Source organism: Parvimonas parva (genome assembly GCF_016552165.1).
GTDB classification, from domain to species: domain Bacteria; phylum Bacillota; class Clostridia; order Tissierellales; family Peptoniphilaceae; genus Parvimonas; species Parvimonas parva.
Map to the genome: position 1 here is coordinate 1 of NZ_JACVDA010000006.1, position 57,671 is coordinate 57,671.

Annotated in this window: 49 protein-coding genes and 4 tRNA genes (1 of these 53 running past the window's edge); 9 read left to right on the forward strand and 44 right to left on the reverse strand. The window is 28.4% G+C overall.

The genetic code is table 11. The annotated features are described in order from the left end of the window. Nucleotides 1-175: 175 nt before the first annotated feature. Nucleotides 176-262, forward strand: a tRNA-Leu gene (locus IBJ83_RS02660). A 67-nt stretch (nucleotides 263-329) separates the two neighbouring features. On the opposite strand, the gene IBJ83_RS02665 is transcribed toward IBJ83_RS02660, so the two are convergent. Next, nucleotides 330-2,024, reverse strand: coding sequence for a phospho-sugar mutase (locus tag IBJ83_RS02665; RefSeq protein WP_201275256.1), 1,695 nt, complete (start codon nucleotides 2,022-2,024; stop codon nucleotides 330-332). Between the two features lie 145 nt (nucleotides 2,025-2,169). Further along, complete coding sequence (locus tag IBJ83_RS02670; RefSeq protein ID WP_201275217.1) at nucleotides 2,170-2,703, reverse strand: hypothetical protein; 534 nt, start codon at nucleotides 2,701-2,703, stop codon at nucleotides 2,170-2,172. Nucleotides 2,704-3,290: 587 nt separating this feature from the next. On the opposite strand from IBJ83_RS02670, the gene IBJ83_RS02675 reads away from it, so the two are divergent. Beyond that, nucleotides 3,291-4,043: an exodeoxyribonuclease III gene (locus tag IBJ83_RS02675; protein WP_068473817.1), complete on the forward strand. Its 753-nt coding sequence runs from the start codon at nucleotides 3,291-3,293 to the stop codon at nucleotides 4,041-4,043. Between the two features lie 37 nt (nucleotides 4,044-4,080). Here IBJ83_RS02675 and IBJ83_RS02680 read toward each other — a convergent pair whose 3' ends face one another. The 15 genes from IBJ83_RS02680 to IBJ83_RS02750 form a co-directional block, all read right to left on the reverse strand. Then, nucleotides 4,081-5,583, reverse strand: a complete 1,503-nt coding sequence (locus IBJ83_RS02680; protein WP_201275218.1) for a bifunctional metallophosphatase/5'-nucleotidase — start codon at nucleotides 5,581-5,583, stop codon at nucleotides 4,081-4,083. Continuing rightward, nucleotides 5,583-6,398 (reverse strand): phosphonate ABC transporter, permease protein PhnE, encoded by an 816-nt coding sequence (gene phnE, locus IBJ83_RS02685; protein WP_068473823.1) that lies wholly within the window; start codon nucleotides 6,396-6,398, stop codon nucleotides 5,583-5,585. The genes IBJ83_RS02680 and phnE (IBJ83_RS02685) overlap by 1 nt, the downstream gene beginning before the upstream one ends. Before the next feature lie 5 nt (nucleotides 6,399-6,403). Next, entirely contained in the window at nucleotides 6,404-7,225 is an 822-nt protein-coding gene (gene phnE / locus IBJ83_RS02690; protein WP_068473826.1) for a phosphonate ABC transporter, permease protein PhnE, read from the reverse strand. A gap of 1 nt (nucleotide 7,226) precedes the next feature. After that, entirely contained in the window at nucleotides 7,227-7,982 is a 756-nt protein-coding gene (phnC, locus tag IBJ83_RS02695) for a phosphonate ABC transporter ATP-binding protein (RefSeq protein ID WP_068473829.1), read from the reverse strand. 78 nt (nucleotides 7,983-8,060) lie between these two features. Next, the gene (locus tag IBJ83_RS02700) at nucleotides 8,061-9,113 is read right to left on the reverse strand and encodes a phosphate/phosphite/phosphonate ABC transporter substrate-binding protein (protein WP_068473831.1); all 1,053 of its coding nucleotides are present in this window, start codon (nucleotides 9,111-9,113) and stop codon (nucleotides 8,061-8,063) included. Nucleotides 9,114-9,356: 243 nt separating this feature from the next. After that, nucleotides 9,357-9,998: a ComF family protein gene (locus IBJ83_RS02705; protein ID WP_201275219.1), complete on the reverse strand. Its 642-nt coding sequence runs from the start codon at nucleotides 9,996-9,998 to the stop codon at nucleotides 9,357-9,359. Beyond that, nucleotides 9,998-12,217 (reverse strand): SF1B family DNA helicase RecD2, encoded by a 2,220-nt coding sequence (recD2, locus tag IBJ83_RS02710; protein WP_201275220.1) that lies wholly within the window; start codon nucleotides 12,215-12,217, stop codon nucleotides 9,998-10,000. The genes IBJ83_RS02705 and recD2 overlap by 1 nt, the downstream gene beginning before the upstream one ends. A gap of 51 nt (nucleotides 12,218-12,268) precedes the next feature. Continuing rightward, nucleotides 12,269-13,531, reverse strand: a complete 1,263-nt coding sequence (murA, locus tag IBJ83_RS02715; protein ID WP_068473843.1) for a UDP-N-acetylglucosamine 1-carboxyvinyltransferase — start codon at nucleotides 13,529-13,531, stop codon at nucleotides 12,269-12,271. A gap of 211 nt (nucleotides 13,532-13,742) precedes the next feature. Beyond that, on the reverse strand, nucleotides 13,743-15,572 hold the full coding sequence (typA, locus tag IBJ83_RS02720; protein ID WP_201275221.1) for a translational GTPase TypA: 1,830 nt from the start codon (nucleotides 15,570-15,572) through the stop codon (nucleotides 13,743-13,745). A 139-nt stretch (nucleotides 15,573-15,711) separates the two neighbouring features. Beyond that, the gene (locus tag IBJ83_RS02725; RefSeq protein WP_201275222.1) at nucleotides 15,712-16,215 is read right to left on the reverse strand and encodes a GNAT family N-acetyltransferase; all 504 of its coding nucleotides are present in this window, start codon (nucleotides 16,213-16,215) and stop codon (nucleotides 15,712-15,714) included. Nucleotides 16,216-16,237: 22 nt separating this feature from the next. Then, nucleotides 16,238-17,158 carry a lipoate--protein ligase family protein gene (locus tag IBJ83_RS02730; protein ID WP_201275223.1) on the reverse strand — a complete coding sequence of 307 codons (921 nt, stop codon included), beginning with the start codon at nucleotides 17,156-17,158 and terminating at the stop codon, nucleotides 16,238-16,240. A 103-nt stretch (nucleotides 17,159-17,261) separates the two neighbouring features. Then, nucleotides 17,262-18,977 carry a dihydrolipoyl dehydrogenase gene (lpdA, locus tag IBJ83_RS02735; protein WP_068473855.1) on the reverse strand — a complete coding sequence of 572 codons (1,716 nt, stop codon included), beginning with the start codon at nucleotides 18,975-18,977 and terminating at the stop codon, nucleotides 17,262-17,264. A gap of 15 nt (nucleotides 18,978-18,992) precedes the next feature. Further along, nucleotides 18,993-20,030: a dihydrolipoamide acetyltransferase gene (locus IBJ83_RS02740; RefSeq protein ID WP_201275224.1), complete on the reverse strand. Its 1,038-nt coding sequence runs from the start codon at nucleotides 20,028-20,030 to the stop codon at nucleotides 18,993-18,995. Between the two features lie 9 nt (nucleotides 20,031-20,039). Continuing rightward, entirely contained in the window at nucleotides 20,040-21,029 is a 990-nt protein-coding gene (locus IBJ83_RS02745; protein WP_068473861.1) for an alpha-ketoacid dehydrogenase subunit beta, read from the reverse strand. 24 nt (nucleotides 21,030-21,053) lie between these two features. After that, nucleotides 21,054-22,028: a thiamine pyrophosphate-dependent dehydrogenase E1 component subunit alpha gene (locus tag IBJ83_RS02750; protein WP_201275225.1), complete on the reverse strand. Its 975-nt coding sequence runs from the start codon at nucleotides 22,026-22,028 to the stop codon at nucleotides 21,054-21,056. A 250-nt stretch (nucleotides 22,029-22,278) separates the two neighbouring features. Between IBJ83_RS02750 and IBJ83_RS02755 the strand changes: the two genes are divergently transcribed. Both IBJ83_RS02755 and IBJ83_RS02760 read left to right on the forward strand, forming a co-directional pair. Further along, nucleotides 22,279-23,718 carry an ABC transporter substrate-binding protein gene (locus IBJ83_RS02755; RefSeq protein WP_201275226.1) on the forward strand — a complete coding sequence of 480 codons (1,440 nt, stop codon included), beginning with the start codon at nucleotides 22,279-22,281 and terminating at the stop codon, nucleotides 23,716-23,718. 186 nt (nucleotides 23,719-23,904) lie between these two features. Beyond that, entirely contained in the window at nucleotides 23,905-24,906 is a 1,002-nt protein-coding gene (locus IBJ83_RS02760; protein ID WP_201275227.1) for an asparaginase, read from the forward strand. A 75-nt stretch (nucleotides 24,907-24,981) separates the two neighbouring features. Here the strand turns inward: IBJ83_RS02760 and IBJ83_RS02765 are convergent, their stop codons facing one another. The 6 genes from IBJ83_RS02765 to IBJ83_RS02795 form a co-directional block, all read right to left on the reverse strand. Then, nucleotides 24,982-26,325 (reverse strand): sodium-dependent transporter, encoded by a 1,344-nt coding sequence (locus tag IBJ83_RS02765; RefSeq protein ID WP_201275228.1) that lies wholly within the window; start codon nucleotides 26,323-26,325, stop codon nucleotides 24,982-24,984. 163 nt (nucleotides 26,326-26,488) lie between these two features. After that, nucleotides 26,489-27,784, reverse strand: a complete 1,296-nt coding sequence (locus IBJ83_RS02775) for a glycine/betaine/sarcosine/D-proline family reductase selenoprotein B (protein WP_269902515.1) — start codon at nucleotides 27,782-27,784, stop codon at nucleotides 26,489-26,491. 14 nt (nucleotides 27,785-27,798) lie between these two features. Beyond that, the gene (locus tag IBJ83_RS02780) at nucleotides 27,799-29,085 is read right to left on the reverse strand and encodes a glycine/sarcosine/betaine reductase component B subunit (protein ID WP_068473876.1); all 1,287 of its coding nucleotides are present in this window, start codon (nucleotides 29,083-29,085) and stop codon (nucleotides 27,799-27,801) included. A 14-nt stretch (nucleotides 29,086-29,099) separates the two neighbouring features. Next, nucleotides 29,100-29,477, reverse strand: a complete 378-nt coding sequence (locus IBJ83_RS02785) for a GrdX family protein (protein WP_068473879.1) — start codon at nucleotides 29,475-29,477, stop codon at nucleotides 29,100-29,102. A gap of 626 nt (nucleotides 29,478-30,103) precedes the next feature. Continuing rightward, entirely contained in the window at nucleotides 30,104-30,745 is a 642-nt protein-coding gene (locus tag IBJ83_RS02790; RefSeq protein ID WP_068473886.1) for a GntR family transcriptional regulator, read from the reverse strand. Nucleotides 30,746-30,757: 12 nt separating this feature from the next. Next, on the reverse strand, nucleotides 30,758-31,975 hold the full coding sequence (locus IBJ83_RS02795; RefSeq protein ID WP_068473889.1) for a hypothetical protein: 1,218 nt from the start codon (nucleotides 31,973-31,975) through the stop codon (nucleotides 30,758-30,760). A 137-nt stretch (nucleotides 31,976-32,112) separates the two neighbouring features. Between IBJ83_RS02795 and IBJ83_RS02800 the strand changes: the two genes are divergently transcribed. Beyond that, entirely contained in the window at nucleotides 32,113-32,502 is a 390-nt protein-coding gene (locus tag IBJ83_RS02800) for a hypothetical protein (RefSeq protein WP_068473892.1), read from the forward strand. A 160-nt stretch (nucleotides 32,503-32,662) separates the two neighbouring features. Here the strand turns inward: IBJ83_RS02800 and IBJ83_RS02805 are convergent, their stop codons facing one another. The 4 genes from IBJ83_RS02805 to IBJ83_RS02820 all read right to left on the reverse strand — a co-directional run bounded on the left by IBJ83_RS02805 (nucleotide 32,663) and on the right by IBJ83_RS02820 (nucleotide 35,909). Then, the gene (locus tag IBJ83_RS02805; protein WP_201275230.1) at nucleotides 32,663-33,772 is read right to left on the reverse strand and encodes an FAD:protein FMN transferase; all 1,110 of its coding nucleotides are present in this window, start codon (nucleotides 33,770-33,772) and stop codon (nucleotides 32,663-32,665) included. Nucleotides 33,773-33,787: 15 nt separating this feature from the next. Then, the gene (locus IBJ83_RS02810) at nucleotides 33,788-34,660 is read right to left on the reverse strand and encodes a hypothetical protein (RefSeq protein WP_201275231.1); all 873 of its coding nucleotides are present in this window, start codon (nucleotides 34,658-34,660) and stop codon (nucleotides 33,788-33,790) included. 16 nt (nucleotides 34,661-34,676) lie between these two features. Then, nucleotides 34,677-35,015: a type II toxin-antitoxin system PemK/MazF family toxin gene (locus IBJ83_RS02815; RefSeq protein WP_201275232.1), complete on the reverse strand. Its 339-nt coding sequence runs from the start codon at nucleotides 35,013-35,015 to the stop codon at nucleotides 34,677-34,679. A 447-nt stretch (nucleotides 35,016-35,462) separates the two neighbouring features. Further along, nucleotides 35,463-35,909 carry a Dps family protein gene (locus IBJ83_RS02820; RefSeq protein WP_201275233.1) on the reverse strand — a complete coding sequence of 149 codons (447 nt, stop codon included), beginning with the start codon at nucleotides 35,907-35,909 and terminating at the stop codon, nucleotides 35,463-35,465. Nucleotides 35,910-36,229: 320 nt separating this feature from the next. Here IBJ83_RS02820 and IBJ83_RS02825 point away from each other — a divergent pair, with 320 nt between their 5' ends. Then, nucleotides 36,230-38,170 carry an acyltransferase family protein gene (locus IBJ83_RS02825; protein ID WP_201275234.1) on the forward strand — a complete coding sequence of 647 codons (1,941 nt, stop codon included), beginning with the start codon at nucleotides 36,230-36,232 and terminating at the stop codon, nucleotides 38,168-38,170. A gap of 13 nt (nucleotides 38,171-38,183) precedes the next feature. On the opposite strand, the gene IBJ83_RS02830 is transcribed toward IBJ83_RS02825, so the two are convergent. The 7 genes from IBJ83_RS02830 to IBJ83_RS02860 form a co-directional block, all read right to left on the reverse strand. Continuing rightward, nucleotides 38,184-38,867: an aspartate/glutamate racemase family protein gene (locus IBJ83_RS02830; RefSeq protein ID WP_201275235.1), complete on the reverse strand. Its 684-nt coding sequence runs from the start codon at nucleotides 38,865-38,867 to the stop codon at nucleotides 38,184-38,186. After that, the gene (locus tag IBJ83_RS02835) at nucleotides 38,867-40,054 is read right to left on the reverse strand and encodes a carboxylate--amine ligase (RefSeq protein ID WP_201275236.1); all 1,188 of its coding nucleotides are present in this window, start codon (nucleotides 40,052-40,054) and stop codon (nucleotides 38,867-38,869) included. The genes IBJ83_RS02830 and IBJ83_RS02835 overlap by 1 nt, the downstream gene beginning before the upstream one ends. A gap of 11 nt (nucleotides 40,055-40,065) precedes the next feature. Continuing rightward, nucleotides 40,066-41,889, reverse strand: coding sequence for an asparagine synthase (glutamine-hydrolyzing) (gene asnB / locus IBJ83_RS02840; RefSeq protein ID WP_201275237.1), 1,824 nt, complete (start codon nucleotides 41,887-41,889; stop codon nucleotides 40,066-40,068). 80 nt (nucleotides 41,890-41,969) lie between these two features. Further along, nucleotides 41,970-43,505, reverse strand: coding sequence for a Mur ligase family protein (locus tag IBJ83_RS02845; protein WP_201275238.1), 1,536 nt, complete (start codon nucleotides 43,503-43,505; stop codon nucleotides 41,970-41,972). Nucleotides 43,506-43,563: 58 nt separating this feature from the next. Then, a tRNA-Cys gene (locus IBJ83_RS02850) sits at nucleotides 43,564-43,637 on the reverse strand. A 9-nt stretch (nucleotides 43,638-43,646) separates the two neighbouring features. Next, nucleotides 43,647-43,721, reverse strand: a tRNA-Gly gene (locus IBJ83_RS02855). Nucleotides 43,722-43,724: 3 nt separating this feature from the next. Then, nucleotides 43,725-43,800: transfer RNA gene (locus tag IBJ83_RS02860), tRNA-Phe, on the reverse strand. A 527-nt stretch (nucleotides 43,801-44,327) separates the two neighbouring features. Here IBJ83_RS02860 and guaB point away from each other — a divergent pair. Continuing rightward, on the forward strand, nucleotides 44,328-45,791 hold the full coding sequence (gene guaB / locus IBJ83_RS02865) for an IMP dehydrogenase (RefSeq protein ID WP_068473923.1): 1,464 nt from the start codon (nucleotides 44,328-44,330) through the stop codon (nucleotides 45,789-45,791). A 56-nt stretch (nucleotides 45,792-45,847) separates the two neighbouring features. Here the strand turns inward: guaB and IBJ83_RS02870 are convergent, their stop codons facing one another. The 7 genes from IBJ83_RS02870 to IBJ83_RS02900 all read right to left on the reverse strand — a co-directional run bounded on the left by IBJ83_RS02870 (nucleotide 45,848) and on the right by IBJ83_RS02900 (nucleotide 54,311). Then, nucleotides 45,848-46,390: a TIGR01440 family protein gene (locus IBJ83_RS02870; protein WP_068473926.1), complete on the reverse strand. Its 543-nt coding sequence runs from the start codon at nucleotides 46,388-46,390 to the stop codon at nucleotides 45,848-45,850. Nucleotides 46,391-46,401: 11 nt separating this feature from the next. After that, on the reverse strand, nucleotides 46,402-47,733 hold the full coding sequence (locus tag IBJ83_RS02875) for an MATE family efflux transporter (RefSeq protein ID WP_068473929.1): 1,332 nt from the start codon (nucleotides 47,731-47,733) through the stop codon (nucleotides 46,402-46,404). Between the two features lie 14 nt (nucleotides 47,734-47,747). Beyond that, entirely contained in the window at nucleotides 47,748-48,764 is a 1,017-nt protein-coding gene (gene galE / locus IBJ83_RS02880; protein ID WP_068473933.1) for a UDP-glucose 4-epimerase GalE, read from the reverse strand. A gap of 9 nt (nucleotides 48,765-48,773) precedes the next feature. Continuing rightward, nucleotides 48,774-49,700, reverse strand: coding sequence for a bifunctional riboflavin kinase/FAD synthetase (locus IBJ83_RS02885; protein ID WP_068473936.1), 927 nt, complete (start codon nucleotides 49,698-49,700; stop codon nucleotides 48,774-48,776). 235 nt (nucleotides 49,701-49,935) lie between these two features. After that, nucleotides 49,936-50,772 carry an Mrp/NBP35 family ATP-binding protein gene (locus IBJ83_RS02890; protein ID WP_068473939.1) on the reverse strand — a complete coding sequence of 279 codons (837 nt, stop codon included), beginning with the start codon at nucleotides 50,770-50,772 and terminating at the stop codon, nucleotides 49,936-49,938. A 10-nt stretch (nucleotides 50,773-50,782) separates the two neighbouring features. Next, nucleotides 50,783-52,528 carry an ABC transporter ATP-binding protein gene (locus tag IBJ83_RS02895; protein ID WP_068473942.1) on the reverse strand — a complete coding sequence of 582 codons (1,746 nt, stop codon included), beginning with the start codon at nucleotides 52,526-52,528 and terminating at the stop codon, nucleotides 50,783-50,785. Further along, nucleotides 52,521-54,311: an ABC transporter ATP-binding protein gene (locus IBJ83_RS02900; protein ID WP_068473945.1), complete on the reverse strand. Its 1,791-nt coding sequence runs from the start codon at nucleotides 54,309-54,311 to the stop codon at nucleotides 52,521-52,523. Before IBJ83_RS02900 ends, IBJ83_RS02895 begins: the two co-directional genes overlap by 8 nt. Nucleotides 54,312-54,417: 106 nt before the next feature. On the opposite strand from IBJ83_RS02900, the gene IBJ83_RS02905 reads away from it, so the two are divergent. Continuing rightward, entirely contained in the window at nucleotides 54,418-55,305 is an 888-nt protein-coding gene (locus tag IBJ83_RS02905; protein ID WP_068473948.1) for a linear amide C-N hydrolase, read from the forward strand. A gap of 41 nt (nucleotides 55,306-55,346) precedes the next feature. On the opposite strand, the gene IBJ83_RS02910 is transcribed toward IBJ83_RS02905, so the two are convergent. The 3 genes from IBJ83_RS02910 to IBJ83_RS02920 form a co-directional block, all read right to left on the reverse strand. Beyond that, nucleotides 55,347-55,946: a DUF4230 domain-containing protein gene (locus tag IBJ83_RS02910; protein WP_068474040.1), complete on the reverse strand. Its 600-nt coding sequence runs from the start codon at nucleotides 55,944-55,946 to the stop codon at nucleotides 55,347-55,349. Nucleotides 55,947-56,041: 95 nt separating this feature from the next. After that, a complete protein-coding gene (gene whiA / locus IBJ83_RS02915; RefSeq protein WP_068473951.1) occupies nucleotides 56,042-56,965 on the reverse strand; it encodes a DNA-binding protein WhiA in 924 nt (307 codons plus the stop codon). Next, on the reverse strand, nucleotides 56,965-57,378 hold the full coding sequence (locus IBJ83_RS02920; RefSeq protein WP_068473953.1) for an NUDIX hydrolase: 414 nt from the start codon (nucleotides 57,376-57,378) through the stop codon (nucleotides 56,965-56,967). Before IBJ83_RS02920 ends, whiA begins: the two co-directional genes overlap by 1 nt. A gap of 148 nt (nucleotides 57,379-57,526) precedes the next feature. On the opposite strand from IBJ83_RS02920, the gene ychF reads away from it, so the two are divergent. Beyond that, nucleotides 57,527-57,671 carry the beginning of a redox-regulated ATPase YchF gene (gene ychF / locus IBJ83_RS02925; protein WP_068473954.1) on the forward strand. The gene runs 950 nt beyond the window's last position, so only the first 145 of its 1,095 coding nucleotides appear in the window; it begins with the start codon at nucleotides 57,527-57,529; the stop codon falls past the right edge of the window.

Sequence of the window (57,671 nt, forward strand, 5' to 3'; positions counted from 1 at the left end):
AGAATTATTAGAATTAAAGGAGAATTAATTCTCCTTTAATTCTAACATACAGGTTATGTTTTTTTATAATTTTTGGTCTCACATCATTTACAAATGTACACTTTAAAACAAAATTTTTATTAAAAATGTTGAAAAAAAAATTTTTTTATGTTATACTATTCCAGTAATTAAATTTGCCGGCGTGTCGGAACTGGCAGACGAGACAGACTCAAAATCTGTTATCCGCAAGGGTGTGTGGGTTCGAGTCCCACTGCCGGCACCATTTCAACTAACATTTTATGTTAGTTTTTTTACAAAAAAGGTATGTCGATTAAGACATACCTTTTAAATTACTCTACATTATTCATTTTTTCTCTACAAGTTTTTTCGATTAAATCTAATTTATCAACACTTTCTTGTTCTGTTTTTCCGATTGTATAAATATATAATTTAATCTTAGGTTCTGTTCCTGATGGTCTTAATGCATACCAAGAGCCGTCATTCAAATAATATTTCAAGCAATTTTGTTTTGGAAAATCTAAATATCCATCTTTAAAGTCAACTATTTCCTTTAAAGAAATTTCTTTCATTTCTTTAATCGGATTTTCTCTAAAGTCCTCCATCATTCTTCCAATTCTTGCTTGTCCTTCAATTCCTTCAAGTTCAAGAGAAATTTGTCTTTCATTATAATATCCAAACTCTTTGTAAATATCATTTAAAACTTCTAATAAACTCTTTCCTTGCTTTTTGTAATATCCTGCCATTTCGACAACCATCATTGATGCACCAACAGCGTCTTTATCCCTTACAAATGTTCCATAGCAGAAACCGATGCTTTCTTCATAACCAAAAACATAATTCTTTTCTTTAGTTATATCATATTCATTTGTCTTTCCACAAATATTTTTAAAGCCCGTTAATGTTTCAACTGTATCTATTCCATATTTTTTAGCTATCGCTCTTGATAAATCTCCGGTTACGATTGATTTTACTAAAACAGGATTTTCTGGCAAGTTTTTAAGTGCATATCTTTGTGAGAAAATGTAGTATGATAACAAAGCTCCTATTCTATTTCCGTTTAAAAATACATATTCTCCATTTTTATCTCTAACTTCAAGAGCGACTCTATCACAGTCGGGGTCAGTTGCAATTAAAATGTCAGCTCCTACTTCTTTGCCTAAATTTTCTGAATAAAGAAAAGCTTTAGGAACTTCAGGGTTTGGATAACCGACAGTTGTAAATTCAGGGTCAGGTAATTCTTGTTCCTTAACTACAAATACATTTTCAAAACCTCTTCTCTTTAAAACTTCTCTAACAGGTAAATTTCCAACACCGTTTAATGGAGTATAAACAACTTTAATATCCTTATCAACATTTTCGTCGTTTATAGTTAAATTTAAAACTTCTTTTTTATATTCTTCTTCAACTGATTCATCAATAAAACTTGCCATTCCACTTTTGATTGCCTCTTCAAAAGAAATTTGTTTAACATCTTCAAACTTTTCAATTTTTTCCATATGAGCAGAAATTTGATTTGCAATGTCGTCAAGAATTTGTGAGCCTTCTTTCCAGTATGCTTTATATCCGTTATATGCTTGTGGATTATGACTTGCAGTAACCATTACTCCTGCCATACAATTTAATTTTCTAATTGCATAAGAACACATCGGAGTCGGTCTTATTCCTTTATAAATATACGATTTAATTCCATTACCCGCCATTATTGAACAAGTAAGTTCAGCAAACTCTTTTGAGCCATATCTAACATCGTAGCTTATTGCAACTCCTCTTTCAATAGCTTCTTTTCCATGGTCAATAATTGTATTTGCAAGAGCTTGTCCTGCTTTTGAAACCATATACTTATTCATTCTGTTTGTTCCTGCACCAAGTTTACCACGAAGTCCGGCAGTTCCAAATTCTAAAACTTTATAAAATCTATCCTTAATTTCTTCTTCATTATCTTTTATTGAAAGTAAATCATTTTTTGTTTCTTCATCAAAAAAATCATTATTTAACCATTCTTCATAAACTTTTTTATAATCTATCATAATTCCCTCCTAAAATTTACATACTCTCAGTATATTTTACATCAATCAATATTTTTTTTCAACATATTTTTGATAAAAAAATACTACTCAAAAAAGTAGCATTTTTAAAACTATACAATTATACAAATTATAATAATTTGATCTATTTATTTTTATTATTTTTAAAACAATAATTAATAAATAAAGTAATAAGCCCAAATGGAAACCAAGATAAAATAACATCAACATAAAGAGCATTAACTGAAAGTAATGAATAAAAAAGTCCTTTTGTTTCTTTAAAATTATCCATAAAAATTTTACCATAATCTACTTTAAAATAAAAAACATTATGCAAGTATTCAGTATCAAACTTTCCATATCCAATATAATAAAAAATTTCAAAAAATATTATAAACGTCGCTATAAAAAAAACAAACGTTAAAATTGGTATTAAAAAATCTTTAAAAAAATTACTTTTTAAAAATTTATATTTGCCGTTATCTATTTTTTTCATCAAAAATTTACTTGCAAAAAATATAATAAACAAAATAAACAAACAAATTATAATATTATAAAATATAATTATTTCTTTATAATATTTAAAAGAATCCAAATACTTACTTATCTCATAAAAACTTAAAGACAACAAAAATATAGCCGTAATAATAATTTCAAAACCATTTGTTTTTTTTATCATCTAGTTGCCCCCTCTCATATAGATACAATATCCATTACTATCAAACTTAAACCATTCTGAATTAATCTCTCCCCATTGATCTGCATACGCACCATAATCTCCCGGTATATGATACATCAAGTAGAAAATTCATACCATTTCCCAACTTTTGACTATTTCGACTTTGCGTATATGTTTACACTACTTAATATTGAAAACAATAATCATAAAAATAAAATTTGTTTTTTCATAACATACATCCAAATAAATTTTTAATATAATATATTATATTATACTACACCCACATTATATTACTTTCCCATAAAAAATACAATCATTTTATTATATTTTTTTCTTATGGATAAATATTATATTTATTTAAAAATTATCATTTTAAATTTAAAGTTTTATTAATTTCACCATAGTTACTTCTGTTTGATTATAAAATTGAAACTATGATATAATTAAATTCACATTAATTCAGTATGAAAAATAATTTAATTTCACCATAGTTACATCAATTTGATTATAAAAAGGGAACTATGGTATAATTAATATGGTATAATTAATAAGTAAGTAATTAAACAAAATAAATATGAGGTGATTAAATGAGATTTGTTTCTTGGAATGTAAATGGGCTTAGAGCTTGTATTAAAAAAGGATTTTTAGATTATTTTAACGATATTAATGTAGATTTTTTCTGTTTACAAGAAATTAAAATGAGTGAAGGACAACTTGACCTTGAACTTGATGGATATGAAACTTTTTATAATTATGCACAAAGAAAGGGATATAGTGGAACTGCTATTTTCACTAAACACAAACCTTTAAGTGTAAAGTATGGAATGGGAATTGAAGAACACGACAACGAAGGCAGACTTATAACTTTAGAATATGATGATTTCTTTTTAGTAACTTGCTATACTCCAAATTCAAAGCAAGAACTTTTAAGACTTGATTACAGAATGGTTTGGGAAGATGCATTTAGAGAATATCTACATGAATTAAATAAAACTAAATCTGTAATTGTATGTGGCGACTTAAATGTTGCTCATAAGGAAATTGACCTTAAAAATCCAAAGACAAACAGAAAAAATGCCGGTTTCACAGATCAAGAAAGAGAAAAAATGTCTATTCTTTTAGATAGTGGCTTTACAGACACTTTTAGATTTTTCTATCCGGATAAAGAAAATGAATACAGTTGGTGGAGTTACTTCGGCAAATCAAGAGAAAGAAATACAGGTTGGAGAATCGACTATTTTCTAACTTCAAAAGATATGGATAACAGACTTGTAGATGCACAAATTCATCAAAGCATTTTAGGTAGCGATCATTGCCCTGTTTACTTAGAAATAAAATAAATTAAAAAAGGCTATTGCAAAACGCAATAGTCTTTTTCTATTCAACAATTTTTAATTTTATATTGTTTTTGTCTTCAACTTCAACATAATTATTTTCTTTTACATAATCAATCAAAACTTCAGCAATATCTCTTGTATCTTCTTTTAAAGTTTTAAGCTCAGGAAAAAAAGAAAAATTTCCACCACCTGTTGCTCTATAATTATTCAATACAAGTTTATATTTTTTGTCTAAAATTAACTCTTCTCCATCTACTTTTACATCTGTTACGAAATTTGTACCATTTTTTGAAATGTTCATTGTATATTCTATTCCGTCAAGCATGTCGTAATTATACATTTCTCTTTTAGGATATAAAAATTTAGGATTTATATCAATTTCATTATCTTTAACAATCCAGTATGTCGATAATTGTGTTAAATAGTCTAAAATATTTTGTCCACTCATTTCTTTTAGAACTAATGTATTTGGGAATGGATAATTTAAAATTATATCTCTATATCTTAATTTTTTACCAAAACCGGGCATTACTTCAAAAAGACAACAAGCAGAAATATCTGCACCCATAGTTTCTTTTTGAATTTTGTTTATAAAAGTTGTAATTGAATGTTTTTCAAGTTGTGCTTTTTTTATATCGGAAATATACATTTCTTTGTTACAACTTCCAATTTCAATATCTAACCATTTTTCCGTTTCATTTAAAATCTCTTTAAATTTTTCTTCCACTTCAGTATCTATTTCATATCCTGAAATGTCTTTTATATTTACAGAAATTTTATCGTCAAACACAATTTCCATACAAGTTGAACAACCGTCTGCACATTGTATTACGAGTGTATCTTTTATCTTACCTGTTAGAGTCCTATGTTGATGTCCTGTAACTAAAACATCTATTCCGGAAATTTTATCACAAATCTCATAGCCGACATTTTCTCCTGTCAAGTTTTCAGTAGGATTTCCACTTTCTAAATCTCTTTCAAAGCCCCCATGATAAAATACAACTACATAGTCAACCTTATCTCTAACATATTCAACAGAATTTTTTACAGTTTCAAAAACATTTAAAACCTCTAAATTTTCTAAATTTTTAGGATTTTCCCAATGGTCAATATAATCAGTCACAACTCCAATTAATGCAACTTTTTTATTATCTATTTCAACTATATCTGTTCTTCCAAGATTTTCATTTTTATATTTTACATTGCAAGTAATACATTTTGCATTATTTTCTTCAACATAATTATATAAAAATTCATTTCCATAATTAAAATCGTGATTTCCTATATTTATATAATCACATTTCAAATGGTTAAGAGCTTTTGCAACAATATTTTTTTTAACATTTGAATTAGCATAAGTTACTAGAGGAGTCCCTTGATTAATATCACCATTATCAACGTAAATTACTTTTCCTTTTTTTCTTTCTTCTTTTAAAAAGCTCGAAAATCTGGAAAGTCCTTTACTTGCAATACTTGAGTTTACAAAGTTATATGCTAATAAATTTCCATGAACATCTGTTGTTGATAAAATTTTAAAAGCCATTAATATCCCCTCGCTAATTTTCTTCTAACTTTGTTTGAAAATACTTCTATAATTAAAACTAAAACTATAATTCCAACTAAAATAGATCCAACTTCATTCCAACGATAATTATTCATCGCAAATATAAGTGGCGCACCAATACCACCTGCTCCAACAAGACCAAGTACAGATGCATCTCTTAAATTCATATCAAATCTGTAAATTACAATTGAGATTAATTTTGAGTAAAGTTGTGGTAAAATTCCATATCTTATTTGCTCAATCTTTGTACAACCAATAGCTGAAAGTGATTCGATAATTCCAAAATCTAAGTCCTCTATAACATCAATATACAATTTAGTAACCATTCCGATAGATACAACAGACATTGTAAATACTCCGGCTAACGCCCCGGGACCTGTAACACCGATAAACATAAGACCATATATAAACGCAGGAACAGTTCTAACACACATTGTAAAAAATCTTCCAATTACAGCTACATATTTTGAAACAATTTTCTTTGCAGAAATAAACGCAAAAGGAATTGATATAATCGCACCGATTATTGTACCTAAAAATGCAATACACATTGTTTCAAAAAGTAAATAAATTACACCTTTATTATCAAGTCTAAAAAGAAATTCCATATCTGGATGCAAAATACCATTTATAATATTTTTTGCAATACTCATAGAGTCCTTAACATCATCACCCTTTTTGATAGACATTGCAGACCAAACTAAAAGTCCTAAAACAATCACAATAACTGCTATGATATAAGTATATGATTTTGGTTCTTTATTTAATTTTTCTTCTACTTTTAAATTCTTCATACCAATTACTCCAATCTTCCTCTAAAATGTTCACTTATAATTTCAATTACAAAAACAGTTACAAGTAATAAAAATACTATGGTACCAACTTTTGAATATTCTCTCCAGCCAAGTTTTTCATTTAAAATCATTCCAATACCACCTGCTCCAACATAACCTAAAATTGCAGCGTATCTTACATTTCCTTCAAAATTAAACAAAGCAGTAGAAATATATGAAGGTAATACAACTGGAAGTATCGCATATCTAAAAGCATAAAATTTTGTAAATCCCATTGATTCCATACATTCAAAAGCTCCCATATCAACAGTTTCTATTGATTCGTAAAGTAACTTTCCAACATAAGATAATGAGAAAATAAAAATTGCAACTGTTCCGGCAAAAGTTCCAAGTCCCCATATATAAGTTGCTATTAAAGCACAAACAAGTGAAGGTAAAGTTCTTAAAATACTTAAAAATAATTTAAAAAATCCATTTACAAACTTATTTTTTGTTATATTGCTAGATGCTAAAATAGCAATAGGAAGTGATACCAAAGCTCCTAAAAATGAGCCCATTAATGACATTTTTATAGTGTCAAAAAGAGGAGTTAAAACCTCTCCACTATAGCTAAAATCCGGTGGAATCATTCCTTTTAAAATATTAAAAAAGTTCCCAAAATTTTCAAAAACTTCAAAATTAAAACCTGTAACATTTATTGAAATATACATCAACAAAATTACAATAATTGTAATTAAAGGAGTTTTTGAACGAGGTCTAAAAACTACTTTTCCATTTCCCAGAGTAATTTTTTCTTTAGGAAATATCTTATCAAATATATTTTTCATATTATTCTCCAGCTAAAAATAAATCTTTTTGGTAAATTTTGTCTAAAATTTCTTTTGTAATATCACTTGATTTTCCGTCATAAACAATTCTACCTTTATTTATTCCAACAACTCTATCACAATATTTTAAAGCTAAATCAACATCATGAATGTTAATCAAAATAGTAATTTTATTTTCTTTATTAATTTTTCTAAAATCTTCCATAACTTGATTAGAAGTTACCGGGTCAAGAGCTGCAACCGGCTCATCTGCTAAAATAATTTGTGGATTTTGTCCTAAAGCTCTGGCAAGAGCAACTCTTTGTTGTTGTCCACCTGAAAGTTGATCAACTCTAACATAAGCCTTTTCTAACATATCAACTTTATCAAGAGCCTCTAAAGACTTCATCTTACATTCCTTTGGAAATATTCCAAAAAATTTTCTAAACCCTGTTAAATCAGGTACAAATGCAGTTAAAACATTTTTTATAACGGTTGTTCTTGTAACTAAATTAAAAGATTGAAAAATCATACCAATTTTTCTTCTAAATTTTCTAATTTCTGAACCACTTAATTTTTTTACATCGACATCATTTACAATTAATTCTCCTGACGTAATTTCATGCATCTTATTGACACATCTGATTAATGTAGATTTTCCTGAACCGGAAAGCCCTATAATCGCAACAAATTCCCCTTGTTCAATCTTTAAATCTACATCTACCAAACCCTTAGTTCCGTTAGGATAAACCTTGCTAACTTTTTTAAATTCTATCATAATTTTCTCCATATAATTTGTTAAAAAAGGGAGAGATTTCTCTCTCCCTAACTCTCACACAATTTAATTAATTCAACATTATTTTAATTTTTTTACAATTTCTTGAGCTTTAGCTTCATTATCATAATCAGCATCTTTTGCCGGTTGATAACCTTCATGACTATAAACAGCTATAACTTTTTTACCTTCTTCTGTTTTAGCAATTTCAATCAATGCTTTTTCTAAAGCTTTTTTAAATTCAGGCGTTACATTTTTAGATTTTTTAGAAACACTTACTGTATCATTATAGATAGCAGGTGTTACACCTATAAGATTTGTTTCATCCCAAATAGATGCTTTTCTTCCATAAGTTTCATTCCATTTCTTTTCTTGGTCAAGTCTGGCGTCAGCGTATGTACAAAGCACATCTACTTGTCCTGAAGCAAGTCTGGCGAATGCAGAACCATAAGAATCACTTAAAATTGCATTGTTTCCTAAATCTTTAATTGTCTTTCCGAAAGTTTCATTTAACCAAAGAGTTGGATAAATATAACCTGCAGGTGAAGTTGGATTCATAACACTCCATTTTAAATCTTTAACATCTTCCCATGCTAACTTTTCTCCGGCATTTACTTTCTTAGCGATAGCTTGACCTTTTTCAGATGGTCCGGCAATCATTAATGCTCTATAAGAAGTAACTTGATTATCAGTTTTCTTTGTTGGTTTTTGTTCATTCCAAACCTTAGCAGAATCGTCGTTTACTGAAAGCCCTTTTCTAGTAGCAGTCAAAAGAACTTCTGCCCCATCTCTATATAAAACATAAGTTCCGGCAGGAATAAATCCAATATCCAAAGTTCCGGCATTAAGTCCTTCCCCTACTGCCTCAAAACTTGTTCCAACTGTTATATCAACATTCTTAACGTCAAATCCTTCTTTTGATAATTGATCCTTCAATAATTTTTTTAAAGGTTCAGTTGCAGTAACTATCTCTGATGGTTCTCTTGAAGGTACAAAACCGATTGAAATCTTTTCAATAGCAGTTTTTCCATCAGAAGATTTTTTTGCTTCTTTTTTAGAGCCACAGCCCACAAGAAGTCCGGCACTTAAAACAAGTGCTAAAGATGAAATTAAAATTTTCTTAAATAGTTTCATAATTCCCCCTGTATATTAGTGAAATATAAATTGTATGATTTACCCTTATATTATATCATTTTGAACAAGTGTTTACAATTACAAATATGACTTTTATTCAACTTTTTTTTTGATATTTTTTTATTAAAAAATTTACAATTATACTTATACTATATAATAAATCGAAAAAATTTATAAAATTTAATAAACAAAAAGCGAGTAAAACAAACTCGCTTATATCATAACATCAATATTAATTAATAACTAAAAAACGCCACAAAGGCAAACAACCCAAACAAAATTACAATTTGCTTTTCTTAATTCTTTATAACATTCGTCAATTGTTGCCCCACTTGTATGTATATCGTCAACCAATAGAATATTTTTTCCGGTTAAATCCCCTTCGACTGAAAAAGAATTTTTCAAATTCATACTTCTTTCTTCTAGTGATAAAAAATGTTGTGATTTTGTATTTTTTACTTTGTGTAAATCATCAAACAATGGTATTTTTGAATATTTTGATATTTCTTCAGCCAAAAGCTTTGAATGATTATATCCTCTTAATTTTAATTTTTTCTTGCTTGACGGAACATAGGCAATGTAATCCATTTTTTCAAGCAAAGTTTTATCTAAGTTTTCAAACATCAACTTTCCAAAAGGTTTTTTAAGATAAACTCCATTTTCAAACTTAAATTCCTTTATTTTCTTTTTAATTATTCCAGAATAGTAAAATAAAATATCTTTTTTAAAAATTTCTTCTCCATAATCATTAAAAATCTCTTTGTCATATCTTCTAATTTCAGATATACATTCTTCACATAGATATGAGTTTTTAATCACATTTTCTTTACAGAAAAAGCAATAATCTTCATTATAAAAAAATGTTTTAAAAAATTTTCTAAGCATTACAACAATTCCTCTACAAGTCCAAAAAAGTGTTTAATTCTATTTTCTAAATTTGAATATCTACTGTTTATCGTATTGTTTTGAATCATATTGTTCATAACATTTTTATCTCCAACCAAAACAATATTTTCTTTAGCTCTAGTTATTGCAGTATATAATAAATTTCTGGTTTGAAGTAATCTATATCCGTCAAACATAGGAATGATTACAGCTTTAAACTCAGAACCTTGCGACTTATGTATAGTTATCGCATAGGCAAGTTCTAAATTATCCAAATCTTCCAAACTATATTCAATTTCTCTTTTATCGTCCATTTCAACCGTAACTTTTTTGCTAGATTTATCTATAAAAATTATATGTCCCATATCTCCGTTATAAACTCCAAAAGCCTCTTCTCCCTCAGAGTCCAAAAAAGAAAGATTATAATTGTTCTTAGTCTGCATAACTTTATCATTTACACGAAAAATTTTATTTCCAACCAAAAGCTCATCACTTGTTTCAGTTTTTGGATTTAAAATATCCTGTAATAACCTATTCAACTCCATAACTCCACAGATACCTTTTCTGCTTTGAGTTAAAATCTGAATATCTTTAGAAAAATTATAACCATAAGCCTTTGGAAGTCTTTTACTTATCAAATCCACAACTATATTTCTAGTTTGCATCGGACTTTCGGTTTTTAAAAAGAAAAAATCACTATTTTTTTCATTTAAAATCGGTTCTTGTCCGTTATTTATTTTATGTGCATTAACTATTATATTGCTATTTTCAGACTGTCTAAAAATATCAACTAACTTTGTATATTTTATTTTTTCTGAATTTATCAAATCCCTTAAAACATTACCCGCACCAACACTTGGCAACTGGTCAACATCTCCAACTATAATTAACTTTGTACTGTTCTTTATTCCTCTTAGAAGTTTTTCAAAAAGTACAATATCAACCATACTCATTTCGTCAATTATGATTAAATCCGTATCTAAAGGATTATCTTCGTTGTATTCAAAATGTCCAATATCATCATAACTACTTGGAATATATCCTAACATTCTGTGAATTGTTTTCGCCTCAAAACCTGTCGTTTCTTCAATTCTTTTAGACGCTCTTCCGGTAGGAGCGCAAAGAGATATATTATATCCATTATTCATAAATATTTTTGCTATTGTATTTATTATTGTAGTCTTTCCGGTACCGGGTCCTCCGGTTATTATTGTAACATTTTCTTCAAAACAAGATTTTATTGCATCAATTTGAATTTTTGATAGTTTTATGGATAAATCTTTTAAAGATTTTTTTATTTCACTATCAACATCAAATAAAATTTCCATATCTTCATTTAAAGCCGTTTTTGCAAGTTTACTTGCAACATAACTTTCCGAAACATAAAGATAATCTAAATAAATATTTGTTTCTTCAAAAGAATTATCAATAACAATATCAGAAGATAAGAGTAAGTTCATATAAACAGGCTCAATAAGGTCTGTTTCAACATTAATCAACTTAGACACTTCAAGAGTAAGTTTATCTTTCGGATAATAAACATGACCGAAATTAATAGCTTTTTGAGTTAAAACATAAAGTATCGCCGATTCAATTCTGTATGGACTATTTTTATCCAAATTGTTTTTCAAAGCAATCTCATCAGCTTTCAAAAATCCAATTCCCTTTACATTCTTAATCAGCTTATACGGATTTTCATTAATAATTTCTAAAGTATTTTCTCTAAAGATGCTATAAATTTTTTTGGATAAACTAAGGCTTATCCCAAGTCCACTAAGATGAAATAAAATATTTTTACTAAATCTTAATTCTTCAACGGATTTTTTTATTTTTTCGATACTTTTCTTTCCGATTCCTCTAACTTCAATCAATCTATCAGTTTCATCAAAGACAATATCCAAACTCTTCTTTCCAAATTCTTCAACTATAAATCTTGCATTCTTTGGACCAATCGTTGAAATAATACCACTAGCTAAATATCTTTCAATCTCAGCAACAGAGCTTGGAAGTTTCTTTTCGTAAGAAGACATATTTAATTGTTCGCCATATTTATTATCGTATGTAAATTCTCCCTCTATTTCTAAAGTTTCTCCAACGTTAATTGAATCAAAAATACCTACAATTTTCAATTCTCCATCAGTTGTATTCAAGTCAAAAACGGAATATCCATTTTCTTCATTTACATATCTAACCTTTATAACTTCTCCTGTTACTTTCATAACTTCTCCTGCATACAAATTTAGGAAACTACAAGTAGTTTCCTAAAAAAATTAATCTTCTATTCTTTCAATATTCGCACCCAAAGACTTCATTTTGCCAACAAAATCATTATATCCTCTATCTATATGATAGATATTTCCGATTGTTGTTGTACCATCTGCAACAAGTCCTGCTAACACTAAAGCAGCTCCTGCTCTTAAATCAGTTGCTTTCACTTCAGCACCAACAAGTTGTCTAACACCGGCAATTCTTGCCTCTTTACCACTTGTAGCAATGATTGCACCCATTTTATTAAGTTCTTCAACATGCATAAATCTATTTTCAAAAACTGTTTCTGTAACTTTTGCTTGGTCTTCACAAACACATAAATAAGCCATAAATTGTGCTTGAACATCTGTTGGAAAACCGGGATAAGGTAAAGTTTTTATATCTGTTCCTTTAATCTTATCAGCACCCTTTACAAAAATTGAATCTTCATCTTCATTTACAACAACATAAGCACCAGTTTCTTTAAGTTTTGCAATAACCGGTTTAATATGACTTGAAATACAATTTTGAACAACAACTTTTCCACCTGTAATTGCAGCAGCTATCATAAATGTAGAAGCTTCAATTCTATCAGGGATAATTGTATGAACAGTACCTTTTAACTTTTCAACTCCAACAATTCTAATCGTAGAAGTTCCGGCACCTGTAATCTTAGCTCCCATTTTATTTAAAAAGTTGCCTAAATCTACAATTTCAGGTTCTTTTGCTGCATTTTCAATTATAGTTTCGCCTTTAGCCAAAGTTGCAGCCATCATTATATTTTGAGTCGCACCAACTGAAGGAAAATCTAAATAAATAGTATCTCCATAAAGTTTTTCACATCTTGCTGAAATCTTATCAGGTTCTTCATCGATTAATGCTCCTAAAATTTTAAATCCTTTTAAGTGCAAGTCAATAGGACGTGAACCTATTGCACAGCCACCAGGTAAAAACGCCTCTGCTCTTCCAAATCTTGCAAGTAATGGACCCATAACTAAAAATGACGCTCTCATTTTTTCCATTAGATCTCTATCAGTTACAAATGAATTTATATGACTGGAATCTATTGAAACTCTATTTTCAGATAAAAATTCAACTTTTGCTCCCAAACTTTCTAAAACTTTTAAAATTATTTTTACATCTACCAAATTAGGAACATCTTCTAAAATTATCGGCTCAGTTCCCAATAATGACGCAGCTATAATAGGAAGTGCTGCATTCTTCGCTCCATCTATCTTAACAGTACCTTCTAAAGGTCCACTCTTTTTTACTAATATCTTAGGCAAACAAATCCCTCCAAAATATTTTTTTATTACAATTTCATTAATTAAATTATTTTCTAATATTTATATTACTGTAAATTTAATTATATCACATTTTTCAATTTAGAAAAATTTTTATAAGGTTAAATATGATGAAATTAAATTATCTTTTAATATCTACACTAGTGTAAATTTAATTATATCACATTTTCTGATTTTATGGTATATTTTCAAATTATTTATTGTTTTTCTTGGACTTATATCTTAATTGTGAATCTAATATCTTCTTTCTCATTCTTAAACTCTTAGGTGTAATTTCGATATATTCATCACTTTCGATAAATTCCAACATTTCTTCCAAACTCATAATTTTTGGAGGACTAAGTTTTAAAGCATCGTCTGATGCTGAAGACCTAATATTTGTTTGTTGTTTTTTCTTACAAACATTAACTTCAATATCAAGACCTTTTGCATTAGAACCTACAACCATTCCTTCATACACTTCTGCCTGTGGAGAAATAAATAATATTCCTCTTTCTTGTGCAGCATTTAATCCATAAGCAGTAGCAACACCTGTTTCAAAACAAATTAATGAGCCTACATTTCTCTTTGGAATTTCTCCTTTATATGGTTCATAAGCCTTAAACTCAGTATTTAAAGTTCCACTTCCTCTAGTATCAGTTAAAAATTCTGAACGGTATCCAATAAGACCTCTTGCAGGAATATTAAATATAAGTCTAGTATAACCTGCTTGTGATGGATTCATATCAATTAAGTCCGCTTTTCTTTGTCCTAATTTTTCTATGATTGAGCCTACAAACTCTTGGTCAACGTCAATTGTTACAGTTTCTATAGGCTCTAACAATTTACCATTTTCATCTTTTTTATATAATACTTCCGGTTTAGAAACTTGGAATTCATATCCCTCTCTTCTCATATTTTCGATTAAAACAGAAAGATGCAATTCACCTCTACCTGAAACTCTAAAACTATCTGTTGAATCTGTGTCTTCAACTCTTAAACTTACATCTGTTTCAAGTTCTTTATATAATCTTGCACGAATTTGCCTACTTGTAACAAATTTTCCTTCCTTACCTGCAAAAGGAGAATTATTTACTATAAAGTTCATTGCAAGAGTTGGTTCAGAAATCTTTACAAAAGGAACAGGAGTAACATCATCTAAAGAACACAAAGTATCTCCAATGCTAATTCCTTCAACGCCGGTTACGGCAATAATATTTCCTACTGATGAACTTTCAATTTCTTTTCTTGATAAATTTTCAAATTCATAAATCTTAGTTATCTTTATTTTTTTATTTACGCTACTGTCATTATAGTTTACAATAACTGCATCATCACCAAGTTTAACACTACCACTTTCAATTTTACCAATACCTATTCTACCAACATATTCGCTATAATCTGTTGTTGAAATAAGTAGTTTAAAAGGTGCATTTTCATCTCCCTTTGGAGCAGGAACATAATCCACGATAACATCTAAAAGAGTTTTCATATCCTCAGTTTTTTCGTTGAAATCCATAGTTGCATAACCGGCTCTTGCTGATGCAAAAACAAATGGACTTTCTAAATATTCCTCTGATGCCTCAAGTTGAATAAATAAATCTAAAACTTCATCAACAACTTCTTCACATCTAGCTTCAGGTCTATCAATTTTATTTATACAAATAATAGTTGGAAGTCCAAGTTCAAATGCCTTTCTCAAAACAAATTTTGTTTGTGGCATAGGCCCTTCAAAAGCATCAACAACAAGAACAACACCATTAGCCATTTTTAAAACACGTTCAACCTCTCCACCGAAGTCGGCATGTCCCGGAGTGTCAATTACATTTATCTTAACTCCCTTATAGTCAATAGCTGTATTCTTTGAAAGAATTGTAATTCCCCTTTCTCTTTCAATATCATTGGAGTCCATTACTCTCTCTTTAACATCTTGATTTTCTCTAAACGCACCACTACTCTTTAATAAACAGTCAACAAGAGTAGTCTTACCATGGTCAACGTGTGCAATAATTGCAACATTTCTTATATTTTCAATCTTTCTCATATATTTTCCTTTCTAAATTTAAAATTCAACGCATAACAATTAATTATAGCATATAAACATAAAAAAGTAAAATAAATTTAGTAATTTTTTACACAAAAAATAGCAATCCCTTTTGAACTGCTATTTTAAAACTTAAATCTTAAATTTTTATTCTAGTAAAATATTGCTCTTCATTTTCGCTAAATATATATGCTCCACAGTTTAGCTGAGTTTTTAAAGAGTAAGGATTATCCTTATTTACACTCATATAAATTTCGTCTTCTTCTATTTCATCTTTTATAAGCTCGATTACTAGTTTAAGTCCTCTAGTTGCATAGCCTTTATTTCTATATTTTTTTATAATTCCATAACCGATATGTCCTGCTCCATCTCTTAAAGAGTCATTAAGTTTTTTGCGTACTTTAAAAAGTCCTACAATTTCATCATTATCCCATAAAAAATAATAATTTTGTGGTACTCTATTAGGTTTTAAGTCAATTCCCTTAGATTGTTTTTCACAAGTTGGAATTACCTCATTTACAAATTCTTTAAATGAAACATTATAAAATTTATTCACGAACCCATTCTCATCTTCAGGAATTGAAGTCATTGCAATATATTCTTTCTTTGCATCTTCAATATTCATCTCTTTTAAAAATAACATATAATCACCTTTTATATAAGTCTTATATTTCTTTTAGTTTTAAAATTTCCTCATCTTTTATTTCTAAAATTTCTATTTTATTTTTTATTTCTTCGTATTCAAAATAACTTCCAACAAGTTCTTCAAAACTATTTTCTGCATTTATTTTGGCAATTTTTCCATTAACTATTTCAACATTATAATCTTTTTCTTCATTTAACACAAAATTACATTTTGGAGATTGTCCATATATCCACTCTTTTGTAGAATATTTTTCTTCTTTTATTCTATCAATATTTAAAATATCTTCTTCTGTCAATTCATAAATTTTAAAATCTTCTCTCATTTTTAAAATTTCATTTTTCAACTTTTCAATAAAATCTGAAATTTCATAATTCAAATTTGAAATATCTTTTAAATTTGCAACACTACTTCTAACAGACTTGGCAGAATTCGAAACAACTTGCTTGTGTTTTACATTCAAAGCTCCTCTTAAATCCTCTAAATTACTATTAAACAAAATACAACCATGGTGTAAAACTCTCTTCTTTCGCATAAACTGAGAATGTCCACAAATTTTATTTTCTCCAACTCTAAAATCATTTCTTGGAGAAACATAAGTATCTATATTCAAACTTAAAAGAGCATTATGCATCGGTTTTAAAAATTCTTTAAAATTTAGTTCTGTATCTCCGGTCGTATTTGTTATGTAGGTATAATTCAGATTTCCAAAATCGTGAACAACAGTTCCCCCTCCCGAAATTCTCCTTGCAATTTTTATTTTATTTTCAAAACAGTATTTCATATTTACTTCTTCAACTAAATTTTGATGCTTTCCAATAACAACGGAAGGCTCATTAATCCAAAGCATGAATATTTCATCTTCTTTAAATTTTTCAAAGATATATTCTTCCATTGCCAAGTTGAAATAGACATCTGTAATTTTATTTTTTATAAAAATCATATTTTCTCCTTAATTTCATAAATCATAAATAAACTTACAATTATTTTATCATATTCAATGAAAAAAGGATAGAATTTTTTTCTATCCTTTCAAAAATAAATTTCTATTTTCTTGGTAAATGAACGCTAACTCCTTCAACATCTGCGATTGCCTCGTAGATTGCCTCTGAGAATGTTGGGTGTCCGAATACCATTTTAATTGCCTCTTCAACTGTAATTTCTGATTGCATTAAAACTGAAACTTCGTTGATTAATTCACTTGCTCTAGGTCCAACGATATGTGCTCCTAAGATTTCTCCATATCTTGCATCTGAAATAATTTTAACCATTCCTGATGAATCTCCATGAGCTAATGCTCTTCCGTTTGCTCCATAGTTAAATTTACCAACTTTTACATCATATAATTTCTTAGCATCTTCTTCTGTTAATCCTACACTACCAATTTCAGGATATGTGTAAATCGCTCTTGGAATGATATTATTATTATATTTATCTGACTTTCCTTCAACGATTTCAGACGCTACAATATCTCCCATTTTAAATGCTGAATGTGCTAGAAGATTTATTCCATTTGAATCTCCCGGAGCATAAACATTCTTCATACTTGATTGCATTTTTTCATTTACAACAACATTTCCATTTGATAATTCAAGTTTTACATCTTTTAATGCAGTTAAGTCAGCCTCTCTTGTTGTAACTAAAACAAGTTCTGAACTTGAAATTTCTTCTGAGCCTGCTAATACTTTTTCTCCGGAAATTTCTGTAATTTCTTTCCCAAAAATAAATTTAACTCCGGCTTTTTCTAAAGATTTAATTAAAATTGAAGAAACTTCTTTATCTATAACTTCAATAGCAAAGTCTTTCTTTTCAACAACTGTTACCTTAGTACCGAATGAATTAAAGATTTGAGCCATTTCAACTCCAATATAATCTGCACCGATTATTGTTAAAGTTTTAGGAGCTTCTTTTAAGTCTAATGCCTCATCTGTATCTATAACATTTTTAGAGTCAGAGCCTTTAATATTTTTAACACATTTTGAACCACCGGCAAAAATGATTGAACCACAAACAAGTTCTTTTCCACTTTCTAAAGTTACATTTCCATTTGCATTTATATAAGCAGTTTCTTTAAACATTTCAACTGAATTGCTCTTTAATAAGAATTCAACTCCTGCAGTAAGTTTTTTAACGATTGAATTTTTAAATTTTAATGCCTTAGCTACATCAACAGTTGCATTATCATTTTCTAAAACAATTCCTCTTTTACTTGAGGCTTTAATTCTTTCTATATCTTCAACATTTTGTAAATATGTCTTTGTAGGGATACAACCTCTATTTAAGCAAGTACCACCAAACTTATTATTTTCAGCGATAGCAACCTTTGCTCCCTTTTGAGCAGATTTGATAGCTGAATAATAACCGGCAGGGCCTCCACCGATTACAACTACATCATATTCACCGTCTTTTAATTCTTTTTTAGTTTCTGTTTTAACCTCAACTTTTTCTTCTTTTGGAGTTTCTTTTACTTCTTCCTTAACTTCTTCTTTTACAGGTTCTGATGCACTTTCAGGAATTACATCTCCCTCATCACCGATATATGCAATAGTTGTTATAACCGGAACAATTTCTCCGTCTTGTTTTAAAATCTTTAATAAGGTTCCTGATGCCTCTGCCTCAATTTCCATATTAACTTTATCAGTCATTATTTCTAAAATTATTTCGCCAGCCTCAACCTTATCTCCTTCTTTTTTTAGCCACTTTACAATTTGGCCTTCTTCCATTTCACTACCAGCTTTTGGCATTATTATTTCTGTTAACATAATTTTCTCCTCACACTAAACTAAAATTGAAATAGGATTTTCTAAATAATTTTTCAAAGTATTTAAAAACTTTGCAGCCTCCATTCCATCAACAACTCTATGGTCAACCGTAATTGACAACTTCATAATAGGTCTTATAGCTATTTCTCCATTAAGCACAACCGGTTTATCAACAGTTGCACTAACACCTAAAATAGCACTATTTGGTTGATTGATGATTGGAGCAAATGAATCTATTCCAAACATTCCTAAATTACTAATAGTAAATGTACTATCTTCTAACTCTTCTGATTCTAATTTCATTTCAACAGCTTTTTTAGTTAAATCTTTCAATGAAATCATAAGTTCCCTTAAACTCATCTTTTCTGCATTCTTAACTACCGGAGTTAAAAGTCCGTTTTCAAGGCCAACAGCCATAGCAAGATTTACATATTTATAAAGTAAAATCTTAGTTCCGTCTTTTGACAAACTACAATTTACATAAGGGTGTTTCATTAAACTCTTAACAGTTGCTAAAGAAATTATATCTGTAATAGTAAGTTTGTATCCAGTTTCTTCTTTTAATTGCTCCATAATATTTGCTCTTAAGGCCTTAACTTCTGTCATATCAACTTCTATATTAGCAACAAAAACCGGAGCTGTGAAATAACTTTCACTCATTCTCTTAGCAACAGTTCTTCTCATCATTGACATTGGAACTTCTGTAATTTCGCCATAAGATTTTTGAACTTCTGTAACTTCAGGTTGTGGAACTTCTTCCTTAACTTCTTCTGCAACTACATTTTCATTTCTCAAGAAATCTAAAACATCGTCTTTTAAAATTTTTCCATTAACACCAGTTCCAACAACTTTTGATAAATCTATATTTTCAACTTCTGCAATTTTCTTTGCAAGAGATGAAACTCTAATAATTCCAAAATTTTTAAAATTTAAAACATCTTCTTTTTGTATTCTTCCCTTAGGACCTGTTCCCTTTAGTAATGATAAGTCGATATTATTTTGTTTAGATAAAAATCTTGCAACGGGAGTTGCTCTAAATTTTATATCAGACATAATTTCCTCCTATCTATTAACTGCTTTTCTAATCGCATTTTTTATATCTTCAACACTTGGAACAATAACTGCCTCCAAGTTTTTAGCAGAAGGAATATTTGTATCAGCACCTGCCACTCTATAAATTGGAGCATCTAAGTAATCAAAAGCATCACTTTCAGCAATTCTTGCAGAAATTTCTCCACCAAATCCACCAGTCTTGAATGAATCATGGCAAAGTACAAGTCTTCCCGTTTTCTTTACAGATTCAACAATTATTTCTTCATCTAAAGGTACTAAAGTAATAGGGTCAACAACCTCAACACTAATTCCTTCAGCTTTTAATTCTTCTGATGCTTGTAAAGCTCTTTCTAACATTCTTCCCCAAGAAACTAAAGTTACATCTTTCCCTTCAACTTTAACTTCACCTTTTCCAATCTCTACAATTTCTCCAACTTTAACTTCGCCTTTTCTTCCAAAAAGTGCTTTTGATTCGATAAAAATTACAGGATTGTTATCTCTAACAGATGCCTTTAAAATTCCATAAGCATCATTTACAGTTCCTGGTGCAACAACCTTTAAGCCAGGAATATGGCAGAACCATGATTCAAGAGCCTTACAATGTTGAGCAGCGGCTCCAGTACCTGAACCTGACGCACAACGATAAACAACCGGTAAACTAACTTCTCCACCTAACATATATCTCATTGGAGCAGCCTCATTTACTATTGCATCCATAGCGATTGTAACGAAGTCCATAAAAGTTAAATCAACGATAGGACGCATACCAACTGATGCAGCACCTGCAGCAGCGCCTGCGATAGCAGCCTCACTAATAGGACAATCTCTAACTCTTTCTTCTCCAAATTCTTCTAACATTCCAACAGTAGTTCCAAAGTCCCCACCGAAAATACCAACATCTTCTCCCATTAAAAACACATTTTCATCTCTACGCATTTCTTCAGACATTGCTTCTTTTATTGCCTCACGCAAAGTCATAATCTTTATTTCACTAGCCATAATCTTCTCCTATTTTAATAAATTTTAAGCATAATTATCTGTAAAAGCATCTTTTTCGTTAGCTAAAGGTGATTCCTTAGCAAAAGTTATTGCATCAGCAATAATTTTCTTTACATTTTCTTCCATATCGTCAAGTTCTTTTTCAGTTGCAATTTCATTTTCAATTAAATATTTTTTATATGCTACATTCGGATCTTTTTCTTTCCAAGCATCAACCTCTGCCTTATCTCTATACTTACCGGCATCTGATGCAGAGTGTCCAAACCATCTATAACTCTTTGATTCAACTAAAACAGGACCATTTCCCTCTCTTGCATATTCAATAGCCTCACTCATAGCGTCATAAACATCTAAAACATTATTTCCGTCTTCAACATAAATTGATTTTACTTTATAAGCCTCTGCTCTATCAACAACTCTTTTGGCAGTCATTGATCTTTGTTGAGACATTGAGATACCATAATTATTATTTATTACATAAAATATTAAAGGTAATTTCCAAATTGATGCCATATTTAAACATTCGTGGAAACTTCCCTCGTTAGTAGCACTTTCACCCATACAACAAACAACAACATTGCCTGTCTTTTTCATCTTTTGAGCAAGTGCAGCACCGGTACTTAAACCATGTCCACCACCAACGATACCATTACAACCCATATTATTTACTTCAAGATTATAAAGGTGCATACTACCTCCACGACCTTTACATTGTCCGGTAGCCTTTCCTAAAATTTCTGCCATCATTTTATTTATATCAATACCTTTTGAAATTGTTTGACCATGTCCTCTATGATTTGAATACATTAAATCTTCTTTTCTCATAGGATAAATAGCACCTACATTCGCAGCCTCTTCTCCAACAGAATAGTGTGTCATTCCATGAATAAAACCTCTTGAATATAATTTACTAAGCTCCATATCAAAATGTCTTATAAGTAACATTTTGTCATACATTTCCAAAAGTTCTTTTTTTGTTAAATTTTTTGAATTATTCACAATAAACCTCCAAATTAAATATCAAAATTAATTTCTATCAATTAATATTTTGTATCAATATTTTACCTCAATTTTTTCATAAATATCAAAACTTATTCAAGTTTTTAACAAAAAATTTTCAAGTATTCAATTATAGTGATTCAAATCACGATAAATTCAAAAATTTTTATTACATTTTTGTAATTATTTTATTTTTTTATCAAATTATGATAAAATATATCTATTAGATAAATTAATCAAGGAGAATGTTATGAAAAAATTTTTTAAATTATTTTTAATGTTAATGGCTCTTACATTAGTTGCCTGTTCAAATAATAAAAAAGAAAAAAAGGATGAAACTAAAACTTCAAACACAGAAATAACAACGGCAATAAAAAAGCAGGAATATAATCTTGACCCGAAACTTTCAAACAGTTTAAATAATGATGCTGTTGTTTCTCAACTTTTCGAAGGTCTTACAGAATATTCATCACATGGAAAAATTGCCTTAAATCAAGCTGAAAATATAGAAAAAAGTGAAGATTTTAAAAAATGGAAAATAACTTTAAGAAAAAATTTAAAATGGTCAGACGGTTCAGACATAACTGTCGAAGATTATGTTAAATCTTGGCTTAGCATTTTAAGTAGTGAAAATAAAAATCCAAATGCCTTTAAATTATTTTTTATAAAAGATGCAAAAACAATTTATGACGGAAAGGCAAAATTAAAAGAATTTAACGGAATTAAAATTTTAGATAAAAACACAATTGAAGTAAATATGGAATATCCAGTTAAAAACTTTGACGAAATACTTTCAAATGTTTTTATGTTCCCTACAAAAAAAGATACTAAAATTGAAAAAGAAAATCTTATAACTAACAGCGCTTTTAAAATCAAAAGCTATGGAGATGAAGAAATAGTTTTAGAAAAAAATGAAAATTACTGGGATAATGTAAATACGAAAGTAAAAAAAGTAACTTTAAAATTAGTCGAAAATGATATACTTGCTTATCAACTTTTTGATTTAAAACAGGTAGACTTTTTTGGACTTCCTTTTTACGAAATTCCTTATGAAAGACGTGCCGACTCAAGCAAAAAACCGGAATTTTTAAACTTTAAAACAAATATTTTTGAATTTTTAAGTTTAGATACAAAAAATGAAATTCTAAAAAATGAAACATTAAGAAAAGATTTAGAAACTGTAATAGATTCAAAATTTATTGCTGAATTTGTATTGTATAATAACTCAACACCTTTAATTGCAAAAGAACAATTACTTTCAGAAAAACTAGCAAAATTGAAAGAAGAAGTAGAAGGAATTATAAACTCTTCAAAATTACAAGAAAAAATAATAACATTAAAATATAATGGAACAAAATTATCTGAAAGAGTTTTAGCCTCTCTTTCAAAAGAGTGGATTGACAAATACAAAATAAAAGTTAGTATAAAAAATGAAGGAGAAAGTGCAGTTACTCATTCAACATTTAACATTGGAACAACTGATGAAACAGATATAAAATATTATATAAATCATTATTACCAAAATGATGATTTTTCAAAAATGTATGAATCAGTTGAGGACTTACAAAAAGAAAATTTCATTTTCCCACTATATAAACGTTCATTTTCCGTTTTAGTTCACAATAATATACAAGGACTTTATGTAAGCCCAAACGGAACATTACTGATAAAAAATTTATTAAAACAATAATTTTTACATTAAACAAACTTATACGTCATTTTGAGCAAAAAAGAACATAAGTGAATTGCTGTCAATATAGTCCTACTCCTTTATCCACAAATTTTTTCACATTATACATTTAAGTAAAAACATTGTATTTTTTATATTTGTGGGTTATAATATAGCTGATAAAAAAATAAAAAACAGGGGCTTGTTATGAAAAAAATTTTATTAATTTCAACCGGTGGAACAATCGCATCAATGCCAACTGATGAAGGTTTAACACCAAAAATCGACTCAAAAAAATTACTTGAATATTTAAACTTTACAACACTTGATTTTGAAGTTGAAACTATCAATTTATTAAATGTAGATTCAACTGATATGAGACCTGAACATTGGTTAAAGATAAAAGATGAAATAAAAAATAATTATGAAAAATATGACGGTTTTGTTATAACACATGGAACAGATACTATGGCTTATACAGCATCTGCCCTATCATATTTGATACAAAACAGTCAAAAACCTATCGTGTTGACCGGCGCACAAAAATCAATAGATATGCATATAACAGATGCAAAAAATAATCTGTTAAATAGTCTTTTATACGCATCAAAAAGCAAATCAAAAGGTGTAAGTATTGTTTTTGACGGAAAAGTAATTGCAGGAACCAGAGCAAGAAAAGAAAGAACAAAGAGCTTTGATGCATTCGCATCTGTAAACTTCCCCTTCTTAGCAATTATGCAAGACGAAAAGATTTACAGATATATAAACAATGAAGAAACAGAAAAAGAAGTAAAATTTTATGATTTTCTTAACACAAATGTATTTGTCTTAAAGCTAATACCTTCAATGACTGCAAAAATTTTACCTGAAATTTTTAAAAATTATGATGCAATAATAATTGAAAGTTTCGGTGTTGGTGGTATTCCAAAGACAATAGAAACCGAATTAAAAAAGTTAATTGTAGAGTATGACAACAAAAAGACTATCATAATGACAACACAAGTACCACAAGAAGGCTCCGACGTTGGTGTTTATGAGGTCGGAAAGAGAATAAGTTCAATCTCTTACCTTGAATCTCACAATATGACAACAGAGGCAACAGTTACAAAAATAATGTGGATACTTGGAAATTTTGAAAATAATTTTGAAACAGTAAAAAAACTATTCTACACAAAAATAAATAACGATATGATTTTTAACGAAATGTAAAAAGCAAAAGAACTCAAAGTAAACTTTGAGTTCTTTTTTCATAAATTTTATAGGTGAGTTGTGTATATTAAATAATTAAAATATTCCAAGTCCTGTAATAAATATTATGATTAATGCTACTGGTAATATATAAGCTATCGGTTTAAAGAATGCAGGAACTTTAATTCCATTTGCTCCGGCATTAACTTCTTCTCTGAAGTTATCAAATTTCCAAACGAATAATACATAAAGTATTAATGAGATTGCTCCAAGTGGCATCATAATATTTCCTGATAAGTAATCTGCAAAGTCAAATAAGTTCTTTCCTATAATCTTAACTCCACTCATTACATTTAATCCAAATATTGTAAATAATCCAACTACGAAGATAGATGCTAAAGCATAAACTGCGCCTTTTGCTCTTGATAGTTTTAACATATCTGAGAATGAAGAACTGATTGGTTCTAAGTATCCTAATGCACTTGATAATGCTGCGAAGAACATTAACAAGAAGAACATAAATCCAAATATTTGTCCAAATGGCATATGCATAAATACATTTGACATTGTAACGAATAATAAGTTTGAACCTGAGTCAGGTTTTAATCCTAATGCAAATACTGCAGGGAATGTTGCAAAACCAGCTATTAATGCAGCTAATGTATCAAAACCAACTACCATTAAACCATCTTCCGGAATGTTAGAGTCTTTTCTTAAATATGAACCATATACGAAAGCTCCACCACTTGCTATACCAACTGAGAAGAAACATTGTCCTAGTGCAGTAAGGAATGTTTGAGGTGTTACTTTTGAGAAGTCAACATTCAAATACCATTTGATACCTTCACCTGCTCCAGGTAAAGTTATTGACCTTATAACTACTATGATTAACATTATGAATAATGCCGGCATCATAAATTTACAAGCTTTTTCAAGTCCTGAGTTTAAGTTCTTAGCAGCAATTACTCCAATTATAATTGTACAAATTAATGTCCAAATTATAAGTTGTGTAGGATTTGCCATTAATGAATCAAAAGTAGCTGAGAATTCTTTTGCTGTAAACCCTTTCATACTTCCTGATAATATCTTAAACATATACGCCATTATCCAACCCATTATATTGATATAATAAGTTAATATGAAGAATGCACTTAAAACTCCTAACCAACCAAAACTTACCCATGGGCTACCTTTTTTAGTTAATTTTCTCATACCAACAATTGGACTTGCCATTGCTTTTCTACCTAATGTAACTTCCATATAGAATAGAGGAATACCTATAACTATACAGATTGCCAAATAAATCAATACAAATGCTCCACCACCGTTAGTTCCAACTAGATACGGAAATCTCCAAACGTTTCCAAGACCTATTGAAAATCCAGCCGCAGCCATTATGTAACCAAATCTACTGTTCCAACTACTTCTATTTTCTTCCATAAATTTATCCTCCTATAAATTTACAACATAAAAATTTAATCATAAATATCTTACTTTAATTAGTAAATATAACATTAAATTTTGGATTATTCCACTTGCAAATTTATTGCAAGTGGAATATTAATTTTTTTCAAATTATACAAAAAGCAATGTAAATTATTTTTTAAAAAAATGTTGCATCTTGTATATCAGTTGCTAAAGAGTCAACTGCTCTTTCAACTAAATCTCTTCTAACTGCATATTCTTTGTCTTTTTCTAAAGCTGCATTACCTACCGGGTAAGGAATTGCAACTGTTGGTACGATTCTATTAGCTCCAACAGATTTTGAAATTGTAACTATTGTAGCCATATGAACGATTGGAATACCATATCTTTCAATTTCTTTTACTATCGTTGCACCGCAACGTGTACAAGTACCTCAAGTAGAAGTTAAGATAACACCGTCAACTCCGGCTTCTTTTAATTCTTTACCAATTTCAACACCGAATTTTATAGAATTACCAACCGCTGTTCCTGTTCCTGTTGTAGTATAGAAATATTTATAAACTTTTCCAATCTTTCCTTCTTTTTCCATTTCTTTAAGAATATCAACAGGAGCAACTCTATCAGGCATTTCATTTGCATAAACAGGGTCATATCCACCATGGATTGTACAATAATCTTTTCCTAATTCACTTAATCCCGAAACATCATATTTGCCCCATTTTTGTGCAGATGCTGATTGAATCTTATCAGGGTTTCCTAATGGAACAATACCACCTGATGTAACAACTGCGATAGTTGCTTTTGATAAGTCAGCTATTGCCTTTGCAGGTTCAACTTTATCGAAAACTGGCATTGGAAGTTCTGTTTCAAATTCTTCTCCGTTTAATCTCTTCATCAACATTTCAGTTGCTCTAATAGCGCCGATTTTTTCAGAGATAACAGTAAGTCTTTTACCTTGAGCAAAATATCCGTCAACTAAAGGTTTAACTACTTCGCCATTTAATAATTTTAAAGTTAATTTAGCCATAACAGGTAGGGCTTTTCCCATAGCACTTGCTACATTGCTTGTAGGAACAACATAAGCTATTGATTTACAAGCATCAAGTCCAGGGTTTTCTTCAAACATTCCTGTAACAACCGGAATATTATATTTTTCAGTTACAAATTTTGCAACTCCGGCACAAGCCATACCATATCTACCGGCATTGAAAGCAGGTCCTGCTACAACAATATTCGGTTGAACTTTTTCCATAACTTCTTCTATAAATTTCAAAGAGCTTTCTAAATTTTCATTGAAATAGTTATCTCCACAAATAACAGTTCCAACTACTTTTGAATCTTCTCCTAAACTTCTTTCAAAACCCATTGCAGGTCCAACTGCTTTTTCTTCAAAAGTTGGAGCTACATGAGCCATTTCTTCACCACCAATTTGTCCAAAGAATTGGTTTATATAATATAAAACTTTTTTACTCAAAACTCTCACCTCTCTTAGTATAATTCAACAGTTGCGTTGTGATAACCTATTTCAGAAGTTGCTCCTATAACGGCATTTAATTCACAATCAAGAGTTCCAGTTTCCGGATTATATGCTCCGTCCCAACCGCCGGCTAAATTAGCGATAGCTTCTGAATCTCCTAAAACTTTATCAGCTTTTTCTAAATGAACAACATGGCTTACATTACCTGTTGAAATAACTGCTACTGATTCTTTAGATGTGTCTGTTAATGGTTGACTCATTCCGTCCCAACCTGAACATTCATCTGTTACAAGAACAGTTTTGATACCTTGTTTTTCAAGTCTAGTACAAATCATTACTAAATCTGAATCCGGATTTCCGTAACCTTCTTCACTAACTATTACACCATTAGCTCCCAGTAATTTACAAAGTTTAGCAGTGTAATCACAGCATCTGAATTTTCCAGCTAAAGTTGTAAGTTCCGGAGTTAATACAACTCCTACAAAGTTAATGTCTTTTCCATGTCTGCTATATAAATCTAAGATACAAGCATTGTTTTGATGTTGATAAGTAGTAATCTTATCACAAGCGGCTACACAGTTACCACTTATTACCGCTCCGTCTAATTCTTCATTTGGATGAATTAATGTAGGAAGAGTTTGTCTTGTACAAGTTCCATAAATATATCCATCATGAAGTAATCCTTGTGAAATCATCATTTCAACATAAACAACTTTTGGTAAATTTGGATATTTTTTAGTTTCTTCGTCATTATCTCCGATATTATATTCAACAGTTTCATCAATTGTAGCATTTCTTCCTGCTTCTCCAATCAATTCACTTGCTTTAAGTCCAACAAGTCTAACAACTTCTTCATGTTCATGTGGATGTAATCCGTCAACAACCTTAATGTCAATTACGATATTATATGTCTTTGAAAATGGAGTCCATTTTGCTCCTTCTCCCCACATATCAATAACACCTTCTTGGAAACCAACTATATCTCCAATAGTAACAACTGCTGCACCATAAAGCACATTAACAATTCCTTCTCCTAGTTGAGCAACATCAGTTGTAACTCCTGCAAATCCTTTAGCTCCTTGAATCTTTACCCTTGGTTCAATAACGTCCTTTACAGGTATAATTCTTGCTTTTTCACCGGGTTTTGCAAAATCAATATCAATATCCTTAACTCCCGGTTCCTTCTTTAATTCATTAACGATTTCCTCTTTGTTAATAAATAAAGTATGATTTTCAACTTTAGTTTCTTCACCAAAGGCTAAATCTTTAATGAAGATTCTGTTCATTTGAAGTTTCAAAATACCACCTCCACTTATATTTCTAACTTGCTAAGTGCTTTATATTCTTCCAATGCACTTTCCACAAGCATTAAATCGACAAATTCATAATCTTTAACATTTTTGAAATCAATGTTCCGGTTTTTCATAGTAAGATTATATTTGTCAATTGCTTCTTCAATGATTAATACGCTATTTTCATCAAAATTATTTTCATCTTCAATAACAATGCTACGAATTGATGAAAAAACCATTCTGATACTAGCTGGCAAAGGATGACTTATCAAAGAACATCCTTTATGTATTAAGTCCCTTGTAGTAGTTAAAACATCTATATAACTTCCTTCAACAAACTCAACACAATCAAATTTTTCTTTTACCAAAGAATTATTAGATACAATTTTTAAACTCAAATAAATCACTTCCTTTGTTAATTGTATTATAATATATTATTTTTTGTTTTTCAAAAGTATTTTATAAGTTTTTTATTATTTGAAAATGTTTTTTATTGTAAAATTATTAAAAAACTATTAATTTTAAACATTTAAAAAAATATAAAATTTTTTTATGAAAACATACATTTTCACAACAAAAAATTTCAAAAATGAAACAATTATTTTAAAATTTTTTAAGATAAATTTATTATTTATTTTTTTAGCAATTAAATTTATTAATGTTAAAAACTATTTATTTGTTCACGATAAAATACTAAAAAAATATTTTGATATAAATTTAAAAATAGTTTATAATAAATATGAGATGATTATATGCTTTATATAATATTTTTATTACTATTAATAGATATTTTTTGCATTGGAATAGTTTTTAAAAAAACTAAGGATTTAAACTTTCTTTTAACCTTTGCTATTGAATTTACAATAATGTTCATAATTTTTTATTCTTTAGACAATTTAAGTTTAATAAAATCTTTAGCATGGAGTTTAGGTTTTGTTCCATTTGTGGTAATTGCATCTTTACTATGGTTTAAACATAATAACAACAAAAAAAAGTGATTAGCTAGTCTAATCACTTTTACATTTTACAATAATGCTGATTTTATTTTTTCTACAAAGTCCTCAATATGTTCTCTTGCATACTTTTCAGCCATTTCTTCATCTTTCTTTTCAAAAGCCTCTACAATTTTTTTGAAAGTTCTTGTAAAGATTTCCATATCACTAAAATATATATCACAATAATGCCATAATCTTTCTGTTTGACAATGTAAATCTGTTAATATATCTATAAGCCAAGTATTAGCACAAGATTTAGTAACTATTTTATGAAATTCTTCGTCAAGCAAAATTGCCTCTTGATAATTTTTAGTTGTATCATAAGTTTCTAATGTTGAAACAATTTCTTTTAATCTCTTTATATTTTCATCTGTCAATTTTGAAACTGCAAGTTTTGTCGCTAATGGATCTAAAACTTTAGTAACTTCAAAAAGTGATTTTATATTTAAAAAGTTTAGTGTCGCAACCTGTACCCCATATCTTGGAACAATATCCACCAACTTTATGGCCTCTAATTGTTGAAATACAGTTCTTATCGGCGTTCTGCTAACACCAAATTCTTCTGAAAGTTCAATTTCATTTAAAATCTTTCCGGGTTCATATTCCAAAGTTACTATACGTTCTTTTAATATGTTAAAAATTTCTTCTTTAGTTTTTCCTTTTTCCTTCATAAAAAATCTCTCCTACATTAGCTCAGTCATATGTTTTATTATATCCATAGATTCTGTGCCTAAAACAGAAATTTCATACATTTTATTTCTTTTTACATCAATAATTTGACAATTTGTTTCTTCACAATTCATATCATTTTGATTTTCGATAGAAACATATCCATATTCATCGTCCATATTTTCAAATCCCATAAAAAATTTATTTTTATTAGCAGTATCTGAAATTAAAATTTTAAAATCTTTTGAACTATTTTCAGATAAATGTTTTTCGTCAAATTCAAAGTTTTTAAAGTTTTCATATTCACTTAAAAATATCGCATTATCAGTTGTTAAATATCCTTTAACCTTACTATTGTATTCAAACCAACTTGGTATTCTCAAGTTAAAATCTAAATTTTTTAAGAATTTATCGTAAAAATGGTATCCTACTTCATATCTAACTTTTCTGTATGCAAAGTTTGATGATGAGAATTTATCAACACCTAAGTATTTATATATCTCTCTTGAATATTTTTGTGGCAGATGTATTTGTACATTATTTTCAATCAAATTATCGAACATAAACATAACCATAGACAATCTTTCATCAAAATCATCAACCAATGTCAAATCTTTTAAATTATTCCAAACATGGTATAATAAATAATTTTCATTTGAATAAGCATCTTCAACTTTTTCATTAAACAAGAACAATCTTTCGCAAACAGCATCTGTTCCCTCTTCATTTAACTTTTCAAACTCAAAAAGAGAAATCACTCCTGTATATGCACAAATATAATCTTCTGTTGTTATCGGAAAAGTTTTTTGATTATCCATAAGTATTGACCTTGCTCTAATATCATCTTTATTATTCAAGATAAATTCTACTCTTTCTTTCATCCAAGTAGTAAATAATACTTTAAGTTTTTCAAAATCATTATCCTTATAAAAACCTGTATCATCTTTAATTTCAAATTTGCAACCTAAAAATGCAAAAAATTCATTTAGAAAATCAACAACTAGACAATGATAACCTGCTCCATAATAGCAAGTTTCCGTTCTCATCTCTATTTCTTCATCAATTTTAAAATTTAAAGAAAGATAAGGTAAAATTTCAAAATTTAAAACTATTGCTCCATCACTCTCTTCTAATGAATATCCATAATTATCGTCCTCTGCAAATTCATCAACTTTTTCTAAAAATCCATCTATATCATATTGAAATTTAACACTTATTCCAAAATTTTCCATAAAACACCTCTGTATATTTAATCACATTTGTAACTTATTTTATCATAAATTTCAAACAATATCAAACTGTTAAATAGAGTTATTTTTGTGGTATAATCTATTTAGTATAAAAATATTTTATAAAAGAGGGGGCTGTTATGAAAGAAAAATTTTTAAACTTTATGAAAGACAGATATGGTGGAGATATTTTAAACCGAATAATTTTATATTTTGCAATAGGTTTTTCTATTGCTAATCTATTTAAAAGAAGTGATATTTTTACAATTATTTCTATTTTGCTAATTGCTATTGTATTTTTTAGAGCATTTTCAAAAAATAAAAGAAAAAGAGCAATGGAGCAACTAAAATTTTTCAATTTAATTTCTCCAATATATTCAAAACTTTTAAAGTTCGCATCAAAAGATAGAAAAAATTACATATATTTCAAATGTAAAAATTGCAAACAAGAACTAAGAATCCCAAGAGGAAAAGGAAAGATAAAAGTTACTTGTCCACATTGCAAGCACGAAGAAATTAGAAAAAGCTAGGAAAAACCTAGCTTTTTTATACAACTAAAATAAAGTACAAAAACAATGATATGATTAAATAAAGTACCCAAAATTAAATGTCAAATTTTTTCTTTGGAAATTCATCAAGTTCTTGTAAAAATATGTCTTTAATTAAATTTACAAAAAATTTTTTCATAATCTATTTATTTGTAGCACCTTTACTTTGCAATAATTTTTCCATATTTTTAGTATAATGAACACTTCCGTCTGCAAGTATCCAAAAAGCCTCTGTACCTTCAACTTTTTCTAAAAGTTTTTTTCCTTCTTCAACGTCCATTAAAAATAAACTTGTTGAAATAAAATCGGCAAGTCCTGAGTCTTTGCATAGAATTGTAACACTTTTAATTTTATCTTTAGGATAACCTGTTTGTGGGTCAATAATATGATTATAAGCCTTATCATCTACAAAATAAAATCTTTGGTAATCTCCACTTGTTACGGCACAAGTTTCATCTGTAAAAATAACTTCTTGAATTTCAACCTTTTTTGAATCAAAAGTAGGTGCTTGAATACCGATTCCCCATTTATTTTTATCTTTTTCTAAAGGACTACCGATAGCTTTTACATTTCCTCCAGCTGAAATTATTGCACTTTTAAGTCCCATTTCTTTTAGTTTATTCATAACTTTTTCAACAGAATATCCCTTTGCAATAGCTCCAACATCAAGTCGCATATCTTTATCTTTTAGAAAAACCGTACTTTTTTCTTTATCAATTACAATATTATCAATATTTGTATGTTTCAATCCCTCTTTTATCTTATTTGCATCAGGTAATTTACCTTTAAGATTAACAGACAAGTCCTTTTCTGCTCTCCAAAGAGTTGTTACACTCCCAAGTCCGATATTAGTTTTATTAGACAACTTCTTATAGTTCTCAATAGAAAATTCCAAAAGCTCTATGATTTCCTTATCCACCTTTACAGGTTCTTTTCCTGCATTATCATTAATCGTCTTTATATTATTTTCATTCGCATTTTCAAAAGAATTATAAAGGTTATGATATCTTTTCATATCCTCTTCTAAAAATTTGAAATATTTATTAAATTCTTTTTCACTCGCACAATATGCACTAAAAGCTATATCCGTATCAAAAACTCCAAAAAATCCCTTTGAAAACTTTTTAAAACTTGCACTTTCATTTTCCTTAACTTCTTTTTTAGTTGTTACCTTTTCAGTATTCTTCGAACAAGCACTAAAAACTAAACAACATAATAACAAAACTATAATACTTTTATTAAATTTCTTCATCTTCCCACAACTTTACTAAAAATTTTTATGTCTTAAATACCAAATAGGATATATACTTGAAAATCCGTCATAAACATCGTTAATCTCTTTTATTTTCTCTGTTATATATTCGTCATCGACATTCTTGTTTTCTACAAAAATATCATATAAATTTTCAATTATAGTATATACTCCTAAAAGTTTAAAAAATGCTCTTGGAACATTATTGTCAAAATATCCATTAACAACACCTGTCAATAAACTGGAATTATTTTCGTGATATAAATTCATATTTCTAAATTCAAAATATGAATCTGACCTTAAAATTTTGTACTCCTCGATTATTTGAAACTTGCCGTCTTTTGAAATTTTTATATCCTCAAGCCCATTAATTCCGATAATGGTTGTACAAGTTCTCTCCTTCAAACAATATCTGTTTCTTTCAAGAAAATCAAAAAGAACATATTCTAAATTTCCCCTGTACTTTCCAAGTCCGTACTTATGCAAAAATTTATTTATTCTATAATTATAATGCTTATTCCACCTACCACAATCCGCTCCTTGAAAGCTCTTGTGGTATTCAAAAATAAATCTTCCTATTTCAAAACCAATCTTATAAGCATCATCATCACTTAAACTATTTTTTTCATCAACAACAAAAGGAATAATTCTATAACAAAACTTATCGTCCAAAATTCCAATATTCTCATAAGAAATATTGGAAAAATTATTTGATAAATTATTTAAACAATCAAAAATTTTATTTATCTTGGAAAATTTTCCATAAGGAAATAAATTCAAAATAAACTTTTCTTTTTCGTTTTCTAAAAAAAATTCCTTGTCATTTATTTTTTCTACTCTTAAATTTTTATTCTTTATAAATTCTATATTTTTAACTAATTCAAGCATAATTTCCCTCTATGTATTAAACTCCAACAGACTTTATAAGAGCCTCATTAACTTTTTTCATAAAGAACTCATCAGTAAAACCGACTTTTTCTCTAAGCCTTTTTTTATCTATCGTTCTTATTTGCTCCAATAACACCACAGAATTTTTAGGAAGTCCAAATTCTGATGAAACTTCAACATGAGTAGGAAGTTTCACTTTATTCATCTGAGAAGTTATAGCTGCAATAATAACAGTTGGACTATATTTGTTTCCAATATCATTTTGCACGACCAAAACAGGCCTTACTCCCCCTTGTTCTGAACCAACAACGGGACTTAAATCAGCATAAAAAATATCGCCTCTTTTTACCTTCATATATTTTTTCTTTTAGCAAAAACTAAAAGCACTCCCTCTTAAATAATCTTATTTAATTATTATATAGTTTTATGGAAAATAAATCAATACTTAATAATTATTATTGAAAAAAATCGAAAAAAAACGCCCGAACGGATGTTTAAAAGTTAATATAATTTTTGTTCTTATTATTCTAAATTTCATATGAAATTATATATACTAAATAATTCAATACTACTTTCCTCTTTTTTTATCCTTTGCACTCACATATAGCATACAACAGATAGCAGAAACAATAAGTGCAACAAAACAAATCACAATTTCTATTCCAATGTATTTTACAAGCATATCTTTAACCGGAATGAATTTATTTGCACTTTCATTAAAAACAGGATACTTAAAATTGCTTTTATTTTATAATAAAATTGCATATAAAAAGCACCCTTTCGGGTGCTAAAAATATTTTTTTTATTTTTGACAACAAGGTTTTGATGCTCTGAAGAACCAAATATTTTTTTGTAATTCGCCAATATGTCCTTCTAACATTCCAACGATTATGAAATCTCCAGCTTCATCAGCTTCTTCTCTGATTTTAGTAGCTTCTTCTTTAAGAGCAACTAAGTCATTCATAACTATTTCATTTACTTCGTCAACTGTTACTTTCTTTGATTCTAATTCCTTAATTGTAGCAATTTCAATATATTCTTTTAATGATGCACAAGGGAATCCACCTCTCATTTTAATTGATTCAGCAACTTCATCATACCATTCAAAGAATGTATCATATAATCCTTCTGTGAATGTATGTGTTTGATAGAAGTTTCTTCCTTCTACATTCCAATGTAAGTTATGCAATTTTGTAGTCATAACTGCGATGTTTGATAAATAAACATTTAAACTTTTAAAATCTTTCATTTTTTTATTCCTCCTAAGTGTATTATCATTTACAATAATTATATACCCATTTATAAAAAAAAATAAAGTTTTTTTTCAAATTTTTTCAAAAATTTTTTTTTAATATTTGTGGTAAGTATTTTAGCAAAAAAACTATTTCAAATCACATATTTGGTGTGCTTTTTAAAATTTTTTATGAATTTATTTCTTAAATGGAAAATGATAATTTTATCAAGCAATAATTATCTTAAAAACGGCTAAATTGTAACATTTTTGTAATTGCTTTTATTTTTTTTTCTGTTATAATTTCTAATAGACAAATTTATTAAGGAATGAAGAAAATGAAAAATTTTAACATAGATAATAATAAAAAAAATTTCACTAAAAAAAGAAATTTACAAAATGGTGAAATTAAAAAGACAAATTTAAAAAACGATAAAAATTTATCTAATAACAAAGAAGAAAATTTAATACAAAATACAAATTATATAAAAAGTTTTGACGGACTTCGTGCAATCGCCGTAATTTTAGTAATGCTTTATCATATAATTCCACATAAAATTGCCGGTGGGTATCTCGGTGTTGTAATCTTTCTAGTTTTAAGTGGATATTTAGTAACTGATAATTTTTTAAAAGAAATGGACGAGCATATTCATCTGAATATTTTAAACTTTTGGAAAAAAAGAATTATAAAACTATATACTCCTTTGTTACCGATGCTTAGCATAGTAAGTTTATTAGTATTATGTTTCTTTAATGATATGCTAAATGGATATGTTGGAAATTTATTCAGCTCACTTTTTGGAATAAACAACATTTACCAAATAATACATGGCTTATCTTATTTTGAATCACATGGAAATCCAAATCCATTTACTCATCTTTGGTCTTTGGGTCTTGAAGTGCAATTCTATTTAATATGGCCAATCTTGATTTCAATACTTTATGGAACTTTAAAATTAAAAAGAAAAAATATAGCTATTATAACTTTTATTCTATCTATACTATCTGCTCTAACAATGTATTTACTATATAGTCCAAATACAGATGTTTCAAGAATCTACTATGGAATAGACACTAGAGCATTCAGTTTTTTAATAGGCTCATTGTTTGGCTGTTTATATCCAAGAAAAAAAGTACAAAATTTAGAATTTTCAAAAGTAAGAAATATCGGTATAAATATTTTTTCTGTAATGCTATTTTCTTTTATAATTTATATTTCAATAATACTGGATGCAAAATTAGATATAGTTTATAAATTCGGTATGTATTTTTACTCATTACTTATTGGTCTGTTTTTAGTTTTTATACTTTTAAAAGACAATATAATGAATAAACTTTTAAGTTTAACTCCTTTTACAGTAGTTGGAAGAAGAAGTTATAGCCTTTATTTGTGGCAATACCCTATAACTATATTTATAGGAGATTTTCTAAAGTGGAGTAAAATTTCTGTTATATATTTAGTTTTTATTGAATTTATATTTTCAATTATTTTTGCAGAAATAAGTTATAGAGTTTTTGAAGGTAAAAAGAATTATTTAAGGTATATAAATAAAAAATGTGAAGAAGATATAACAAATAAAAATCTTTTTGCATCTGTTGGCATTTTAGCGATTTTTATAATATTTTCTACTTCCATTTTATCTCTTTCACAAAAATCAAATGATATTGATGAGTTAAAGAATAAACTTGAAAATATACAAAAAAATAATGAAGAAAAAGAAAATTATTTAGAAATTCCTGACAAAAAAGTTGCAAGAGAAATAGCTAAAGATAAAGAAGAAAATAAAGTAGATATTTCAAAAGAAAGTATTACATTTATCGGAGATAGTGTAATGTTATCATCTGCCGATAAAATGAAGGAAGAGTTTAAAAATTCTGTTATAGATGCAAAAGTTAGTAGGCAAGCTTGGGATTTACCAAAAGTTTTAGAAGATTTAAATAAAAAGAATAATATAAAAGATATTGTTGTAATCCACTTAGGAACTAATTACAAAATAGACAAAGAAAAGTTTAAAGAATATTTAAAATCTTTAGAAAAAAGACAAATCTTTTTAATTAACTGCGTTGTTCCTGAACCTTGGGAAGAACAAGTAAATATAACGATAAAAGAAATTTCAGATGAAATGGAAAATGTTAAAATGATAGACTGGTATTCTGTTGCTAAAAACAAAAAAGAAATTTTTTACAAAGATGCTACTCACCCGAATGAAAAAGGCGCAAAAGAATACACCGAATTATTAAAAACAGAATTAAGTAAACACATAAAAAAAGGAGCGTAATGCTCCTTTTAAATTACTTTTTTACACTCGCTCCACTTAGTTCAATGCTTTTATTCACAAGAACATTAAGCGCATCAATTGTATTTATTTTTTTATCAATATCTAAAAGACTTAGTTCAGTACAAGCTATTATTCCAATAGTTTCATCATCACAATATCTATTTAAAATTTCAATAAAATCTGTATTTTCTAAATTATTTGTTTCTTTGATATTATAGATTATATCCATAACGGAATTTTTATCTTCCAAAGAAATTTCTTTAACTTCAACTCCATATTTATCGGCATACTTTTCATATACTTTTGAATTTAGTGTCCCAAGTGTTCCGAATACAGCTATTTTTTTTATTCCTCTATCTTTTATTTCTAAAATAGTTTCTTCAATCATATTTATGATTTTTAAATTTGTAAAATTTTTAAATTCATCATAAAAGTAATGACTTGTATTGCAAGGAATAGCAACTGTATTAACTCCAATTTTTTCAAGAGTTTCAAAATCTTTTCTTATTGCATCTAAAAATTCAGTTTTTCTATTTTCAATAATACATTTTGTCCTGTCAGGCATAGTTGAATGATTTAATACAATCAAATCAATATGTTCGTTATCCTTATGTGCATCTGTATTTAAAACTATTTTTTCATAAAAATTAACAGTTGCTAAAGGTCCCATACCTCCAATAACACCCAGTTTATACACTATTTCCTCCTAAATATTTTTCTAAAAACTTTTCCCAATAGAATTTTATTAAAGAAAAACCAAGGTTTCAAATCATAAGTAGCAAAAATTGCAGGAGCCCATTTGCTTGAAAATGAAATCTTTAAAGATTTCAAAATTCCAACTTGTTTAGTTTTCTTATAACGCCAAATTGCAACCATATCTTCAAAGCCGTAAATAAAAGCATAATTTGTATCATAGTCGATATATTTACAATCACTATCTTTTAAATTTCCGGTTAAATCAAGATATGCAATATAAGGCATATTAAGTCCAACTTTATAAAGCAAATCATTAAAATTAGTTGTCCTTGCATTTATTTCTATCAGATAGATTTCTCCAGTTTTTTCATGCTTTTTAAATTCTATTTCTCCAAAACCTCTATATCCTATATTTTCTAGGAAAGGCTTTGACATATCAATTAATTTTTGATTGTACTTTTGAATTGCAAAACAAGATGCTCCAAAGTTAATTGGCCATTGTCTTTTCTTTTGTGCCGTCATATAATGAGTAGTCTTTCCTGTTTTGTCGATATAATAATCATAAGTCAACATACAATCATCAAAACCCGGAACAATTTCTTGAATAAAGATTTCTATATCATTGTCTTTCGCTTTTTTTATTCCGTTTTCCATTTCTTCAACATTATTACAGATAAAAACTTTATTTCTAAAGACCTTAGTAAACTTTACAGTATCAACAGGCTTGATGATACAAGGAAATCCAACTTCATTTTTTACTTTTTCAACTAATTTTTCATCATTTGCATTAATTGTAGTAGGAATTTTTACTCCGTTTTCTTTGGCAATATCGTATAAAACCCACTTATCCATCAACTTAGTATTAAGACCCCTAACTTGACTAATCAAATAATATTTTTCAAGCTCATCATAATATTTATCTATAAACTCTACATATTTATCATGTGATGGTAATATAACCGGTTTTTCATCTTGCTTTTTACCATATTCAATTAAATCTAAAAAAGTTTGTTCGTCATTCTCATTCAAATCATAAACTTTAAGAAATTCACAAATATATTTTGACTTTGCACCATAAGTTTCAAAATCATAATCGCAAGCAACAACATGAACTCCCTCACGACCCAAACATCTTATCATACTAAGTCCTATATAATAATTACAGCCTAAAACAACCGCTTTATTCATAACTCTACCTCTTAATTAAAATATTGTTCATACCATTTTAAAAATGTATAAATTGTATAAACCTTACGTCCATTATTTTCTACATTATTAAAGTGATTATCCAAAAGTGTATTTATCTTTTCAACGTCAAAAAATTCACCGACAAATTCTTTATTGAAAACTTCTTTAACTATATTATAATATTTTTCTTCTTTAATCCAATTTACAAAAGGAACTAAGAAACCTGCTTTTCTTCTCTTCGCCCAATCCTCCGGCAATTTGTTTTTAGCAGCCTTTCTAAAAGCATATTTTGTAGTTGTTCCGTTTACCTTATGTTTTACAGGGATTGACCTTGCAAGTTCCCACATTTTTTTATCTAACAATGGAACTCTAAGTTCAATAGAATTTGCCATAGTCATTTTGTCTGCCTTTAGCAAAATATCATCAATTATCCACATATTCATATCAAGATACAATCTTTTTGAAACATCGTCCATATCCTTAACTTTATCATAATATTTTTTAGTTAAATCTCTTGAAGTTTCAGAATTTTTATACTTTTCTTTCAAAATTGAATTGGCTTGTTCATCAGACATTATATCAGCTTGTCCAATGTATCTGTCTTCAACCTTTTGTCCGTATTTCATAATAATAGTTTTACCACTAAAATGTTTTTTGTCTTTGAATTTTTTGTATAATTTACTTCTTAAACAAAATGGTAATTTTTTATAAATTCTTTGTGGAAGTGCCTCTTCATATTCATTATATCCTGCAAATAATTCATCAGCACCTTCTCCGGATAAAACTACCTTTACCTGTTCTCTTGCAAGTTTTGATAAAAAGTATAATGGAACAGATGAAAGATTTGCATGTGGTTCATCTGAATAATATTGAACTTTATTTATTCCCTCAAAAAATTCGTCAGGAGTAATTATTTTTGAATAATTTTCTATTCCAAGACTATCAGAAAGCTCCTTTGCATAAACAGTTTCGTCAAATCCTTTATTGTCAAAGCCGACAGAGAAAGTCTTATTTGGCATTGCTGTTGCAACTACATAACTTGAGTCAACACCTCCTGAAAGGAAAGAACCAACTTCAACATCACTAATCTTATGGTATCTAACTGACTCTTCAACTTCTTTTTCAATCTTACTTACAGCCTCATCAAAAGTCATTTCCTTATAGTCAAGACTTATATTGTAATAACTTTTTATTTCCAACTTTCCATTTTCAAAAATGTAATAATGACCCGGTCTAAGTTTCTTTACCCCTTTGAAAAAAGTTTCCTCTAACGGATTGTATTGAAAAACAAGATAATGTTTAAGAGCTTTTTTGTTTACTTCTTTTTTGAATTTTGGATATTTCAAAAATGATTTTACTTCAGAGCCAAAAACAAAATCTCCGTCTATCATTGTGTAATAATATGGTTTAATTCCAAAGTGGTCTCTCGCCCCAAAAAGTTTTTCTTTTTTGCTATCCCAGATAGTAAAAGCAAACATACCTCTTAGTTTAGCTAAAATACCTTCTTCGCCATATTCTTCATAACCATGCAAAATTACTTCTGTATCCGTATTTGTTTTAAATTTATATCCTTTTTCTAATAAATCAGCTTTAATTTCTTGGTAGTTGTAAATTTCTCCATTAAAAATTATAGCAATATCATCAGTTTCATTTAAAATTGGTTGAGAGCCCTCATTTAAATCTATTATACTAAGTCTTCTAAAACCAAAATTAATTCCTTTATCAAAATAATAGCCATCACTGTCAGGTCCACGATGAACTATCTGACTATTCATTTCTTTTATTATATTTTCGTCTTTTATATCTTTACTATAAAATCCTACAAATCCACACATATTTTCTCCTTAAGAATAATTCAAAATTTCTTTTTTACTGTAAATTTTATTGTAACATATTATATCTCATTTTACAAATTTTAAACAATTCTATCCTTTAATGGAAATAAAATTTCCTCTCTATCATAAGAGCTGTTTTTTTCCAAAATATAGTTAAGTCCAATTCTACCTGCCTTATCCATTCCTTGACAACCTGCAAACATAACAACATCGTCTTTTTGTGCAAGGTCAATAACAGTTTCAACAGCCTCTTTTAAAGTGTCAAACAAATGAACCTTTATATTGTTTTCGTTCATAATTTTCAAAAATATATCTCTTTCTTCGTTGGAAACTTCATCTTTCCAAGTAACCGTATCCTTACTTAAAGTTGCATATATTTCTTTTAATTTTAATTTATCATTCCACTCAATAATTTTTAAAGCATTTTCTTCATTTAGTTCAACTCCACGATTTCCTCTTATTGCATATAAAAATTTTATATCGTTATACTGCATTTTACAAAGTGTTTCAAGAGTTACATCGATATTAACTTCATTTGCAAAATGGTCATCAATTATTTTAAAATCTTTTTCAAAAATAATTTCAAATCTTCTTTCAACGCCTCTAAATTTTTTCAAAGCACTTTGAATTGTTGAAATACTTATTCCGTCCAAAAGAGCTATTCCTATCGCCACCATTGAATTCATAACAGAGCTAAAACCGGCAGTATTTAATTCAATATGAAATTCACCTTTTTTCAAAATTCCGTTTTTAGTTTCAATATCTCTATTTATGATAAAATCAAATTTACCACGACCTGTTGATAAGTCTAGATTTTTCATTGAAAAATTTTCTTCTAAACTATCCAATGATAAAGAAAAAACTTTAGCCTTAGTTTTTGAGGCTAATTCTTTTATCTCCAAATTATCAAAATTCAAAAGAGCTATTTGATGCTCCTTAGCCTCAGTTATCAGCTTGGACTTTTCTCTTTTATATGCCTCATAGCTACCATGTTGCTCCATATGTTCTTTACTTAAATTATGGAAACTTACAATATTATAATCAACATCCTTTGCTCTATCCAACTCTAAAGCTGCAGAAGAAACTTCCATAATTACCTTATCAGCATTTTTTTCTCTAAAAATACTCAAATACTTTTGTAAATCTAAACTTTCAGGAGTTGTTAAATAAGACGGAATCATAAAATCATCAATTTTTACAAAAACCGTTCCAATAATTCCAACCTTAAGTCCTGCCTCTTCATAAATATTTTTAAGCATAAAACTTGTTGTAGTCTTACCATTTGTAGCAGTAATTCCAATAACATCTAAATCTTTACTCGGCTTACCATAATAATTATGAGAAATTTTTGAAAGAGCGGACCTTGAATTTTTAACTCTAATTTGAATTATATCTGTATCAACAAAGTCCTCAACTATACAAGCATAACAGCCTTTTTCCTTAGCTGAATCTATATAGATATGTCCATCTGTTTTATATCCTTTTATCGCTACAAAAATATCATTTCCTGAAATATTTTTTGAATTATATTCTATTTTTTCAATTTCTTTTTCAATATCTAAATTACCTTTTACTTCTAAAATTTCTAAATCTTCTAAAAGAGTTTTTAATTTCATAACATACTCCTTTCAAAACAAAAAACTAAATAACAAAAAAAGGTCTCATAAGAGACCTTGGAGGCGACATCCAGATTTGAACTGGAGATGAAGGTGTTGCAGACCTCTGCCTTACCACTTGGCTATGTCGCCAAATTGAAATGGAGCGGAAGACGAGATTCGAACTCGCGACCCTCGCCTTGGCAAGGCGATGCTCTACCACTGAGCCACTCCCGCATATGGTGCCCAGAGGCGGAATCGAACCACCGACACGAGGATTTTCAGTCCTCTGCTCTACCGACTGAGCTATCTGGGCATATAACACTTATTTTGTTTTTTCTAAAAAATTATTCTGTTTTAAACTTATATCATTTCTCACGATAGCTCATTCTCTCGTGCTTCGCACTAAACTAAGGCATTGCCTAAAAACAACTTCGTTGTTTTTGCCACTTCCTTATACCGACTTTTCACTATCTGGGCATATAAATTATTCAAATTTTTTCTTTGATAATATTGAAATATAAATCAATAAAAAACAAAATAATCTTAACTCATAAGTACCTTGATATTATACAATATTAATATAACATTGTCAAGTATTTTTCTAAAAATATTGTTGCTATTAATTAATCTCAAATTGCTGTAAATTTAAAATTTTGAACAAAAATAAAATTTTTTTAAAATTTTTTTTATTTTTTGCCGTTTTTTAATTGATTTTTTTTTTTATTGTTGTATAATATATGTTAATATATTTTTTGATAAATTTTAATTTAATTGCTTTTTAAATTTTTCAAAAAATAATTAGGACAAAAAAATAATTTTATCAGGAGGAGAAAAAATAATATGTGGGAAACAAAATTCCAAAAAGAAGGCTTAACATTTGATGATGTACTTTTAATTCCAGCAAGAAGTGAAGTTTTACCAAAGGACGTTGATTTATCTTCACAACTTACTAAAAAAATCAAATTAAATATTCCGGTTGTTTCTGCTGCAATGGATACTGTAACAGAACACAAAATGGCAATAGCAATGGCAAGAGAAGGTGGTCTTGGGGTAATACATAAAAATATGCCTATTGAACAACAAGCTGAAGAAGTTAGAAAAGTTAAACGTTCAGAAAGCGGTGTTATAAATGACCCATTCTTCTTAACTCCGGAACATAAAGTTCAAGAGGCTGAGGACTTAATGAGAAGATATAGAATTTCAGGTGTCCCTATTGTAAATTCTTTAGAAGAAAAAAAATTAGTTGGAATTTTGACTAATAGAGATTTAAGATTTTTAGAAGATTATTCAGTAAAGATTGATACTGTAATGACAAAAGAAAATCTTGTAACAGCTCCTTCAAATACTACTTTAAATGAGGCTGCTCAAATTTTAAGAAATCACAAAATCGAAAAGTTACCTCTTGTAAATGACAAGGGAATTTTAACTGGATTAATAACTATTAAAGATATTGAAAAAGTTGTTAAATATCCAAACTCTGCAAAAGATGCTCAAGGAAGATTACTTGTAGCTGCATCAGTTGGAACAGGTGCTGATACTTTTGAAAGATTAGAGGCTCTTGTAAACGCTGGAGTTGATGCTGTGGTTATCGATACTGCTCATGGTCATTCAATGGGAGTTGTTAAAAAAGTTAAAGAAATCAAAGAAAAATATCCTGAACTTGATATTATCGCAGGTAATGTTGTAACAGCTGATGCAACTAGAACTCTTTTTGAGGCAGGTGCAGATGTTGTTAAAGTTGGTGTAGGTCCAGGTTCAATCTGTACAACAAGAGTTGTTGCAGGAGTTGGTGTTCCTCAAATTACAGCTGTATATGATTGTGCAACTGTTGCTAGAGAAATGGGAAAAACAATCATCGCTGATGGTGGATTAAAATATTCAGGAGATGTTGTTAAAGCACTTGCTGCAGGTGGAAATGTTGTAATGTTAGGTTCAATGCTTGCAGGTACTGACGAATCACCAGGAGAATTTGAAATTTTCCAAGGAAGAAGATTCAAAACTTATAGAGGTATGGGTTCTCTTGCCGCAATGGAAAAAGGTTCAAAAGATAGATACTTCCAAGAAGATGGCAAAAAACTTGTTCCAGAAGGAATTGAAGGAAGAACTCCTTACAAAGGAACATTAGCAGATGCAATTTACCAAATCGTTGGTGGAATTAGAGCAGGTATGGGATATACAGGAGCAAAAGACTTAGAAACTTTAAGAGAAACTGCTCAATTTGTTAGAATGACAGGTGCTGGTCTTATAGAATCTCACCCACATGATGTTCAAATAACAAAAGAAGCTCCAAACTATTCTAAATAGTTATATAGAAAAAGGCTATTCGTTTTAAAGCGAATAGCCTTTATTTTTTTTAATTATTATTGATATACCGCTCTACTTCCACCAATCAATTTTGGCCTTGAAGTCAATGCCGTTAAATGAGCATTCCCTATTTCTTTTATTGATAATCTTACCGGTACTTGAACAAATTTTACATGCATACCAATGGAAGTGTCGCCTATGTCAAGTCCTGCTTTCGCAACTATTTTTTCTACAACTACCGGATTTTTAAATAATTCATAAGCTGAGGTTGCGACTCCACCACCCGCATTTTTTTGTGGTACAACATTTACTATTTCAAAATTATTTTTTCTTGCAACACATTTTTCAACAACCAACGCTCTGTTCAAATGCTCACAACATTGAACTGCAAAATTCACATTTATTTTATCCAATTTTTCTTTTATAGTTTCAACAATCAGTTTGCCAACCTCAATATCTGTATCTTTTCCAATATGTTTTCCTTTTACTTCACTTGTACTGCAACCCAAAACAAAAATATCGCCCTCTTCAAACTTTGCCTTTTCAATAAGCTCGTCCATACAAATTTGTAAATCTTCTTTAATTTTCATTAAGTCCATAAGAAACCTCCTTAAACCTCTATCTTCCTTAGAGTTCTAAAAAGCAATATAAAACCCGTTACAGCTGAAATAGCATCAACTATTGGATAACTAATCCATGCTCCTAAAACTCCAAATTCACCTACCATAATTATAACTATTGGAATATATAAAAGTGTTTCTCTATAAATCGATAATAAAAAATTGTATCTTTCCTTACCGATAGATTGGAAAAAGTATATACAAATATAATAAAAACTAAGAAGTGGAAAAACTAAGATAACATATTTAAAACTTTTAGTAGCTATCTCTAAAAGCCTTTCATCTTTTAAAAATAAATTTATAACAAATTTTACATTGTAAATCATAAATATCCAGATTATCGTAGATAGAGAAAAAACTAATACAAAACCTGTTTTTATAATTTTTTTCATTTTAAAAAAGTTTTTTGCTCCATAATTATAAGAAATTAATGGTTGAATTGAACTACTCACTCCAATCATAGCCACAAACATAAACATAGATACCTTTGTAACTACGCCAACTAAAATAATTGCATCATTTCCACCAACCGGTAAAAGCAAATGATTAAGCACACTAATCAAAATCGCATCCGAAAACTCTATTATGAATGAAGAAAAACCTATTGCTAAAATATTGCAAGAAATTTTTATATCAAATCTCGGGATCAAACTAAAACCATTTTCTCTTTGCAATTTTTTTACATAGAAAAATGCAAATACAAAAGAAATAATTTGACTAAAAACGGTAGCAATTGCTGCACCCTCAACGCCCATATTAAAATGTTTAACTAAAACAAAGTCGATTACTATATTTATAAAAGCTCCGATGCTTGAAGAAAACAACATAACTTTCATCTTTCCATAAGCAATATTCATATAACCAAAGACTGTTGTAAATGCTAAAAAAACATTCCCAAACATAACTATTCTTAAATATCCAACTGAATGTATGAGTATTTCATCTCTTGCTCCTAAAAACATACAAATATCCTTAATAAACAAAAGAGAGATTGTTGTAACTAAAAAAATTATAATCAAAGTTAGTCCTGTTACAGCCGTTGTATATTTAGTTATTTCTTTTGAACGCTTTTCTCCAAGCCTTCTTGATATTAAATTTGAAACTCCAATTCCAAGACAAATTGAAATTGCAATAACGAGTCTTTGCAAAGGAAAAACAACGCTCAAAGCGCCTATCGAATTTGCTCCAACATATTTTCCAACGAAAAAAGTATCGACCATATTGTATAGCTCTGCAATCAAAATACTCAAAATTCCTGGAATTGCAAAATGCAAAAGCGCTTTAATAATATTATTTTCAGAATAAACACTCTTGGTGTCCATCGTTATAAACCTCCTTAATCCTCATATCCATTTGGATTATTTAATTGCCATCTCCAACTGTCTTCACACATTTCTCTTATTCCATATTTAGCTTCCCAACCAAGTTCTTCCTTTGCCTTAGTAGAATCAGCAAAACATTCTGCAATATCTCCGCTTCTTCTCGGAGTAACTACATATTTTATCTTTTTCCCTGTAACTTCTTCAAAATTTTTAATCATATCAAAAACACTATAACCTTCACCTGTTCCAAGATTATAAATTCTAACAGCTTTACTGTCTTCAAATTTTTTAATTGCTTTTATATGACCTAATGCTAAATCCAAAACATGAATATAATCCCTTACACCTGTTCCATCTTTTGTTTCATAGTCATCTCCAAAAACTCTAACATAGTCTAATTTACCAACTGCAACTTGAGTTATATATGGAACTAAATTATTAGGAATTCCATTAGGATTTTCACCTATTCTACCGCTCTTATGAGCTCCAATCGGATTAAAATATCTAAGAAGAACAATATTCCAATCATTATCGGAAATATACAAATCCGTAAAAATTTCTTCTGAAAATAATTTTGTTCTTCCGTAAGGATTTGTAACAGAAAGTGAAAAATCTTCTTTTATAGGAACAGACTTCGGCTTTCCATAAACAGTAGCAGAAGAGCTGAAAATTAAATTTTTTACATTAAATTCTCTCATAACTTCTATAAGTTTTATGCTTCCGTTAATATTATTATCATAATATTCTATAGGTTTTTCAACTGATTCTCCAACAGCCTTAAGTCCTGCAAAATGTATTACCCCATAAATATCATTTTCTGAAAAAATCTTTCTAAGTATTTCTTTATCTCTAATATCACCTTTGTAGAATTTGAATTTTTTGCCACTAAGCTCTTCAATTCTTCTTAAAACTTTTTCGCTTGAGTTGTAAAAATTATCAATTATTACTACATCATATCCTTCATTTAAAAGTTCTATACAAGTATGAGAGCCAATATATCCGGCTCCTCCTGTAACTAAAATTTGTTTCATATTTATCTCCTATTTTATATTTTTAATCAATTCTCTACATATAATTTCATCTTTTTTTAATTGTTCTATCAGTTCATCAACTGAATTGAACTTAATATTATCTCTTAATCTTTTTAAAAAGCAAAGCTCAATATCTTTTCCGTAAATATCTTCATCAAAATCAAAAATATGTGATTCTATTGTAGATTTTTTATTATCAAAAGTTGGATTGTAACCAATACTTGAAAAGCTATAAAGTTCTTTTTCATCAACTATCGTCTTTGTAAAATAAACTCCCTCTTTTGGAATAACATAATTAAAAGAAATATCCAAATTTGCAGTAGGAAAACCTAGATTTCTCCCTCTTTGAAAACCAGAAACAACTTTACCCTTTATAGAATAAAAATTACCAAGCAAATCTTTTACAAGTTCAACATTTCCATTTCTTATGTATTCAATAATTTTTGTACTACTAATTTCCATATTATCTAAACTTATCTTATCAACAATAGTACAAGATAAATTTTTATTATTCATATATGATTTAATAAAATCAGTATTTCCCCCACGATTTTTTGCAAATCTATAATCACTTCCAACAACGATATGTTTTACATTTAAGTTTTCAGTTAAAAACTCCAAAAATTCTAATGGAGTTAAATTTTTAATCTTTTCAGAAAACTCAATGCTAAAAACATAATCTATATTAAAACTTTCAAGCCTTTTTAATTTATCATAAAAGGACATTATCCTACTTGAACTCTGATTAAAAATAAAATCCTTAGTATGGCTTTCAAAAAGAAAAACAACAGTCTTATATCCCTTTTTAATCTTTATATTATTTAATTCAGAAATCAAACTTTGATGACCGATATGAAAACCATCAAAATTTCCCAGAGCTACAACAATATTATCAAATTTAAAATCACTTTCCAAATTCAATTTAAAATGCTCCATAAAAACCCCTTTTTCATTTAATCTTTAAAGTAATTATACCAAAAAAAAGAGTAAATTTCAATTTTGATACTAAACACTAATTAAAATTACTAAAGTTAAATAAAGTACCTGCTTGAAGACCTCTCCAAGCACTACGTTTTGTCGAGGTGACGTTTTAGGTGCTTTTTAAAATATTTAGTCAGTATTTATTAGTTATTGAACCTAAAAAAGTGTGTCCGTTAAGAACACACTTTATCTATAATTTTTCTATTGCATCTAATATATCTGTTAAGCAATCTGTATCTAATTTTTCGGCTTCCCCTTCATCAACCATTTCAGGTATTTTTTTATCAAGTGGAATTTTTGCAACATTTGTAAGTCCAAATTTTCTTGATATGTAAGGTAAGTCGCTTTCTCCAAATATATTTAATTCTTCGTTACAACAAGGACATTTAAAGTAACTCATATTTTCAACAATTCCTATAATTGGAATATTCATCATTCTTGCCATTTTAACTGCCTTTTCCACAATCATAGAAACCAAATCTTGTGGTGAGGTTACAATTATAATTCCATCAACAGGTAGTGATTGGAAAACTGTTAGTGGCACATCACCTGTTCCTGGTGGCATATCAACGAACATATAATCTACATTTTCCCAAACAACATCTGTCCAAAATTGTTTTATTACTCCTGCGATAACAGGTCCTCTCCAGATAACAGGGTCTGTTTCTTTTTCAAGTAATAAATTTATACTCATTATTTTAATTCCATTTTCAGTTGTTGAAGGAATGATTCCTCTTTCATCTATTCTAGCTTTTTTGTCAATCCCAAAAGATTTTGGTATTGATGGTCCAGTAATATCGGCATCTAAAATACCAACTTCTTTTCCTCTTTTCATCATTCCACTCGCAAGCATAGAAGTGATTAAAGATTTTCCAACTCCACCTTTACCACTAATTACACCTATAACTTTTTTTATGTCGCTAAATTGATTTTGTTCAACCAACAAGCTTTCAAATTCTTCTGATACCCCACAGCTTGATGCACTTGAGCAACCAGAACAACCACCTGAACTACAACCACTACTCATATTGTTCCTCCTATATTTTTAATTCTTCAGAAATATACATTTTATAATATATTCCCTTTTTATTTATCAATTCTAAATGAGTTCCTTGTTCAAGAATAATCCCATTTTCAATTAAAACAATCTTATCACAATCCTTAATCGTTGACAATCTATGTGCAACAATTATAGACGTCTTTCCTTTTAAAATTTCTTTCATCTTATTTTGAATGATTTTTTCCGTTTCAGTATCTATCGAAGAAGTTGCCTCATCTAATATCAATAATTTCGGATTTTTTATCAAAGCTCTTGCAAAAGAGATTAATTGTTTTTGACCGTTGGATATACTATACCCATTTTCGCCAATGATTGTATCAATTCCATTTGGTAACTTATTTATAAAGTCATTTATTCCAAGCAAATCACAAACTTCAAAAATTTCCTCATCACTTGCATTTACATTTCCAAATTTTATATTTTCTTTTATTGAAATGGAAAAAAGTTGTGGCTGTTGCAAAACATATCCAAGATTGTCATACAAAAAAGTTTTATCAACATTTTTATAATCAATTCCGTCAAGATAGATATTTCCAGAAGTTACATCATAAAATTTACAAATCAAATTTACTATTGTAGATTTTCCACTTCCCGTACTTCCTATAAAAGCAACACTTTCACCTTTTTTTATTTCAAAATTAAAATCTTTTAAAATTAATTTTTCATCATCAAAATAATGAAAATTTACATTTTCAAATCTAATATTTCCTTCAAATTCCAAATTGTTTTTCTTTTCTTGTAAAACTTCATCTTCTTCATACAAAATTTGAAAAACTCTTTCAGCTGATGCCTGTGCAGATTTTAAATCTGTAAAAATTTGAGCGAGCATTTTAAAAGGCTCAAATATTTGAAAACTATAAGTTAAAAAACTTAAAAACGCTCCGTATGTCATTACATTTTTCATAACTGAAATTGACGAAAAATTAAATGCAAAACCTACACCAATACTTGCAACAAACATAACTATAGGAACAAAAATTGCAGATATTAATATAGATTTTAAATTATATTTTCTATATTTTTCATTGAAACTTAAAAATTCTCTTCGCTTTTTATTTTCAATTCCAAGAGCTTTAATTGTCTTTATATAGCTTAAAGACTCTGTATAACTTTTAATGATTTTTGAATTATAATCTCTTACTTTTCTTTGAAATTTCAAAATATTTTTTTGAAAAATCATCGTAACTATATAAATTACAGGTAGCATTAAAAATAGCATTAAAGTCAATGTATAGCTTAAATAAAGCATAATCGAAACAGAAAACAACAAAACAATAATGCTATGACAAGCATCTATGACTCCCCAACTAAAAACTTCGCTAAGTTTTTGAACGTCTGAAGTCAATCTTGAAATCAATTCACCCGTTTCATATCTCTTTACTGTTGTCAATGAAAATCTTTCAATTTTTTCAAAAACGGATTTTCTAATTTCCTTTGAAACTTTATATTCCAGTTTTCCACCTAAAACATAAAAACTGTAAATTGCAAGAGTTGAAATTATTACAAGCGAAAAAAATGCAATTCCAGCTAAAACAAAACCTTTTAAGTTCTGTCTTGTTATAAAATCATCTGTAAGTAGTTTTATAGACAAAGGAACAACTGCTTGTAAAACACCTGCAATTACAACTACAAACATCAACATATAAAGTTTTTTATATTCAATTTTATAAAATTTTATTAAATCTCTAAAAACATTTATATTTACAATTTTCTTTTTATCCATTATTTACATCATATTCCTTACTTTGAATTTCATTTATCTTGCTATACATTCCATTTTTTTGTATCAATTCATTATGCTTTCCGCTTTCAACAATCTTTCCCTCATTAATAACAATTATGTTATCACAATTATTTATCGTTGAAATTCTATGTGAAATAAAAATTGACGTAAATTTTCTATCCATTGATTTTAAAGCATTATTTATCTTCAAATCCGTATTCATATCAACAGCACTTAAACTGTCATCTAAAATCAACACTTCAAACGGTTTTAACAAACTTCTCGCAATGGAAATTCTCTGTTTTTGTCCACCAGAAAGATTTACACCATTATCGACAACTATGGTTTCATATTTTGAAGAAAAATTCAAAATTTCGTTGTGAATTGAAGAAATATTAGTCGCCCCATAAACAGAGTCTTCCCCTATATTGTCATCAACAATTTTTACATTATCCATAATTGACATATTAAAAAGTTCACTATCTTGCATAATCGCAGAAATTTTTTCTCTAATGTACCTTTTATTTATCTCATTTATATTTATTCCGTCAATTAAAATTTCTCCACTTGTAGCCTCAAAAAGTCCAAGCAAAAGATAGACTATCATACTCTTGCCACTTCCGGTTGCTCCTATGATTCCTAAACTTTCCCCTGCATTTACTACAAAACTTACATCATCTAAAACTAAATTTTCATTAATTTTTAAAGATACATTTTTAAATTCTATTTTTTCAGAAAATGAAACATCACTTATTCCACATTCATAATCTTCCTCAGGTAAATCCAAAACTTCATAAATTCTGGAAATCGAAACACTTGCTTTCGCCATATCACTAAGCAACTGCCCAATCTGTCTAATAGGCCAAACAATCATATTAATATAGATAACAAAAGCAATCAAATCTCCAAAATTCATTTTGCCTGTAATTGTTTCATAACCACCTACAACCAAAACTATCGCCAGTTGTAAAAAAGTTAAAAAGTCATTTACAGCCCTAAACTTTGCAAAAGTCCTCATAAAAGTATTTTGCATAATATTAAAAGTTTCATTTTTTTCTCTAAAAAGATTTAAAATATACTTTTCACGATTAAAAGCTTTAATAACTCTAGTATTGAATAAAACTTCTTTTATGAATACCATAAGTTCACTTTCAGCCTCATCTGTTTTTTTGAAAATTTTTCCAATTTTACCATAAAAAACATAAGACAAAATGGAAATAACAACGCAAAGACTTATACTTATAGTCGCAAGTTTAAAATTAATCAAAGACATAACTATAATTACCAGAATAATTGTTGCAACAGAGCCAAAAGCATTTACAAGCTGAGTTGCAAAAAGTTTTCTAACCGTTTCAATATCAGAAGAACTTCTTTGAATCAAATCTCCAGTAGAATAATCATTTAAGCATCTTATATCCAAATTTAAAAATTTATTATACATTTTTTCTTTTAAATTAAAAATCAAATTTTCACAAGCGACATTTGAATAATAATTCCTTAAAAAAATAAAAATACAGCTAATTCCTGTTAAAATAACTATTACAAAAGCCAATATGTATATATTTTCTCTTAAAAAATCTCTACCACCTATAAAGTCAACAGCTCTCCTTAAAATATCGTACTTATACTCCTTATTTCCGATTATAGAGTCAACTGTAATCATAATAACAATCGGAGTAAGCCCCGAAAAAATTTGTATAAAAATTGTAGAAATCATAGAAAGAAAATAAGTTAATCTATTATTTTTTAAAATTTTCCAAAAAAGTTTAATTTCTTTCAACATATCACCTCATAAAATACATACATATATTTTAATCTAATTTAGAAAAAAAGGCAAATTTATTTGGGTTTGTTCCACTTTTTTGGTATAATACATAGGAGGTGATTTTATGTGCACAACTTTTTCTATTTTTAGAAATGGAGAAACATTGCTCGGGAGAACAATGGACTTAAGAGATTATCACAGATATGAATTTAAATTTTTCCCAAGCAATTATAATTATGAAGAAGATATTTTTGGAAACAAATTATATACAAAATACAAAATTATGGGAACAACATTTAGAGATTACGACCATTTAATAGATGGAATAAATGAAAAAGGTCTTTTGGGTTGCACCAACTCTTTTAGAAATGTAATTAATTTCAAAAAAGAGCCTGACAATACAAGATTAAATTTAACATCAACAAAGATATTAAATGTATTTTTGACAAATTGTGAAACTTTAGAAGATATAAAAGCACTTGCTCCAAAGATACATATCGTAGAAAAATCTCTTGTCGATGAAACGAATTATTCAAGACATTACCACTATATGTTTACAGATAAAGATAATAAAAGTTTGATTATGGAAATAAAAGACGGAAATTTAGAAGTTTATGAAAATGAATATAACATAATGACAAACAGTCCAAGATTTGAAAAACATATAAAAAATTTACAAAAATATTTAGAAAAAAGAGAATTAAAAGGAAATATTCACACGCCAACAAAAAGATTCATAAGAGCATACATAGAGTTGGAAAATTTAAAACAAAATGAATTTTCAAAAAGTAACGAAGATATTTTATTTGATTCACTAAAAAAATTCACAATAACAAAAAAAGATTTAGAAAACATTTCAGAAAGCTCACAAAATATAACATTATACTACTCAATGTCAAACGCAAAAACTTTAAAATATCATTTAAAATATACAAATTCAAAAAATGTAAACAGTTTTTCATTTGACGACTTTAAAAATGGAAATAAAAAAGAAATAGTTCAGTTTATTTAGCACAAAAGAGAGACTTTAATATACAAAGTCTCTCTTTTAATTTATTCAAATACTATTTTATAATTTTCTTTTATTTCCTTGGTTGTATTTAACATTTCTGTAATAATTTTTTTTGCAACTTCTTTTGACTGCTCAAAAACGCCACTTTCTCTTGCATCCTTTTCAGCGTTTTCCTTACCACCTTGAGTAAACTCTGTATAATCTTCAACCTTAATTGGATTAAATATAGAATTCTTTTCATCATAGACCTTTAAAGATTTAAAATCCAACTCATTAGATAAAATTTTCGATTCAGGTAAAGTAATTTTTATTGTTTTACTGCCCTCATCAACATTTATCTTCGTTTCTGCTAAATCAATTCCAATCTTCAATATTCCAGTATAACTAACTATAAAACTAGATTTAGTAAAAGGTAATTTAAAATTGAATAATGTATTCCAGTCTTCTCTACTAACAACTTCCTTATACTTATATTGAATTGTAGATAATTCTTTTAATTCTTTAATTTGTACTCCAACAGTTTCATTTGTAATTTTAGGTTTTCCATTATCTCTATGAGTAAAATAATATCCCCCTACTATACCCAAGACAACTAATACTACCAACATTATAGATACAATACGTTTTTTAAACTCTGCCATCATAAGCAATCCTCCTAAATAAAAATAATATCGTAACCATTATATATATGTATATATGGAATGTGAATATTTTTTGCATAAAAAAGGCTAATAAATTAAATTTTATTCGCCATATCTATTATCTTTTTGAATCTATGATTTACTCCGGATTTACTTATGTTTAAAACTTCTGCAAGTTCTTTTAATGAAAAAGTTGGATTTTTTAATCTTAATTCACATAAGTCAAGTAAATTTTTATCCAAATTTTCTTTTCCATATTTTTTATAAACTGTATTTATTGCATCAATTTGTGTAAATGAAGTATTTAAAGTTTTATCTAAATTTGCCGTTTCACAATTTGTTAGTCTGTTTGTATTGTTCTTTATTTCTTTTATCATCTTAGTTTCTTCAAATTTGAATAAACTGTTTACCGTTCCAATTAGCGAAAGAAAATCAGAGATCATCGCACTATCTTTTACATAGACAATATATTGCCCCTTTTTCTCAAGACTTTTCGCTTTTATTCCAAATACTTTTAAATATCTTATAACAAGTTTGGATAATTCATCTGAATTTAAAGTAAATTCCAAATGGTAACTCTTGTCCGGATTTGCTATTGAGCCTGCACCTAAAAAAACTCCACATAAAAAGTTTTTAATAAAATCTTTACTTTTTGTAATATCTTCATAAAGCTCATCTTTTAAGAAAAGACTATCAAGGTCTGAAAAGTAAGTATCTTCTAAAAACTTCTTTGAAATTTCTTCATTTTCAATTACAATTTTATATACATTGTTTTTTCTTAAGTTTGAAATTTTTGAAACTATTATCTTTCCGTCATAAGAGTATAGAAATTTAAAAAGCTTAAAAATTCTTCTTATGATTGAATTGTTTGTAGTTTCAAATCTAATCGTAAAGGAAAAATTACTAAAAACAATCGTTCCATTAGTCCTTATAAAAGCAGAAAGTTCAGAAATAGCAGAATTTTTTTCTACTATTTCTCTTCTTGAAAGTTCATTTTTTAAATCAGTTGAAAATGCCATTATTTTCTTTTTCTCTTTTCGTAAAAATAATTCGCACTCTTTAGCATATTTCTTTCAGCATCATGCTTTACTAATTTTATAGCCTTGTCATAAGGTAAAAATATCGCCTCTACAAAGCCCTCTTCTCTCTGTGGATTCAAGCTCAAATCTTCAGGCTCCATATAAAAATAATGAACTGTTTTTTTCACTTTTTCACCGTCATTATGTTGGTAATCATATTTTACAAAACCTAAATACTTTACAATTTTACCAAGTATTCCAGATTCTTCTTGCACTTCTCTAACAGCTGCCACTTCTTTAGTTTCATTATCTTCAAGTCTTCCTTTTGGTAAAACCCATTCATTGCTAAACTTCTTTAACAAAAGAAAATTGCCATTATGAATAACAACTCCACCAGCACTAACCTCTAGCATAAAACCTCCTATTATCATATCACATATCTTCTTAATATTATAACACGAATTAAATATACATTCAAATAATAAAAATTAATTTGTATCCATAGCAACAATGTCATAAATATGATATAATAAATGGTAGTTTATATTAAAGGAGATTATAATGAAATTAGGAATAGTTGGATTACCAAATGTTGGTAAAAGTACATTATTTAACGCAATTACAAAAGCCGGAGCCGAATCGGCAAATTATCCTTTCTGTACTATTGACCCGAATGTAGGTCTTGTAAATGTACCTGATGAAAGAT

Coding starts and splice junctions, on each gene's coding strand:
- IBJ83_RS02670 (WP_201275217.1), bottom strand. CDS start 2,703: ATGATAAAAAAAACAAATGGTTTTGAAATTATTATTACGGCTATATTT.
- IBJ83_RS02675 (WP_068473817.1), top strand. CDS start 3,291: ATGAGATTTGTTTCTTGGAATGTAAATGGGCTTAGAGCTTGTATTAAA.
- IBJ83_RS02680 (WP_201275218.1), bottom strand. CDS start 5,583: ATGGCTTTTAAAATTTTATCAACAACAGATGTTCATGGAAATTTATTA.
- phnE (WP_068473823.1), bottom strand. CDS start 6,398: ATGAAGAATTTAAAAGTAGAAGAAAAATTAAATAAAGAACCAAAATCA.
- phnE (WP_068473826.1), bottom strand. CDS start 7,225: ATGAAAAATATATTTGATAAGATATTTCCTAAAGAAAAAATTACTCTG.
- phnC (WP_068473829.1), bottom strand. CDS start 7,982: ATGATAGAATTTAAAAAAGTTAGCAAGGTTTATCCTAACGGAACTAAG.
- IBJ83_RS02700 (WP_068473831.1), bottom strand. CDS start 9,113: ATGAAACTATTTAAGAAAATTTTAATTTCATCTTTAGCACTTGTTTTA.
- IBJ83_RS02705 (WP_201275219.1), bottom strand. CDS start 9,998: ATGCTTAGAAAATTTTTTAAAACATTTTTTTATAATGAAGATTATTGC.
- recD2 (WP_201275220.1), bottom strand. CDS start 12,217: ATGAAAGTAACAGGAGAAGTTATAAAGGTTAGATATGTAAATGAAGAA.
- typA (WP_201275221.1), bottom strand. CDS start 15,572: ATGAGAAAGATTGAAAATATAAGAAATGTTGCAATTATTGCACACGTT.
- IBJ83_RS02725 (WP_201275222.1), bottom strand. CDS start 16,215: ATGTTATTTTTAAAAGAGATGAATATTGAAGATGCAAAGAAAGAATAT.
- IBJ83_RS02730 (WP_201275223.1), bottom strand. CDS start 17,158: ATGATTTTTATAAAAAATAAAATTACAGATGTCTATTTCAACTTGGCA.
- lpdA (WP_068473855.1), bottom strand. CDS start 18,977: ATGTTAACAGAAATAATAATGCCAAAAGCTGGTAGTGAAATGGAAGAA.
- IBJ83_RS02740 (WP_201275224.1), bottom strand. CDS start 20,030: ATGTCTGATATAAAATTTAGAGCAACTCCCGTTGCAAGATTTTTATCT.
- IBJ83_RS02745 (WP_068473861.1), bottom strand. CDS start 21,029: ATGGCTAGTGAAATAAAGATTATGACTTTGCGTGAGGCAATAAAAGAA.
- IBJ83_RS02755 (WP_201275226.1), top strand. CDS start 22,279: ATGAAAAAATTTTTTAAATTATTTTTAATGTTAATGGCTCTTACATTA.
- IBJ83_RS02760 (WP_201275227.1), top strand. CDS start 23,905: ATGAAAAAAATTTTATTAATTTCAACCGGTGGAACAATCGCATCAATG.
- IBJ83_RS02765 (WP_201275228.1), bottom strand. CDS start 26,325: ATGGAAGAAAATAGAAGTAGTTGGAACAGTAGATTTGGTTACATAATG.
- IBJ83_RS02790 (WP_068473886.1), bottom strand. CDS start 30,745: ATGAAGGAAAAAGGAAAAACTAAAGAAGAAATTTTTAACATATTAAAA.
- IBJ83_RS02795 (WP_068473889.1), bottom strand. CDS start 31,975: ATGGAAAATTTTGGAATAAGTGTTAAATTTCAATATGATATAGATGGA.
- IBJ83_RS02800 (WP_068473892.1), top strand. CDS start 32,113: ATGAAAGAAAAATTTTTAAACTTTATGAAAGACAGATATGGTGGAGAT.
- IBJ83_RS02805 (WP_201275230.1), bottom strand. CDS start 33,772: ATGAAGAAATTTAATAAAAGTATTATAGTTTTGTTATTATGTTGTTTA.
- IBJ83_RS02810 (WP_201275231.1), bottom strand. CDS start 34,660: ATGCTTGAATTAGTTAAAAATATAGAATTTATAAAGAATAAAAATTTA.
- IBJ83_RS02815 (WP_201275232.1), bottom strand. CDS start 35,015: ATGAAGGTAAAAAGAGGCGATATTTTTTATGCTGATTTAAGTCCCGTT.
- IBJ83_RS02820 (WP_201275233.1), bottom strand. CDS start 35,909: ATGAAAGATTTTAAAAGTTTAAATGTTTATTTATCAAACATCGCAGTT.
- IBJ83_RS02825 (WP_201275234.1), top strand. CDS start 36,230: ATGAAAAATTTTAACATAGATAATAATAAAAAAAATTTCACTAAAAAA.
- IBJ83_RS02835 (WP_201275236.1), bottom strand. CDS start 40,054: ATGAATAAAGCGGTTGTTTTAGGCTGTAATTATTATATAGGACTTAGT.
- asnB (WP_201275237.1), bottom strand. CDS start 41,889: ATGTGTGGATTTGTAGGATTTTATAGTAAAGATATAAAAGACGAAAAT.
- IBJ83_RS02845 (WP_201275238.1), bottom strand. CDS start 43,505: ATGAAATTAAAAACTCTTTTAGAAGATTTAGAAATTTTAGAAGTAAAA.
- guaB (WP_068473923.1), top strand. CDS start 44,328: ATGTGGGAAACAAAATTCCAAAAAGAAGGCTTAACATTTGATGATGTA.
- IBJ83_RS02870 (WP_068473926.1), bottom strand. CDS start 46,390: ATGGACTTAATGAAAATTAAAGAAGATTTACAAATTTGTATGGACGAG.
- IBJ83_RS02875 (WP_068473929.1), bottom strand. CDS start 47,733: ATGGACACCAAGAGTGTTTATTCTGAAAATAATATTATTAAAGCGCTT.
- galE (WP_068473933.1), bottom strand. CDS start 48,764: ATGAAACAAATTTTAGTTACAGGAGGAGCCGGATATATTGGCTCTCAT.
- IBJ83_RS02885 (WP_068473936.1), bottom strand. CDS start 49,700: ATGGAGCATTTTAAATTGAATTTGGAAAGTGATTTTAAATTTGATAAT.
- IBJ83_RS02890 (WP_068473939.1), bottom strand. CDS start 50,772: ATGAGTAGTGGTTGTAGTTCAGGTGGTTGTTCTGGTTGCTCAAGTGCA.
- IBJ83_RS02895 (WP_068473942.1), bottom strand. CDS start 52,528: ATGGATAAAAAGAAAATTGTAAATATAAATGTTTTTAGAGATTTAATA.
- IBJ83_RS02900 (WP_068473945.1), bottom strand. CDS start 54,311: ATGTTGAAAGAAATTAAACTTTTTTGGAAAATTTTAAAAAATAATAGA.
- IBJ83_RS02905 (WP_068473948.1), top strand. CDS start 54,418: ATGTGCACAACTTTTTCTATTTTTAGAAATGGAGAAACATTGCTCGGG.
- IBJ83_RS02910 (WP_068474040.1), bottom strand. CDS start 55,946: ATGGCAGAGTTTAAAAAACGTATTGTATCTATAATGTTGGTAGTATTA.
- whiA (WP_068473951.1), bottom strand. CDS start 56,965: ATGGCATTTTCAACTGATTTAAAAAATGAACTTTCAAGAAGAGAAATA.
- IBJ83_RS02920 (WP_068473953.1), bottom strand. CDS start 57,378: ATGCTAGAGGTTAGTGCTGGTGGAGTTGTTATTCATAATGGCAATTTT.